Consider the following 56,290-nt stretch of genomic DNA (forward strand, 5'->3'; position numbering starts at 1 on the left):
GGGCAGCCCCCCTCCGGGCACCCCGCCACCGCTCCCCAGCCCTACGGCTACCCGGCCGGCTCCCCTCGACCTGCCCCGCCGCCCACGCCGCCGCCCGCCGCGGCCCCCTCATCCGCCCCGGCTCCCCCATCGGCCCCAGGCCCGCCGGACTCCCCCTTCGCCCCGCCGGGCTGAGCTGGGGCGCTGCCTCCGGGCGCGCCCCCACCACGCGGATCGGCGCCGTACTCTCGACGGTGCGGCACGACAGCGGAGACAGTGATCGTGAGGACCATGGAGATCGAGGAGACCCGCCTGCCGGGTGTGGGGCTCAAGCACGACCTGACCACCCGCAGTGGCCAGCGGGTCGGCGTGGTGTCCCAGCGCAGCGGTGAGCGCGAGATCGTGCTGTACGACCGGGACGACCCGGACGCGTGCCGCGCGGTGCTCCACCTCACGCCGCAGGAGAGCGAGGCGCTCGCCGAGCTGCTCGGCGCGCCGCGGGTCATCGAGCGGCTGGCCCGGCTGCGCGAGCAGGTCGAGGGCATCGCGACCGAGGGGATCGTCGTCGCGGACGGCACGCCGTACGTCGGCAGGACCCTCGCCGACGCGCAGATCCGCACCCGCACCGGCTCGTCGGTGGTCGCCGTCGCCCGCCACGGCGAGGTGACCCCGTCGCCGCCGCCGTCGTTCCGCTTCGCCGCGGGCGACAAGGTGATCGTCGTGGGCACGGACGAAGGAGTACGCGCGGTAGCGGCGCTGCTCATGCTCGGGTGACCCCCGGGTGCACCCTGCAGAACTGCTGCTGGAGCTCGGGGCAGTCATCTTCGGGCTGGGCGTCCTGGGCCGGCTCGCGGGCCGGGTGGGGCTCTCCCCCATCCCGCTCTACCTGCTGGCCGGGCTCGCGTTCGGATCCGGTGGGCTGCTGCCGCTCGATGCCCCGGAAGGGTTCTTCGAGGCCGGGTCGCAGATCGGCGTCGTCCTGCTGCTGCTCCTGCTCGGGCTGGAGTACTCCGCGGCCGAGCTCGTCGGCCAGCTGCGCCAGCAGGCGCCGGTCGGCGCCCTCGACCTGCTGCTCAACGGGGCCCCCGGCGCGATCCTGGCCCTCGTGCTCGGATGGGGCCCGCTCGCGGCGCTGGCGATGTTCGGCGTCACGGCGGTCAGCTCGTCCGGGATCATCGCCAAGGTCCTGACCGACCTGGAGCGGCTGGCCAACCGCGAGACGCCGAGCGTGCTGTCGATCCTCGTCCTCGAGGACCTCGCCATGGCGGTCTACCTTCCGGTGCTGACGGCGCTGCTGGCCGCGTCGGGGCCGGCGAGCGCGCTCCGCTCGGTCGTCATCGCCCTCGCGGTGCTGGCGGTGGTGCTCGTGATCGCGCTGCGCTACGGCCGGCAGGTCACCGCGGTGGTGGCCGCCGACAGCAACGAGATCCTGCTGCTGCGGGTGTTCGGGCTCGCCCTGCTGGTCGCGGGCGCCGCCGAGCAGGTGCACGTGTCGGCCGCCGTGGGCGCGTTCCTGCTCGGCATCGCGCTGTCGGGTGAGGTGGCCGAGCTGGCCCGCCCGCTGCTGGAGCCGCTGCGCGACTTGTTCGCGGCCGTGTTCTTCGTGTTCTTCGGGCTGACCACCGACCCCGCGCAGCTGCCCGACGCGGTCCTGGCCGCGCTGGTGCTCGTCGTCGTGGGCATCGCCACCAAGGTCATCACCGGCTGGGTCGCCGCGCGGCGCGCGGGGGTCGGCCCGGGCGGCCGGATCCGCGCCGGGGCCGCGCTGATCCCTCGCGGGGAGTTCTCGATCGTCATCGCCGGGCTCGCGGGCAGCTCGGTGGACCCGCGGCTGGCGCCGACCGCGGCGGCGTACGTCCTCATCCTGGCCGTCCTCGGCCCGGTGGCCCCACGGCTGGCCGACCCGCTGGCACGGCGGGCCACCGCCCGGGCGCGTGCCCGGGCGGCCGCGGCCTAGGGTGCGCGCAAAGCGCCGCGACCGGGTATCCCAGCCGTCATGACCGCATCCGGCGACAGCCTCACCCGCCCCGAGCGGCTCGACCGCCTGCCCTTCACCCGGCAGCACCGCAAGCTCCTGGTCGGCTCCGGCATCGGCTGGGCGTTGGACGCCATGGACGTCGGGCTGATCTCGTTCATCATGACCGCGCTCGCGGTCCAGTGGGGGCTGTCGCTCGACACGCTGTCCTGGGTCGCCTCGATCGGCTTCCTCGGCATGGCCGTGGGCGCCACCCTGGGCGGCCTGCTCGCCGACCGGATCGGGCGCCGCCAGGTGTTCGCCGCGACCCTGCTCGTCTACGGCATCGCGACGGGGGTCTCGGCGCTCGCCTGGTCGGTCGGCGCGCTGATCGTGCTGCGCTTCGTCATCGGCCTCGGCCTCGGGGCCGAGCTGCCCGTCGCGTCCACCCTGGTGAGCGAGTACGCCCCGGCCCGCATCCGCGGCCGCGTCGTCGTCGCGCTGGAGGCGTTCTGGGCCGTCGGCTGGCTCGCCGCGGCGGTGATCGGCTACTACGTCGTCGGGGGCAGCGACGACGGCTGGCGCTGGGCGTTCCTGGTGGGCGTGGTGCCCGCGCTCTACTCGGTCGTCGTCCGCCGCCGACTGCCCGAGTCGGTGCGCTTCCTCGAGCGCGCGGGCCGTACGGAGGAGGCCGAGGCGGCGGTCCGCAGCTACGAGCGGGCCGCAGGCGTGGCCCCGGTGCCCTCGCCGCCTGCACCGCCGGAGCCGAAGGCCTCGCCCGCGGAGCTCTGGCAGCCGCGGATGCGGCGACGCACGGCGGCGCTCTGGGCGGTGTGGTTCGGGATCAACTTCTCCTACTACGGCGCGTTCACCTGGATCCCGACGCTCCTGGTGGCCGACGGCTTCCCGCTGGTCAGGTCCTTCGGCTACACGCTCGTCATCACGCTCGCGCAGCTGCCGGGCTACGCCGCCGCCGCGTACCTCGTCGAACGGTGGGGGCGCCGGCAGACGCTCACGACCTTCCTGCTGGGCTCGGGCGTGGCCGCGGGGCTCTTCGGCGCGGCCGGCGGGGCGAGCGCGATCGTGGCCAGCGGCATGCTGCTCTCGTTCTTCAACCTCGGAGCCTGGGGGGCGTTGTACGCGGCGACGCCGGAGGCGTACCCGACCCGGCTGCGCGCCACGGGAGCGGGCGCGGCGGCCGGCTTCGGGCGCATCGCCTCCATCCTCGCGCCGCTGGCGGTGCCGCCGCTGCGCGAGGCGGGCGGCAACGGCCTGGTCTTCGCCGTCTTCGCCGTCTTCTTCCTGCTGGCGGCCGGCGCGTCCTGGCTGCTGCCGGAGCGCCGGGGTACCCGGCTGGAGGACGCGGAGGCCGGGGCGGGCGCGCCGTTGCCCGCGCGCGCCCGCTGACCGCCGGGAGCGCTCAGCCCGAGGCGGCCGCCGCGGCCCCGGCGGCGGCGACCGCGGCGGTGACCGCGACCTGCACGTCGGCGATGACCGCCTTCACCACGGGCGCGACCGGCGTCAGCGCGGTGGCCGCGTCGATGCGCTGCCGCGCCTGCTTGCGGGAGGCCCGGTCCGGGGCGACGACCTCGAGCAGCCGGCAGGGCCCGGACAGAGCGAGGACGACGGCGGTGCGCGGGTCGAGCTGCCCGTCCGTCGCCGCTGCGGCGCGGACGCGCTCCAGCAGCTCGGCACGGGCGGCGAGGTCCAGCACCGGGTAGCGCTCGGTCCGGAAGAGCGAGCGCGGCTGCAGCTCGACGACCCCGCGGTCGACGAGCCGCGCGGCCACCCGGTCCCACACCCCGCCCGCCGCCTTGTCCAGCCGGCGGACCTGGTCCTTGGACCGACGGCCCTTCGGGCTCGCGAGCGCGGCGCGGACGTCGCGCAGCAAGGGGTCCGCCGGCTGCTCCTTCCCGCTCGGCACGAACCGGCGGTCGCGCAGCTCGACCTGCCCGTCCAGTGCGAGCTCGGCGACGAGGGCACCGGACAGCCCGACCTTGACGTACTGCCGGGCGGAGTTGACGACCGTCCCCTTCTCCGGGTCCAGTCCGAGCAGGAGGAGCTCTTCAGCCAGAAGCATGGTTCCAGAGTAAGAATTCCGGTGCTGGAGTGGAACCGGCCCCACGAGAACCGCGTCCCATCGGCGTGAAGAACCGAGTAGCACGCCTGACGACGCTGACCGCCCTGCTGGTGCCCGGGCTCGCCGCCGCCTGCGGGCAGGCGGGGAAGGAGGCCGGTGTGGCCGACGCCCCCGCGAGCGAGGCGCCGCCGGACTCGTCGCTGGTCCTGCGGGTCGACCACACCGGCGGGTTCGTGACGCCGCAGACGCTCGCGACGCGCCTTCCCCTGGTCTCGGTCTACGCCGACGGCCGCGTGATCACGGCCGGACCGCAGACCGCCGTCTATCCCGGCCCGGCCCTGCCCAACCTGGTGCAGCGCACCATCGCGCGCGAGGACGTCGACGAGCTCGTCGAGCTGGCGCTGGCCAAGGGCGTCGCAGGCACGGCGGACCTGGGCAGGCCCGGCGTCACGGACATGCCGAGCACCCGCTTCACGGTCGTGTCCGGCGGCCGGCAGCACGTCCTGGAGGCCTACGCGCTCGTGCGCGACGAGATGGCCGGGGCGGGGCTCACCGACGCGCAGGAGCAGGCCCGGGCGGAGCTGCTCGAGCTGGTCGACGCGCTGAGCGACCTGCCCTCGACGCTCGGCCCGGAGGCGGCCGCGCCCGAGCAGCCGTACGTCGCGACGAGCGTCGCGGCCGTCTCGGCCCCCTGGGTCGCCCCGGGCGACGCCCTGCCCGCCCAGCCGGCGAAGGAGTGGCCCGGGCCGGCGCTGCCCGGCGAGCCGGTCGTCGCCGGGGACACCCTGGGCTGTGTGACCGCGACCGGCGACCAGGCGGCCGCGGTTCTCGCGGCCGCACAGGATGCGAACGCCACGACGCCCTGGTCCTCGGGAGCAGGCACGTGGAGCATCACCCTCCGCCCGTTGCTGCCCGACGAGGCGGGCTGTACCGACCTGATGTCAAAGTCCTGACTTGTTGTTCGGCGAAGACGGGGACCGGGCTGATTCGGGCAGCCCGGCACCCGTCGTTCGTCGCTCCTTGCCGGTGCCTACGGCAGCAGGCGGGGCGGGCAGAGGATGATCTGACGGGGCGGGTAGACCGTCGTCGTCGCGATCGGGCACAGGATGACCGGGGGCTTCGGGCACTTGGGCGGCAGCGGGATGATCCCGTCGATCGGCATCACCGCAGCGCCGGCCGGCGCGCTCTCGATCGGGGTGGTGTACATCGGGCAGACGATCGGGGTGATCCGGATCGGCGACGTGGCGGTCTCCGCAGCGGAGGCGGAGGCCGGCAGCAGCACCGAGCCCAGGGCGGCGGCGAGCCCCACGGTGGCTGCGCCGCGGCGCAGACGGGTGACGTTCACGATGTCTCCTTCTGGTTCAGGCGCTCGGCCGATGCGGTGACCCCGCGTCCGGTCCTGAAGAGCGCTTCGCAGGAAGAGGATTGCCCGTGTCGACGCACAGGGGCCAGAGGGCGGCGCTGGCAGCAAGTGTCGTGGCAGCGACTAGCCAGGAGCGCGCACAATGCAGGGCGTGGCCCGTCATCAGCCAGCTGCCCCGCCCTCGCCGGGCCCGTGCCCCTGTGGCCTGGGCCCCGCCTACGACGACTGCTGCGGACGGCTGCACAGCGGCCGGGCGCGTGCCACCACCGCCGAGCTGCTGATGCGGTCGCGGTACACCGCCTTCGCGCTGCGGGACGAGGCGTACCTGCTGCGCACGTGGCACCCGGCGACGCGACCGGTCCGGGTCGACCTCCCGCCCGGCCTGGAGTGGACCGGGCTGCAGGTGCTCGACCGCGTGGCCGGCGGGCCATCCGACGACCTGGGCACGGTCTCGTTCGTGGCGTCGTACCGGGAGGGGGGACGACCCGGACGGCTCGCCGAGCGCAGCCGGTTCCGCCGCGAGGACGGCAGCTGGCTGTATCTTGCCGCGCTTCCTTGATTACCGGCAGCAACGGCCGATAGATCGGGGTGCCGCCCGTCGACCCGCCCCGGCTCCGCGCCAGCCTGCTGGCCGGCGCGCCGCTGCGCCTGGCCGCGGCCATGGCCGGGAGCGGCGCGGCGTACGCGGCGGCGGCCCTGGCCGCCGCGCGCAGCGGGCGTACCGGCCTCGACGTGCTCGCCGGCCTGCTCGCGCTCGTCACGGTCGCGACGTCCTGCGCCGTCCTCTGGTGGCGGGCGCTGCGCGTGCGGGAGGAGCGGGACGTCTGGCACCGGTTCGCGATCGCCTTCTCCGCGGTCGGGGCCGGCACCCTCGCCGAGGAGCCGCTCCGGGCGGCCCATACGGGCGGCCTCCTGCCGGTCCGGCCGATGACGGCCGGCGCCGTGGTCGCGTGCCTGCTCGCCTATCAGGGGCTCATCCGCTGGAACCGCTACCGCACCGCGGTCGCCGACCCGGGCGACTGGCTCAACGGGGTCAGCGCGGTCTTCGCGCTGATCGCCATCGGGAACCTCGTGCTGGGCGGGCTGGACGGGCCGTTCGGCTCCTGGGGGGCCTGGGACGTCCAGTCCTGGCTGCTGCGCGGCTCCGTCGGCTTCGTGGCGGTCGGCACCGCCGCGTCACTGAGCGCGCTGGGCGGGCTGCTGCGCGACCGGCGGCTCTGGCTCGTGACCGCCGGCCTCGCCGCGGCCTTCTGCGGAGACCTGGCCGGCGGGCTGCGCGGGATGCAGGAGGACGGGCCGCACGCCGGCGGCTCCGAGGTCGGCTGGGCGGTCGCCGCCGTGCTCGTCGCCGCCTCCGCGCTCGCCCGGCCGATGGCCGTGCGGGCCAAGCCCACCACGCCCGGGGAGCCGACGGTCGGCGCGCTCGTGGTGCTCCTCGCGGGCACCCTCACCCTCGCCGTGGCCGCCGACCACGCCCTCACCGACCCGGTGGTGTGGTTCGCGCTGCTGGCCGTGCTCGGGGTCAGCGCGCGCGTGCTCGGCGACGTCCGCTCGCTCACCGAGCTGGCGCAGACCCGGCTGGAGGCGCGGACCGACGACGTCACCGGCACGGCCAACCGCCGGGCCATCGTGCGTCGGCTCGACGACGCCACCGAGGACGGCGAGCCGGTCGGCCTGGTGCTGCTGGACCTGGACCGGTTCAAGGAGGTCAACGAGGCGCTGGGGCACGACACGGGTGACGAGCTGCTGCGCGCGACGGCGGGGCGCATGGCCGCGGCCGTCCCCGAGGGCTGCCTGCTGGGCCGGTTGAGCAGCGACGAGTTCGTCATCGTCGTGCCCGGCCAGATGGCGCGCGCTCAGCGGGTGGCCCAGCAGGTGCAGGCAGCCGCCAGCGGGACGTACGAGCTGCACGGGACGCTCGTCGACGTGCACGTCACCGGCGGTGTGGCCTGCTTCCCGGAGCACGCCGGCACGTCCTCGGGGCTGCTGCGCTGCGCGGACGCGACCGTACGGGAGGCGAAGCAGCGCGGCTGGGGACTGGCGGTCTTCGACGAGCACGACGACAAGGACGTCAACGAGCGGGCGCGCCTTCTCGAACAGCTGCGCGCCCTGCTCCCCGCCGACGGCTCGCACCCGGCACAGCCGCGCTTCTGCGGCGAGCTCGTCCTGCACTACCAGCCCCAGCTCGACGTGGCCGACGGGACGGTCGTCGGCGTGGAGGCGCTCGCCCGCTGGCGGCACCCCGAGCGCGGCCTGGTGCCCCCGCTGGGGTTCCTGCCGCTGGTCGAGAGGTACGGCCTGGTCCGCCCGCTGACGCTGCGCGTGCTGGGCATGGCGCTGGCCCAGGCCCGGGCGTGGCGCGACGCCGGCCGCCCGCTCCGCGTCGCCGTCAACCTCTCCGCCACCAGCCTGCTGGACAGCGCGCTGCCCGAGGAGGTGGGCCGGCTGCTCGCCGAGCACGGCGTGCCGGCCGCGGACCTGCAGCTGGAGATCACCGAGACCGCGGTGATGTCGGACTCCGTACGCGCGCGGGCCGTCGTGGCCGCCCTCGCCGGCATGGGGGTCTCGCTGAGCATCGACGACTACGGGACCGGCTACTCGTCCCTCGCCTACCTGCGTGACCTGGACGTCGACGAGCTCAAGCTGGACCGCAGCTTCGTCTCCGACATCGTGTCCGACCCCCGGTCGCGCGCGATCGTGGCCAGCACCGTCTCGCTCGCGCACAGCCTGGGGCTGCGCCTGGTCGCGGAGGGCGTGGAGGACGCCGGCACGCTGCAGCTGCTCGCCGGGCTCGGCTGCGACGTCAGCCAGGGCTTCCTGCACAGCCGCCCGGTCCCCGCCTGCGAGCTCGAGGCGTGGCTGGCCGGGCAGGCCCGGGGCGAGGCCGTGGTGGAGGAGCCGGCGCTGCGCTGATCGACGGCCGGCTCTCGCCGGCCGGGGACTGAAGGGCGTCGAACGCGGGGATGCAGGCGGCGTGCCCGAGAGCTGGCCCCCGAGCCCCTTCCACGTGGGTATCTCGGGCTGGACCTACAAGCCCTGGCGCGGTGTCTTCTACCCCCCGGGGCTGCCGCACCGGCGCGAGCTCGAGCACGCCTCCCGGCGGCTCGGCTCCATCGAGATCAACGGCTCGTTCTACTCGCTGCAGCGGCCGGAGTCGTACGCGAAGTGGCACGCCGAGTCGCCCCCGGGCTTCGTGTTCTCGGTCAAGGGGCCGCGCTTCATCACCCACATGAAGAAACTGGCGAACGTCGAGGCGCCGCTCGCGAACTTCTTCGCCTCCGGCGTGCTGGCCCTGCGGGAGAAGCTCGGCCCGGTGCTGTGGCAGCTGCCGCCGAGCCTCGGCTTCGACGCGGCGCGGCTCGCGGCCTTCTTCGCGCAGCTGCGCCGCTCCACGTACGCCGCGGCCGCGCTCGCCGCCCGCCACGAGGAGCGGCTCACCGACCGCGCGCTGACCGTCGCCGACGCCGACCGGCCGCTGCGGCACGCGCTCGAGGTGCGGCACTCCTCCTTCGAGGTGCCGGGGTTCGTCGAGCTGCTGCGCGAGCACGACGTGGCGCTCGTCTGCGCCGACACCGCGGGCAAGTGGCCCATGCTGGACGACGTGACGTCCACGTTCGTGTACGTCCGCCTGCACGGGGCGCAGGAGCTGTACGTCAGCGGCTACGACGACCCGGCGCTGGAGCGGTGGGCGGGCAAGGCCCGCGTCTGGCAGTCGGGCGGCACCCCGGACGACGGCCGGACCCTCGCTCCCCCCGCGGCGGTGCGCGAGCGCGACGTCTTCGCGTACTTCGACAACGACGTCAAGGTTCGGGCGCCGTTCGACGCGATGGGGCTGTCCCGGCTGCTCGGCGTCGGCGTGCCGGAGGCGGCGGACACCGGAACCGTGCTTCAGCCCTGAGGGGAGGTCCCGCCGTCGGGCGCCGGGGGCCCGGTGCCGCACGGCAGCCGTACCCGCACCACGAGACCGCCCCCGGGGGCGGCCGCCGCCTCCACGCTGCCGCCGTGGGCACGGGCCACGGCACGCACGATGGACAGCCCGAGGCCCGACCCCTGCGGCCCCGGGCCGGAGACCCGCCGCGTTCCGCGGTGGAACGGCTCGAAGAGCGCCGGCACCTCGTGCGGCAGCACGAGCGGGCCGGTGTTGCGCACCTCGACGCAGGGCGTCCCGTCGCGGGCGCCGGTGGTGACCTCGGCGCTGCCGCCGTCGACGTTGTGCCGGACCGCGTTCTGCAGCAGGTTCGACACCAGGCGCTCGAGCAGCACCGGGTCGCCGGCCGTGGCGGCCGGCCCGGCGCGGACCGTCAGCGCGACCGACCGGTCCCGGGCCTCGACCGCGGCCTGCGCGGCCGCCGCCCGGGTCACGGCGGCCAGGTCGACCGGGACGCGCCGCGCGAGCTCCTGCTCCCCGCGCGCGAGGAGGAGCAGCCCGTCGATCAGCCGCTCACTGCGCTCGACCGAGTCCAGGACCGCGGGCCCGATCGCGCGCAGGTCCGCGGACGCGTCCGGGGCCGCCAGCGCGACCTCGACCAGCGTCCGGGTGACCGACAGCGGGGTGCGCAGCTCGTGCGAGGCGTTGGCGACGAAGTGGCGTTGGCCGTCGGCCGCGTGGTCGAGGCGCTCCAGCATCGCGTCGAAGGTGTCGGCGAGCCGCTTGAGCTCGTCGTCGGGGCCCTGCAGGCCGATCCGCTCGGCGAGCCGGCCGCGCTCGCCCACCCGTCGCGCCGTCGCGGTGATCCGCTCCACCGGCGCGAGCACCCGTCCGGCCAGCGCCCAGCCGACGGCGACCGAGGCGAGGAACCCCACCGCGATCACCGCCGCTGCCCAGGTCACGAGGTCGCGCACGGTGCCGTCGCGCAGGCCGGCCACCCCGCGGTCGATCCGGACGGTGAAGGGCCGTTCGGCGGGTGGGAGCTGGACGGGCGAGCGGAGCACGTCGCCGGAGGAGAGGAAGGCCACGAGCCCCGGCGTGCGCACGTCGAGGCTGGCCCGCACGAGCAGCGCGAGCACCACGACGACGACCGCGCCGAAGGCCAGGAACGCCCCGCCCTGCAGCAGGGCCATCCGCCAGCGCAGCGGCAGCGGCCGGGCGGCGCGGGCGATCACGCTCGCGACGGGCCGGCGGGCCCGCCTCGCGAGGAGGCGCATCAGGCGATCCGGTAGCCCGCGCCGGGCAGTGTCTCGATGAGCGGCGGGGGGCCGAGCTTCTTGCGCAGGGTCATCACCGTGACGCGCACGACGCCGGTGAAGGGGTCCGCGTTCTCGTCCCAGACCTTCTCCAGCAGGCGCTCCGCGCTCACGACCGACCCGTCGGCCCGCAGCAGCTCCTCCAGCACCCCGAACTCCTTGCGGCCCAGCCCCAGCCAGCGCCCGTCCCGGTACGCCTCGAGCCGGCCGGGCTCCAGCCGCACGCCGTGCCGCTGCAGCACCGGTGGCACGGCGGGCGCGGTCCGCCGGGCGAGCGCCCGGCAGCGTGCGACGAGCTCGGCGAACGCGAAGGGCTTGGGCAGGTAGTCGTCCGCGCCGAGGGCCAGCCCGGCCACGCGGTCCTCGACCCCTGCCGACGCGGTCAGCATCAGCACGCGTGCGGTGGCCCCGGTCGCCACCAGCTGCCGGCACACCTCGTCGCCGTGCACTGCGGGCAGGTCGCGGTCGAGCACGACGACGTCGTACTCGTTGACCCCCGCCCGCTCCAGCCCGGCAGCGCCGTCATAGGCCACGTCCACCGCCATCCCCGCGCGGCGCAGCCCGAGCGCGAGCGCGTCGGCCAGGACGCGCTCGTCCTCGACCACGAGCACCCGCATCCCCCCACTGTGCCGCGACCGGTGTGAAGCCGGCGTGAAGCCGCGCGCTGACGCCCGGCACACCGCCGCCCCGCTGCCATGGGAGGCCCCGGCGGCGCAGGGCTGCCGGGCCGGTGGAGGAGGCGCTGTGCGGACGGTCGGGTACGCGGTGGTGGCGGCAGCGGTGGCGCTGGCCGCCGCATGCGGAGGGGGCGACGGTGCGAGCGGGACGGGCGGCGTCGCGAGCGCGCAGGACGCGGCCGGGAGGGGCTCCCCGTTCCCGACCGCCTCGATCAGCCGGGAGGACGCGCAGCTGGAGTTCGCGCGGTGCATGCGCCGGCACGGCGTCCAGGTGCAGGACCCCGACCCGGGGGGCCAGGGGCGGGTCACGGTCCGGCTCGACGGGCGGCCGCGCCCCGGCACGCTGGAGAAGGCGCACGAGGCCTGCCGGCAGTACGCGCGCGCGGGCGGCCTGCCGGACCCGGACGACCCGCAGGTGCAGGACCGGATGCGTGAGTTCGCCCGGTGCATGCGCGCGCACGGTGTCCCGATGCAGGACCCGAGACCGGGCGGGGGCGTCGTTCTGACGGAGGAGGACGGCGTGTCGGACGCGGACCGGGAGGCGGCCCGCGAGGCGTGCGAGCCGGCCCTCGGGCTGGGCCGGTGAGAGGGCGCGCGGTGACGGCGGCGCTGGCAGCCGCCGTGGCGCTCGCGGGGGGCGGGGTGGCGGTCGCGCGGGCGGGCAGCGGCAGCCCGCAGGACGACGGGGCCTCTTCCGCGCCGGGAACACTGACGGCACCGGTCACCCGGGGCGACCTGGTCGAGACCGAGGACGTCGCCGGGACCCTCGGCTACGCGGACGCCCGCACCCTGGCGACGGCCTCGTCCGGCACCTTCACCGCCCTCGCCGAGGAGGGCACGACCCTGTCCTTCGGGGACGTGCTGTGGCGGGTCGACGAGCGGCCGACGGTGCTGCTGCGCGGCACGCTGCCGGCGTACCGGCGGCTGTCGGTGGGGGACGAGGGCGCGGACGTGCGCCAGCTCGAGCGCGGGCTGCAGGCGCTGGGCCACACCGGCTTCACCGTGGACGACGAGTTCACCGTCGGCACGGCCGCCGCGGTCCGCGCGTGGCAGGAGGACGTCGGCGCGGTCGAGGACGGCGTGGTCGACCTGGGGGAGGTCGTCTTCGCCCGCACCGGCCTGCGCGTCGCCGAGCATCAGGCATCGCCGGGCGGCCCGGCGGCCCCCGGCTCCCCCGCCCTGCTGGTGACCACCCCCGAGCGCGTCGTGCAGGTGGCCCTCGACGTGGCTGACCTGCCGCTCGCGCGGAAGGGGGCGCAGGTGGCCGTCGAGCTGCCCGACGGCCGGCAGGTCGACGGCACGGTCTCCGCAGTCGGCACCGTCGCGCACGGTGCCGAGGCCGCGGACGGCGGGCCGGCCGCGGACGGGGAGGCGGGCTCCCCGACGGTCGACGTCGAGGTCACCCTGCGCCGGAGCGCCGCGCTCGCCGGCCTGGACGGGGCGCCGGTCACGGTGCGGCTCGAGAGCGAGCGGCACGACGACGTCCTCACCGTCCCGGTCGAGGCGCTGCTCGCGCTGCGCGAGGGCGGCTTCGGCGTACGCCTCGTGGAGGGGGCGGCGGCCACGGTCGTCGCCGTCGAGCCGGGCGCCTTCGCCGACGGCCGGGTCGAGGTGACGGGCGGCCCCCTGTCCGCCGGTGACCTGGTGGAGGTGCCGTCCTCGTGACCGAGCCACCGCTGGTGCAGATGGCCGGGGTCGAGCGCACCTATCCCGGCGGGGTCCGGGCCCTGCGCGGCGTCGACCTGTCCGTTGCGGCGGGCGAGCTCGTGGCGGTCGTCGGGCCGTCCGGCTCCGGGAAGTCGACGCTGCTCAACCTGCTCGGCACCCTCGACCGACCGACCGCAGGGCGCGTCTCGATCGCGGGCCACGACGTCGCCGCGCTGGACGACGGATCGCTCTCCGCGCTGCGCGCGCGAGCGATCGGCTTCGTCTTCCAGGCCTTCCACCTCACAACCGGTGCGCCGGCGCTGGAGGTCGTGGCCGACGGCCTGCTCTACACGGGGGCGCCGGCCCGCGAGCGCCGTGCCCGCGCGCGCGACGCCCTGCGCCAGGTGGGGCTCGGCGAGCGGCTGGCGCACCGGCCGCACCAGCTGTCCGGGGGTGAGCGCCAGCGGGTCGCCGTCGCGCGCGCCGTGGTCGGCCGGCCGCGGCTGCTGCTCGCGGACGAGCCCACGGGCAACCTCGACTCGGCCGCCGGAGCCGGAGTGCTGGAGCTGCTGCGCGGCCTGCAGGCGACGGGGACGGCCGTTGTCGTCATCACCCACGACCGGGCGCTGGCGGCCGCGCTCCCGCGCCGAGTCGAGGTGCGCGACGGCCTCGTCGTGGCCGACACACGGGACGTGGCGGCGTGAGGCGGCCGGGCGCACCGGCGCCGGCCGGGCTCCGCCCGGCCCGGCTGGCCCCTGCCGACCTCGCCCGCGTCGGGCTCGTGGGGCTGCGGCACCGCCCCGTGCGGGCCGTCCTCGCCGCTCTCGGCATCGCGATCGGCATCGCGGCGATGGTGGCGGTCCTGGGGGTGTCGGCCGCGAGCCGGGCCGAGCTGACGGCCCGGCTGGACCGGCTGGGGACCAACCTGCTGACCGTGAGCGCGGGCAGCACGCTGGGGGGCGGCCAGGCCCGGCTGCCCGTGGAGTCCGTCGCGATGGTCGGCCGGATCGGCCCCGTGGAGGCGGTGTCGGCGACCGGCACGACGTCCGCGACCGTCCGTCGCACGCCCTACGTGGACGAGGCCGAGACCAGCGGCGTCGCGGTCCGGGCGACCAGCCTGGACCTGCTGTCGACGCTCGGCGTCGAGGTCGCGCGCGGGCGGTGGCTCGACGCGGCACTCGGCCGCTACCCGGCCGTGGTGCTCGGCTCGGTCGCCGCGGCCCGGCTCGGGGCCGACGTGGGCCGGCCGGTCCTCGTCGGTGACCGCTGGTTCACCGTCGTCGGGGTCCTCGGCCCGGCGGAGCTGGCCCCGGAGGTGGAGCGGTCCGCGCTGGTCGGGTGGGCCGCGGCCGAGACGTACCTCGGCTTCGACGGGCACCCGACGACGATCTACGAGCGGTCGGCCGACGCGGCTGTGGAGGCGGTCCGCGACGTCCTGCCGGCGACCGTCAGCCCCCAGGCGCCCGAGGAGGTGGACGTGTCCCGCCCGTCGGACGCGCTGGCGGCGCGCGAGGCGGCCGACTCGGCCTTCGCCGGCCTGCTGCTCGGGCTCGGGGCGGTCGCGCTCCTCGTCGGCGGCATCGGCGTCGCGAACACGATGGTGGTCTCGGTGCTGGAGCGCCGGGCGGAGATCGGCCTGCGCCGCGCGCTGGGCGCCACCCGCGGCGCCGTACGCCTGCAGTTCCTCGCCGAGTCCCTGCTCCTCTCCGCGCTCGGCGGCGTCGCCGGCGTGGCGCTCGGGGGCGCGGTCACGGCGGCGTACGCCTCCTACCGAGACTGGCCGGTGGCCCTCCCGCCGCAGGCCCTGGCCGCTGCCCTGGCCGCGACGCTGGCGGTCGGCGCGCTGGCCGGCGTGCACCCGGCGGCGCGAGCCGCGCGGCTCAGCCCGACGGCCGCGCTGTCCACGGCCTAGCCGGGGGCCCTACGACCATCGGCTACTGCCGCGGGAGGGCGTCCGCGGGCCAGACTGCGGCCATGCACACGACGAAGCGCAGGACGGCCCTCCTGCTCCCCCTGCTCGGCCTGGTGGCCTCGGCCGCCGCCGTCCTCCCGGCCGGCGCCGCCTTCGCGAAGGGCGACGACGAAGTCCTGAGATCGGGTTCGTGCTCGGCCGGCGGCTCCTGGAAGCTCGAGGCCAAGCCCGACGACGGCGGGCTCGAGATCGAGTTCGAGGTCGACACCAACCGGGCGGGGCAGCGGTGGGCCGTGCGGATCACGCAGAACGGGTCCCCGGTCTTCCGCGGCAGCCGCACGACGACCCGGCCCAGCGGGTCGTTCTCGCTCGAGCGTCACGTCGCGGACCGGCCCGGCACGGACACGATCGTCGCGGTGGCGACGCGGGCGGGCACGTCCCAGCGGTGCGGCGGCCGGCTCAGCGTCTGAGCCGGCTCCGCTCACCCGGGAAGGGGCCCTGACCGGCACGCCCGCTCACGACCCGGCCCGCCACGAGCGCAGGTACGCCTCCTGCGCCGGTGTGAGGACGTCGAGCGCCAGCCCGAGCGAGCCGAGCGCGAGCCCGGCGACGGCGCGGTCGATCCCCGCCGGCACGGGGTGCACGCCGCGCGGCAGGCCTGCGGTGAGCAGCCACTCGGCCGTCAGGGCCTGCAGGGCGAACGCCACGTCCATGACGGCGGGCGGGCTGCCCTCGGCGGCGGCCAGGCCCGCCACCCGCCCCTCGCCGACGAGGAGGACGCGCCGCCCGTGCGGGAGGACGTACTCGTCCACGCCGGGGCGCACGGCGACGGTGCGCTCCACCGCCAGCGCGACGAGCCCGCGGACGTCGATCTCCACGTCGAAGTGGCCTGCGTTGGCCAGGACGGCTCCGTCCGGCAGCAGCCCGAGGTGCGCGGCCGTGACCACGTCGCGCGCCCCGGTCGCCGTCACCACGATCGAGGCCAGCGGCGCCGCCTCGGCCATCGGCAGCACCCGGTAGCCGTCCAGCGCCGCGTCCAGCGCGGCCGTCGGGTCGACCTCGGTCACGATGACCGACGCCCCGAGCCCGCGCAGCCGCGACGCGACGCCGCGCCCGACGTCCCCGTAGCCGGCGACGACGGCGGTGCGCCCGGCCAGCAGCATCCCGGTCGCCCGCAGCAGCGCGTCCACGGTGGACTGGCCGCTCCCCCACCGGTTGTCGACGACGCGCTTGGTCGGGGTGTCGTTGACGGCCACGACCGGCAGCGCGAGCGCCCGGTCGCGCGCCATCTGGTGCAGCCGCAGCACGCCGGTCGCCGTCTGCTCGCACGCCCCGGCGACGACCCCCGAGCGGAGCAGGGCGGGGCGCTCGGTGTGCAGCGCGCTCAGCAGGTCGCACCCGTCGTCGAGCAGCAGCGCCCGGCGGGCGCCGGCCAGGGTGTCCAGCGCCTGGCGCACGTCGGCGTAGTAGCCGGCCCGGTCGACGCCGCGCCTGGCCGCCACCGTCATCCCGTCGGACCGCAGGGCGGCGGCGACGTCGTCCTGGGTGGAGAGCGGGTTCGAGGAGCACAGCGCCACCTCGGCGCCGCCGGCCGCCAGCAGCCGGGCGAGCACCGCGGTCTCGGCCGTCAGCGGCAGGCAGGCCACCACGTGCACGCCGGAGAGCGGCCGCTCGTCGGCGAACCGGTCGCGCAGCCGGGCGAGCACGGGCATCGCCCGCTCGGAGTGTGAGATGCGGCGAGCCCCCGCCGGGACGGCAGCCGTGCGTACGGCGCCGTTCGACGGGGGCTCGACCATGCGTGTGTTCCTCGGCAGCGACGTGTGCTGCAGGAATCAGTAGCGGTAGTGGTCCGGCTTGTAGGGGCCCTCGACGTGGACGCCGATGTACTCCGCCTGGTCCTTGCTGAGCTCGGTCAGCTTCACGCCGAGCGCGTCGAGGTGCAGGCGCGCGACCTTCTCGTCGAGGTGCTTCGGCAGGACGTAGACCTGCTTCTCGTACTCGTCGGTCTTCGTGAAGAGCTCGATCTGCGCGATGGTCTGGTTCGAGAACGAGTTCGACATCACGAAGCTCGGGTGCCCGGTCGCGTTGCCGAGGTTCAGCAGGCGGCCCTCGGACAGCACGATGATCGTGTGCCCGTCCGCGAAGACCCACTCGTCGACCTGGGGCTTGATCGTGTTGCGCTTGATGCCCGGGGTCTTCTGCAGGCCGGCCATGTCGATCTCGTTGTCGAAGTGGCCAATGTTGCCGACGATCGCCTGGTGCTTCATCCGGGCCATGTGCTCGGCCGTGATGATGTCCTTGTTGCCGGTCGCGGTGACGAAGATGTCGGCGGTCTCGACGACGTCCTCGAGCGTGGTCACCTGGTAGCCGTCCATCGCCGCCTGCAGCGCGCAGATCGGGTCGATCTCGGTGACGATGACGCGCGCGCCCTGGCCACGCAGCGACTCGGCGCAGCCCTTGCCGACGTCGCCGTAGCCGCAGATGACCGCGACCTTGCCGGCGATGAGGACGTCGGTGGCGCGGTTGATGCCGTCGACGAGGGAGTGGCGGCAGCCGTACTTGTTGTCGAACTTGCTCTTGGTGACCGAGTCGTTGACGTTGATCGCCGGGAAGAGCAGGTCACCGGACTTGGCCAGCTCGTAGAGCCGGTGCACGCCGGTGGTCGTCTCCTCGGTGACGCCCTTGATGCCCTGGCCCATGCGGGTGTACTTCGTGCCGTCCTTGGCGAGCGAGGCGCGCAGCAGGTCGAGGATGACGCCGTACTCCTCGGAGTCGCTGGCGTCCGTGCTGGGGACGGCCCCCGCCTTCTCGAACTCGGTGCCCTTGTGGATGAGCAGCGTGGCGTCGCCGCCGTCGTCGAGCAGCATGTTCGGGCCCGAGCCGTCCGGCCAGGTCAGCATCTGCTCGGTGCACCACCAGTACTCCGGCAGCGTCTCGCCCTTCCAGGCGAAGACCGGCACGCCGGCCGGCGCGTCGACGGTGCCGTCCTTGCCGACGACGATCGCGGCCGCGGCGTGGTCCTGCGTGGAGAAGATGTTGCAGGACACCCAGCGGACGTCGGCGCCGAGCGCGGTCAGCGTCTCGATCAGGACGGCCGTCTGCACGGTCATGTGCAGCGAGCCGGCGATCTTGGCGCCGCGCAGCGGCTGGGACTCGCCGTACTCGGCGCGCAGGGCCATGAGGCCGGGCATCTCGTGCTCGGCGAGCCGGATCTCGTTGCGGCCGAACTCGGCGAGCGAGAGGTCGGCGACCTTGAAGTCGATCCCGTTGCGGCTGTCGGCGGTCAGCTCGGTCGTCCCCGACGAGGACAGGGTGGCGGTCATGCGGGCTCCTTGACAGTGCCGTGTGAGGGTAAGGAAGAGGTCAGAGTCCGGACGCGTCCGGGAGGGGCTCGGCCGGTGGCAGCAGGCGCACCTGCTTCTCCTGCTCCCAGCGCAGCGCCTCGACGGCGGAGGCAGCGGGGGCCTCGTCGAGCCAGGTGTGCACCGCCTCGCGGAGGGCGGTCTCGTCACGCAGCCGAAGGGCGACCGCGACGTCGCCGATCTCCAGCCCGGTCTCGTCGAGCAGCGCGCGCAGGCTGCGCAGCCGGTCGACCTCGGTCGGGCCGTAGAGCCGATAGCCGGCAGCCGAGCGCTGCGGGACGACGAGCCCGCGCTGCTCGACGTAGCGCAGCATGCGCGGCGACCACCCGGTGGCCTCCGCCGCTTCCTGCACCGTCAACAACTGCACGGCGCTAGATTAGCAGAGTCGTGTCAAGGTCTGCCAGATGGAATCACGAGGTGACCCAGAGTGACGTACTCGGACGACGAGTTCGTGGCACGGCTGCCGAAGGTGGAGCTCCACGTCCACCTGGAGGGCTCCCTTCAGCCCTCCACGCTGCTGCAGCTGCTGGGCAAGCACGGCGACCTGCCGGCGCTGCGGGCGATCCCGCGCTCGGCCGAGGGGCTGCGCGAGTGGTACGCCTTCCGCGACTTCGCGCACTTCATCGAGGTGTACCTCGCATCGGTCGAGGCGCTGCGCGACCCCGAGGACTTCGAGCTGCTGGCCCGCACGGCCGCGGACGCGCTGGCGGCCCAGCGGGTCCGCTACGCCGAGGTCACGTGGAGCCCGCAGCTGCACCTGGGCCGCGGGCTGAGCCTGCCCGACGTGTTCGCCGGCCTGGAGGCCGGTCGCGTCGCCGCCGAGGCCGAGCACGGGATCGTGCTGCGCTGGGTGACGGACGTCAGCGGCCACCTGCCGGTCGAGGCCGCCGACCGGGCGCTCGACGCCGTCCTCGCGCTCGAGGCTCCGTCGGTCATCGGGTTCGGGCTCGGCGGCCCGGAGGTCGACCGGGCGCCCTTCGCGCCGGTCTTCCGCCGGGCCCGCGCGGCCGGGCTGCGCAGCCTGCCCCACGCCGGCGAGGTGACCGGCCCGGACTCGATCCGGTCGGCCCTGGACGACCTCGGTGCCGAGCGCATCGGGCACGGCATCGCCGCCGTCCGCGACCCGGAACTGCTCGCCCGGCTGGCCCGCGAGCAGGTGGTCCTCGAGGTGTGCCCGACGAGCAACGTGCGCACCCGCGTCGTCGCGTCCCTCGCCGAGCACCCGCTGCGCCGGCTCCTCGACGCCGGCGTGCCGGTGACCGTGGCCAGCGACGACCCGCCGATGTTCGGGACGACCCTGAACCGGGAGCACCTGGCCTGCCTGCGCGAGCTCGGCCTGACGCGGGCGCAGTTGGCGGAGACCGTCGCGGTCGGCGTCCGGGCCGGATCCGCTCCGGAGCCGGTCCGGGCGGGACTGCTCGCCGAGCTGGCGGCCCTGCCCCTCGACTAGCCGCTCAGGCCCTGGCCGGCTCGTCCGCGGTCAGCCCGGGGAGCCCGTCGATGCTGCGGGCGTTGGCCTCGCGGCGGTACTCCGCCAGCCCCTCCGGCCCGCTGTGCTCGGCGCCGAGCCGGATGAGGTCGCGCTCGCCGACGAAGTCCATCACCGGCACGCCCCAGCCGCAGGAGTCGCTGACCCGCGTGACGTCGACGACCACGACGGCGCGGGTGCTCGGGTGCGGCGGGTGGCGGCGTACGACGTCCTCGAAGTCCGGCTCCCCCGGCAGCGCGACCCGGCCCGTCCCGTGCAGCCTGACGATGCGCGGGCGCTTGTCGAAGGCGCAGAACATCACGCAGATGCGGCCGTTCTCCCGCAGGTGGGCCGCGGTCTCGGTGCCGCTGCCGGTGTAGTCCACCCACGCGACGCGATCCGGGCCCAGAACCGAGAACGTGTCGTGGCCCCGTGGTGACACGTTGACGCGCCCGTCCGCGGCCAGCGGGGCGGTGGCGACGAAGAACAGGTGCTGCGCGTCGATCCACCGCCGCAGCGACTCGTCGATCCCGTCGAAGACCTTGCCCATGCCGAGCATCGTAGGTTCGCCGGGCGCAGCGGCTCTGCACGGAGCGGCCGCCCGCGTCCGACAGGCGAGGGAGCGAAGGCGGGCGAGGGCCTCGCGGAGCAGTCGCGGCGCGCGGGCGGGCGCACACCGACGCGTGGACCTGGTCCACGCCGACGGCCGGCGCAGCGGCAGGCTTGGCCCATGAGCCGATGGGACGACATCCGGGGCGACCGCACCGGGGCCGACTACGCCGCCCGCTTCGACGCGCTGAGCGCATCCGGAGCCGACGTCCACGGGGAGGCCGCGCTCTGCGCACGGCTCGCCGGGCCCGGGGCGCGCGTCCTCGACGCCGGCTGCGGGACGGGGCGCGTCGCCATCCGGCTCGCCGAGCTCGGGTACGCCGTGGTCGGGGTCGACCTCGACCCCGGCATGCTCGCCGTGGCGAGGGCGCGGGCACCGCACATCCCGTGGGTGGAGAGCGACCTCGCCGCCCTGGACCTGGGCCCGGCGGACGGCACGCCCTTCGACCTGGTCGTCGCCGCCGGCAACGTCGTCTCGCTCGTGGCACCGGGCACCGAGGCCGTCGTGGTCAGCGCCATGGCGGGCCGGCTGCGCCCGGCGGGGCTGCTCGTGGCCGGCTTCGGGCTCGACCCGGCCCACCTGCCGCTGGACGAGCCGACCGTGTCCCTCGCCCAGTACGACGCCTGGTGCGCGGGCGCCGGCCTGACGCTCGAGGACCGCTTCGCCACCTGGGACGGGCAGGCGTACGCGGGCGGCGGCTACGCGGTCAGCGTGCATCGGCGGGCAGGCTGAGGGCGGGAGGAAAAAACTCCCCGGGCGGGGGGAACCCTTCCGGGAGCCAGGGTCTTCAGGCAGGTGAGGGCGGCCGACCGGCCGCCCCGCCCCGGAAGCAACGGAGACCCTCATGCGCTCGTCCGCCCTCCCCCGTCGGAGCCTTCGCACCACCCGTCGCGCCACGGCGGGCGCGCTGGCGGCCGTCGCCACGCTCGCCCCGATCGCCGCCGCCCACGCCGCTCCGCCCGCCGTGCCCACCGCCCGGCAGATCGTCACGCACTTCGCCCAGCAGGACAGACTCGAGGCGTACGTGCAGCATCCGCGCGACGAGGGGCCGCGCACCGTCGTCCACGGCGGCCTGTGCTCGCAGCGCTTCGCAGGCGCCGGCTGCCGGCAGATGGTGTCCACCAAGGACGCCTCGGTCATGGTGTTCGGCACCGCCCGGCAGGCGTCCGACTGGGCGGGCAACGCCGACGACGTCGCCACCGCCGTGGGCCGGGTCGTGCTGTCGTACGGCAGCCCGGCGCGGGTCGCCGCCGACAAGCGGCCGGCGTACGAGCAGGCCCTGCGCGCCTACCTGCGCGACGCGGGGACGAAGGCGCCGGAAGCCGTCCGGATCGCCGTGCACCTCGCCTCCCAGGGCCTGCCCATGCGCGACGCGCGTGACGAGGGCCGTGGCGCCACCCGGCTGGGGCTGGCCGCCGAGATCCCCGGCGCGACCCAGCTCGTCACGACCGACGGCCCGGCCGTCCTCGAGTTCCGCGACGAGGCGGCCGCGAAGGAGTACGTCTCCAACGCCGACGACGCGACCTACCGCCACGGCACGGTCGTCCTCTCCTACGGCAGCCCCGCCCGCGTCGCGGCGCCGGTGCGGCCGGTCTTCGAGAAGGCGTTGCGCGCATACCTGCGCTGACCCGATGCTGGCGACGCCGCGCACCGTGCGCGGCGTCGCCGGCCTGCCGCACCCGAGAGCACAGAAGCGCAGCACACGAATGGACTTTCCATGAAGGAGCCGGAGGGGTTCCGCGGCTTCGTCGAGTCACGCTATGCGGCCCTCGTCCGCTTCGGCACCTTGCTCTGCGGGGACCCGGGGCGTGGCGAGGACACGGTCCAGGACGCCTTGTTGAAGACCCTGCAGGCGTGGGACCGGCTTGACCTGCACGGCGAGGGCGGCAACGGCGCGGAGGCCTACACCCGCACCGTGATGACGCACGCCGTCTGGCGCTCGGCGCGGCGCCGCTGGTGGGGCGAGCGCCCGACGGCTGAGCTGCCCGAGCTCGCGGACGCCGACGCGTACGCCGCCGCGGACACCGCCGACGCCGTGCGCCGAGCGCTCGCGGCGCTGCCCGCCCAGCAGCGCGTGGTCCTCGTGCTGCGCTACTGGGGCCAGCTGAGCGAAGCCGAGATCGCCGACCAGCTGAACTGCTCGGTCGGCACGGTGAAGAGCCGGGCCAGCCGGGCGATGGCTTCCCTGCGCGCGAGCGGCATGTTGGACGAGAGCCTCGAGGGAGGTGCCCGATGAGCCCCGACGACGCGCGGATGCTCGAGCTGCTCGAGCGCGCGGTGTCCGACGTACGGCCGCGCTCGCAGCGGCCGACCGACGACGTCCTGGCCCGGGCCGCCCGGCGCCCGTGGGCCCGGTTGAGCGCCCGCGTCCGTGGCCTTCTCGGAGCGCTCGTCACGGTCGGCGCGATCGGCGGCGGCGCGTACGCCTTCGGCGCGGCGAGCGGCCCGGACGAGCCGGCGCCCCCGCCGTCGGTGACGCTGGACGCCGTGCTCCCCGCCGGCTGGGCGTACGACGACAGCGGCGTCGTCGTCGGCTGCGGCACCGCGCTGACCCCGCGCACCGTCTACCGCGATGCGCGGATCGAGGACGTCACCGCCTGCGAGCCGGACGAGCAGCCGCAGGTCACCGGCCCCGTGCTCGTCGTCGGCACGGTCGCTGCGAGCGCACGGGAGAAGCTCGCGGTCAGTGGTACTCCCACGCTGGTGAACGGCCGGGCGGCCTGGGCGCTCACCAACGGCGAGAGCCCCGTCGGCATCGCCGTGGCCACACTGTCCGGGGACCGGGCTGCCGGCTACCTCGTGGCGTCACCCGGCGACCCGGCGGCCCCGGTCGGCCCGCCCGTCGACGGCGTCGACGTCTGGCCGGTGGCCGAGGAGGCACTGGCGCTGCGCGGCCAGGTCCGTGCCTCCGGTGCCGCCGAGCCCGCGCTCACGCTGCCGGCTGCCGTCGCGGAGATCCGGCTCACCCCGGGCATCAGCGGCTCGGGGCCGGACGCCCCGGCGTACGTCCGGAGCCCGGCCGGGATCGCTCGCGTGCTCTCGGCGCTGCGACAGCCGCCCGGGACGTTCCGCGAGGGCTGCCCGCAGGCCGAGGCGGAGGCCCGCAGCCTCTGGCTGCAGGACGCGGCGACGGGCCGCTGGTCGCGGGTCGTCGTCACCACCGCTGACGGCGGCTGCCGCACGGCCTGGTCCGAGCTCGGCGGGCGGGAGCCCGTCGGGGACCCCGTCGCGCTCGTGCGCCAGCTCGACGAGGGCGAGCCCACCCCGGCCGCCCCAGCCGGGGCCGAGGTGGCCGCCGCCCACGGGATCGAGGCAGCGGTCCCGGCCGGCTGGTCCGTCGCCCGCGCGCCCGAGTTCGACCCGTGCACGGCGACCGCGCCCACGGTCGTCCTCGCCGACCGCGTCGTCCCGAGCTGCGCCGCCGGGCACGGCCTGCGGCCGCACCAGCCGTACTTGTGGCTGTCGCCGACGGCCCTGGAGGACGGCAGCGTGCTCGCCGGCGACCCGACCCCTCGGCCGGGTCGCGACGGGTCGACGGTCGCCTGGAGCGACGAGGACCTCCTCGCCGTCGGCTCCTCCACGGTGAGCGGCCGGCTCGGCGTCCCCGAGCGGGGCGCGGCGCGCTTCCTGCTCGTGGGGGTGACCGGCGAGCGGGCGGTGGCGGCTGTCGAGCGGCTGGTGGGGCTCAGCCCTTGAGCGGGTCGTGGCCCCAGTTGCGCAGGCTCGCTCGCCAGCGCGAGTGCTCGACGTCCTCCTTGGCCGGCTTCTGCGCCAGGTGGCGGTGCACGTAGCCCGTCACCTTCCGCATGTGCGCTAGGTCGTCGTCGTCGAGGCCCCCCTTGGGCTTGCGCAGGATCTCCACGATGCGGCGGCCGGACTCGTGCCCGACGGACTCCTTGCCGTCGGCGGAGTTCTTGCGCTCCCCCCCGGCCCAACCGACCGACTGCGACTCCTCGGTGCCCAGCCACTCCTCGAGCTGCTTGGCCGTCATGTTGACCGCGTCCTCGAACGCCTCGACGGTCGCGGCCCGCTCGTCCTTCGTGTCGTCTGCCACGCGCAGGCGGTACCCCGTGAGCGCCGGTCCCACCCGCGGAGCCCCTCCGGCCCGACGCCGGACGCCATGGCGCGGCTCCACCGGCAGCAGAGCACCTTCTCCCGACTCGTCGGCCGGGCGCAGCGGGACGTCAGGCGAGGAAGGCCGCCAGCCGCTCGGCCTCCGCCGAGACCTCCGCCCGCGACTGCGGGCCCAGCGGCTCGAACTCGTGCAGCTCGACCCGCGCGCCCGCGGGCTTCCAGCTCCCCGCGACCGCCCCGTCCACCAGGAACGTGCCGATCGACTGCGGGGACCTCGTCGAGAACACGAGCGGGCGGAGCCGCTCCGGCAGGGCCCCGGCGCGCCGGGCGTGCACGAGCAGCGCCGCGTCCCAGGTGGGCAGGAACCGCACCGGCGCGGGGACGTCGCCGTCGGGCAGCGGCAGGCCGGGCAGGTCGATCAGCTCCACCCCGTCCTCGGCCAGGAAGCGCCGCAGCGGCAGCCGCGCCAGCACGGGCCCCAGAGCGCGGACGGGGAGCCCCGCCCAGTCGCCCACCGCCGCCGGCGTCGCCGGGCCGAAGGCCGTGAGGTAGCGCCGGACGAGCAGCTCGGGGCCGCGCTCCCCGTCATCGGCACCGGGAGCGCCGAGCCACGACTCGGCGGTCGCGAACAGGTCCGCCCGGCGCCGTTCCCACGTCCCCGACGGCGGCACGCGCACGAGGTCCAGCCAGAGCCCCGCCTCCGTCACCCGCACCGGCCGGGCCACCTGGTCCAGCGTGGCGCGCCTCACCGGCCCGTCGACGAGCGCCCGCCGCACGCGCTCGGCCGCCGCGGCGTACTCCTCCTCCGGGACGCCCCGTCCCGCCCGCAGCTGCCATCGGCGGCGCTCCTCCCGGACCGCGAGCGCCATGGGCCAGTAGTCCTCCGCCGACACCAGGTGGATCGTAGCCCGAAGCAGGGTTCCCTGAACCACTGCTCGCTCCTCGAGGAGGCGGGTCAGGCCGTCGCGGCTGAGCGCCCGCATGCGGGACCAGAGCCCGACGTACATCGAGGGGGCGTACTGGGCCTGGATGCCGCCGATGCGCTCCAGCACCTGCGGCACCGTGCCGGGGTGCGGGTCGAGCAGGCCCTGCCGGGCGAGCAGCGCGCGGTTGAGCTCGCGCGCGGTCAGCGTGCGCGGTCGCGCCACGGGAGCAGGCCCCGCGTCAGCCGAGGAAGCGGTCGACGGGGATCCCGCACTCGGACGCGGTCCGCCGGGCCGCCGCCACCGCCTCGTCCCGGGACTGCCGGATCGCCGACGTGTCGCCCTGTGCGACCGCGTCCGAGGCGCGCACGAGCGCGGCCTGCAGCGACTCGGCGGCAGTGCGCAGGTCGGCGTCCTCGATCTGCCCGACGCGCTCGCTCAGCCGGTCGGCCGCCTGGCGCACCTCCTGCGCGTCGACCTGCTGGGCGTCGGCGATCCGGCTCTGCAGCGTGTCCCCGGCCAGCGCGACGCAGTCGCGGGCCTTGGTGGCGCTGTCCACCGCGCCCTGCGCGCCGTCGACGGCATCCTGTGCCTCGCTGCACCCGGCGAGGGCGACGAGCAGGACGAGGGCGGACACGGAGCGGGCAGTTGTACGCATGGGCCCATTGTCCGGCACGTCCGGGGAAAGCCGCGCGAAACCGGGCCGGGGAAGGGCCGTTCGTCTGCGCGCCGCTGCCCCCGAGGTGCAGGATGCGGAGCCATGACACTCCTGGGGGACCTGGTCACGGCGGTCCGCTCCGGCCGCATCGAGGTGCTCGACCTCACCGCGCCGCTCGTCGACTCGACCCCGATCCTGCTGCTGCCCGAGCCCTTCGGCAACACCCGCCCGTTCCGGCTCGAGGAGATCAGCCGCTACGACGACCGCGGCCCGGCGTGGTACTGGAACAACATCTCGACCGGCGAGCACACCGGCACCCACCTCGACGCTCCCGTGCACTGGGTGACCGGGCAGGGCCTCGCCGACGTCTCCCAGATCCCCGCGCGCGAGCTGGTCGGCGCCGCGGCCGTGCTCGACTTCACCGCGGAGTCGGCCGCCGACCCCGACTTCCTGCTCGAGGTCGAGCACGTCAAGGCGTGGGAGGCCGAGCACGGGCAGCTGCCGGAGCAGGGCTGGCTGCTCTACCGCACCGGCTGGGACGCCCGTTCGCACGACCAGGAGGCATTCCTCAACGCCGACGAGGCCGGCCCGCACACGCCGGGCATCTCCGTCGAGTGCGCGCGCTGGCTCGCTGAGGAGGCGCCGATCCTCGGCGTCGGGGTGGAGACCGTCGGCACCGATGCCGGCGCGGCGGCCGGCTTCGACCCGCCCTTCCCCTGCCACTCCTTCCTGCTCGGCGCCGGCAAGTACGGCCTCACCCAGCTGCAGAACCTCGCCCTGCTGCCGCCGACGGGGGCGGTCCTGGTCACCGCGCCGCTGCCCATCGTCGGGGGGTCGGGCAGCCCTGCCCGCGTCCTGGCCCTCCTCGAGCGCTGACCGCCGCAGCATGCTGGTCGCGGAGGCCGTCGGCCGGACCCTCGCGCTGCTCGGCTGCGACACCGTCTTCGGCGTCGTCGGCAGCGGCAACTTCCACGTTACCAACGCGCTCGTGGCGGAGGGGGCACGCTTCGTCGCCGCGCGCCACGAGGGCGGCGCCGCCACCATGGCCGACGCGTACGCCCGCACGAGCGGCAAGGTCGGCGTGCTCTCCCTGCACCAGGGCTGCGGGCTGACCAACGCGCTCACCGGCATCACCGAGGCCGCGAAGAGCCGCACCCCGCTGGTGGTGCTCGCCGCCGAGGCGACGTCCCCCCGGTCGAACTTCGCGGTGGACCAGGACGCGCTCGCGGCCGCGGTCGGCGCGGCCCCGGAGCGGGTGGCCTCCGGGGGGAGCGCCGTCCAGGACGTGATGCGAGCGTTCCGTCGCGCTCGGGACGAGCGGCGCACGGTGGTGCTGAACCTCCCGCTGGACGTGCAGGCCGAGCTGTCCGGCCGGCTGCCCGAGGCCGCGGTCGCGGGCCTGCCGCCCGGCCCGCAGCCGCTGCGCCCGCGCCCCCAGGACGTCGCCCGGCTCGCCGACGCCCTCGCGGCGGCGGACCGCCCGGTGTTCATCGCCGGGCGGGGCGCCCGGTCGCCCGCCGCTCGCGACCGGCTGCTCGAGCTCGCCGACGCGACCGGCGCGCTCGTCGCCACGTCCGCGGTCAGCAAGGGCCTCTTCGCGTCGAGCCCGTGGTCCCTCGACGTGTCCGGCGGGTTCGCGTCCCCGCTCGCGGCCGAGCTGATCGCGGGCTCGGACCTCGTCGTCGGCTGGGGCTGCTCGCTCAACATGTGGACGCTGCGCCACGGCCGGCTCATCGGCCCGGGCGCCGCCGTCGCGCAGGTCGACGCCGACCCCGCCGCGCTCGGGGCCTACGTGCCCGTCCGCGTCGGCGTCGTCGGTGACGTGGCGGTCACCGCCGCCGCGGTCACGCACGAGCTGCAGGCCCGGTTCCGCCAGGCCCGCGGCTGGCGGACCGCAGTCCTGCGCGACCGGCTGTCCCGGCGCATCCGCTGGCGGGACGTGGCGTACGACGACGGCAGCGCGCGCGGGCGCATCGACCCGCGGACGCTCACCATCGCCCTCGACGACCTGCTTCCCGCCGAACGCGTCGTGGCCGTCGACTCCGGCAACTTCATGGGCTACCCGAGCATGTTCCTCTCGGTCCCCGACGAGAACGGCTTCTGCTTCACCCAGGCGTTCCAGTCGGTCGGGCTCGGCCTCGCGACGGCCATCGGGGCGGCGCTGGCCCGGCCGGACCGGCTGCCGGTCGCGGCGCTGGGCGACGGCGGGGCGTTGATGGGCGCCTCCGAGCTCGAGACGGCCGTCCGGCTCGGGCTCGGCATGGTCGTGGTGGTCTACGACGACGCGGCGTACGGCGCCGAGGTGCACCACTTCGGGCCCGACGGCCACCCGCTCGACAACGTCCAGTTCCCGGAGGCCGACATCGCCGCGATCGGCCGCGGGTTCGGGTGCGAGGCCGTCACCGTGCGCTCGCGCGAGGACCTCAGGGGCGTGCGGGAGTGGCTCGAGGGGCCTCGGGACCGGCCGCTGCTGCTCGACGCGAAGGTGACGCGCGACCGGGCCTCGTGGTGGTTGGACGAGGCGTTCCGCGGGCACTGACCGGCCTGTCGGCCCGAGGGGGCGGACCGGCCGGGGAGCCGTCGTCGGCACGCGCCAGGGCGGCCTGCGGGGCTGTACGGTCGAAGCCATGCAATGCCGTCGGTCAGAGCTCCCGGAGGGACGACGCGGATGAGGACGGGCATCGACACGGAGCACCTCGTGCCCTCCGTCCGCCCCCAGGACGACCTGTTCCGCCACGTCAACGGCAAGTGGCTGGACGAGGCCGAGATCCCTGCCGACCGGGCCTTCGACGGGGTCTTCTACCACCTGCGGGACGCCGCGGAGGAGTCGCTGCGCGCGATCCTCGAGGCCGCGGCCGCGTCCGACGCGCCCGCTGGAAGCGAGCAGCGCAAGATCGGCGACCTCTACGCCAGCTTCCTCGACGCGGAGCGGGCCGAGCGCCTCGGGGCCGGGCCGATCGCGGGCGACCTCGCCCGGTCGCTCGCCCTGCCGGACCGCGCGGCGCTCGTGCGCACGCTCGGGGAGCTCGCCCGCGGCGGGGTCATGGGCCCGTTCGTGATGTGGGTCAACACCGACGCCCGGCAGTCGGACCGCTACGTGCTCTACGTGGGCCAGGCCGGCCTGGGGCTCCCGGACGAGTCGTACTACCGGGACGACAAGTTCGCCGAGATCCGCGAGGCCTACGTCCTGCACGTCACGCGGATGCTGGAGCTGGCCGGCGTCCCCGACCCCAAGGCCGCGGCGCAGCGCGTCTACGAGCTCGAGGCCCGGCTCGCCGGGTCCCACTGGGACCGGGTGAGCAACCGCGACGCGGAGAAGACGTACAACAAGGTGGACCGGGCCGGGCTGGCCGCGCTCACCCCGGGCTTCGACTGGGCCGCGTGGGCCGACGCTCTCGGCGCCCCCGCGTCGCTGCTCGACGAGGTCATCGTCCGCCAACCGTCCTACCTCACCTCGCTGGCCGCCGCGCTCGACGAGGTGCCGCTCGAGGTGTGGCGCGAGTGGCTTGCCTGGCGGGTCGTCCGCGCCGCCGCCCCGTACCTCAGCTCGGCGTTCAGCGAAGAAAGCTTCGCGTTCTACGGCACGACCCTCACGGGCGCCCCCGAGGAGCGCGCCCGGTGGAAGCGGGCCGTCTCCTTCGTCGAGGGCGCCATGGGCGAGGCGGTCGGCAAGCTCTACGTCGCCGAGCACTTCCCGCCCGCCGCCAAGTCCGTGATGCAGGGCCTCGTCGCCAACCTCGTCGAGGCGTACCGGCAGGACATCACGACGCTGGACTGGATGAGCCCGGAGACGAAGGCCCGCGCGCTGGACAAGCTCGAGCGCTTCACGCCGAAGATCGGCTACCCCGACAAGTGGCGGGACTACTCGTCGCTCGAGGTCGACCGCGAGGACCTCGTCGGCAACCTGCGCCGCGCCGAGGCGTACGAGCTCGAGCGCGATCTAGCGAAGGTGGGTTCGCCCATCGACCGCACCGAGTGGTTCATGACGCCGCAGACGGTCAACGCCTACTACAACCCCGGGATGAACGAGATCGTCTTCCCCGCGGCGATCCTGCAGCCGCCCTTCTTCGACATGGAGGCCGACGACGCCGTCAACTACGGCGCGATCGGGGCGGTCATCGGCCACGAGATCGGCCACGGTTTCGACGACCAGGGGTCCAAGTACGACGGCGACGGCAACCTCAACGACTGGTGGACCGACGCGGACCGTGCCGCGTTCGAGGAGCGCACCGCGAAGCTCATCGCGCAGTACGACGAGTTCGAGCCGGCCCAGACACCCGGCCACAAGGTCAACGGCAGCCTCACCGTCGGCGAGAACATCGGCGACCTCGGCGGCGTGACCATCGCCTACAAGGCCTACCTGCTCTCGCTCGACGGTGCGGAGCCGCCCGTCCTCGAGGGCATGACCGGGCACCAGCGCTTCTTCTGCAGCTGGGCCCAGGCCTGGCGGAGCAAGGGGCGCGACGCCGAGGTGCTGCGCCGCCTCGCCATCGACCCGCACTCCCCCGGGGAGTTCCGCTGCAACGGCGTCGTCCGCAACCTCGAGGAGTTCCACGCGGCGTTCGCCGTCCAGCCGGGCGACGGGCTCTGGCTGGAGCCGGAGGAGCGCGTACGCATCTGGTGAGCTGACGCTCGTCCTTCGGGCCGCCCGCCGCACGGTGGGCGGCCCGTCGCGTTCCCGGTGGCGAGGCGCGAGGGGCGCTTCCGCGGACGTGCCGTGTCAGGCTGGGAGAGGCTGCCTGCCCGGGGCCACGTGTCGCGATCGGGCCACCTGCGCCGCGTCAGGGGCACCTCGGCCGTGGCAGGACGCGGCGTGAGTGCCCCTCCCGCCGTGGACGTCGCGCCCTGACCCTCCACCAGCGCGCCGCCCCACCTCGCACCCCAGGCCCGTCACGCCGACGCCCTGGCGATCGCCCGCCCCACAGGTTCAGCAACGAGCTCCACCTCTTTCCGGGCGACCCGTAGCGGATCTCCCGGAATTCCTCGGACAGCCACCCAACCGCCCCTGCTACCGCTCCGAAGGAAGGGTGTGCGGCGGGAAGGATCACCGCCCAGGAAGCGAAGGGAGGCGACAGCAACACCCCGGGGACACGTCCCCCACGCTTCGCCGCAGCAATGCACTTCACCGAAGTGCCCTACAGCTGTCGATGACCTGCAGAAGCGTCACATCACTCCACCCGTGCAGAATGGGGTTTCGCATGTTCGGAAAGTCCCTCGTCGTCGACATGGTCAACAGGAGCGCAGAGAACGCCACCGACCGGCGCGCTTTCCTGCGCAGTGCCGGGTTCGCCGGCCTCGGCGTGGCGGGTGCCGGCGCGCTCGCTGCAGTGGGCGCGGGTGAGGCGCACGCCGACGAGGCGAGCGACGGCGCCGTGCTGAACTTCGCGCTGAACCTCGAGTACCTCGAGGCCGAGTTCTACTCGCACGCCGCGTACGGCAAGGGCCTGGACGATGCGCTGACGACCGGCACCGGCACGCAGGGCGGCGTCATCGGCGGCCGCCGCGTCCCGTTCAAGACCACGTCGATCGCCCAGTTCGCCACGGAGATCGCCGCGGACGAGATCCACCACGTGAAGTTCCTGCGCAAGGCGCTCGGCGGCGCGGCCGTCTCGCGCCCCGCGATCGACCTGAAGACGAGCTTCACCGCGGCCGCCCGCGCCGCCAAGCTCATCGGGCCGAACCAGACGTTCGACCCGTTCGCGAACGAGAACAACTTCATGCTGGCCGCGTTCATCTTCGAGGACGTCGGCGTCACGGCCTACAAGGGTGCGGCCCCGCTCATCACGAACAAGGCCTACCTCGAGGCAGCAGCCGGCATCCTCGCCGTCGAGGCCTACCACGCCGCGACGATCCGCACCTCGCTGTGGAACCGCGGGCTGGTCAAGGAGACCATCGCCATCTCCGACGCCCGTGACTCGCTGCACGGCGGCGCCGACTCCGACCAGGGCATCGGCTACCCGCGCGGCGACAAGAGCTGGTTCGCCAACATCGTGCCGGCGGACAACAACGGCATCGCGTTCAGCCGCACCCCCGGCGAGGTGCTCAACATCGTCTACCTCTCGCCCGACAAGGTCACCAAGGGCGGGTTCTTCCCCGCCGGCGTCAACGGCGCCGTCAACGCCAGCAGCTGACCCGGCACGTTCGCACCGCAGGCACGGGAGGCCGGGCGCCCACGCCCGGCCTCCCGGGGGCATCCGAAGGAGCAGCTCCGTGTTCGACTCGACGCATCTCGTCCGGCCCGCCCTCGCCCTGTACGCCGGGGCGGTGGCGGTCGCCGCCGCCACCGCGCAGTGGGTGCCCGCGCTCGTGATCGCAGCCGGTGCCGGCGCGCAGACGGCGTACCGCCGGGCGCGCGGCTGATGTTCGACCCGGCCCTCTACGACCGGCGGGTCCTGCCCGGCGGCAGCCGGCGGCTCCTCCCCGACCGGCGCGTACGCCTCGGCACCCTCGCCCGGACGGCCGGCCCGGGGCTCGTGGTCGCCGTCGCGTACGTCGACCCCGGCAACTTCGCCACGAACGTGCAGGCCGGCGCCCTGCTCGGCAGCCGCCTGCTGTGGGTCGTCCTCGCGGCCAGCGCCGTCGCGATGCTCGTGCAGTACCTCGCGGCGAAGGCCGGCGCGGTCACGGGCCGCAGCCTGCCCGAGCTCTGCCGCGACACCTACCCGCGGCCGGTCACCGCCGGCCTGTGGGTCAGCGCCGAGGTCGTCGCCATGGCCACCGACTTCGTCGAGATCGTCGGCGGCGCGATCGCGCTCCACCTGCTGTTCGGGATGCCCCTGCCGGTGGGCGGGGCGCTCGTCGGCCTGGCCGGGACCCTGCTGCTGCTCCTGCGCGGGCGGCGCAGCCGGTTCCAGGGCGCGGTGGCGGCCCTGCTCGCGGTCATCGTCGGCTGCTTCCTCTACGCGGCCTGGCAGCTGGGTGTGGGCAGCCCCGCGCAGCTGGCCGGCGGCCTCGTCCCCGGCTTCGGCGGCTCGGACGGCCTGCTGCTCGCCACCGGCATCGTCGGGGCGACGATCATGCCGCACGCGGTGTACGTCCACTCTGCGCTGACCGCCGAGCAGCGCAGCGCGAGGCTGCGCCGTTGCAGCGGCGCGACCCTGCGCGCGCACCGGGTCGACGTCATGGCCGCCCTCGGCGTCGCCACCGTGACCAACGCGGCGATCCTGCTCGTGGCAGCCTCCGCCCTGCACGTGCCCGGCGCCACCACGGTCGTCGACACCCTCGACGACGCGTACGCGGGGTTGAAGGCCGCCAGCCCCGCGGTGGGCCTGGCCTTCGTCCTGGCCCTGCTGGTCGCCGGGCTGGCCGCCTCCTGCGTCGGCACGTACGCCGGCGACGTCGTCATGCAGGGCTTCCTGCGCCGGCGGGTGCCCGTGCTCGTCCGGCGGGCCGTGACCCTCGCCCCGGCGCTCGCCCTGCTCTGCACGGGCGTCGAGCCGACCAAGCTGCTCCTGCTCAGCCAGGTCGTCCTCTCGGTCGGGCTGCCGGCCGCCCTGCTGCCGCTGCTGCACCTGACGGCCAAGCGGTCGGTCATGGGCGAGCACGTGAACCGGCGCTCGACGACGGCGACCGCGGCGCTGGCGTGCGCGGCGGTGGTCACGCTGAACGGCGTGGTGCTTGCCACCGCGCTGGGTTGAGCGGCCCCCACCGCCGGTAGGGTCGGGGCACATGGCCAGTACCGGAGCCGCCCCCGGGCGGCACCGCACCCCCGACCGGCCCCGGGCGAGCCACGAGCCGGAGGCCATGGACAGCGACGACGTGCGCCTGCGCGACCTGCGGCGCATGAAGCGCCGCGCGACCGGGCTGCTCGCCGCCACGGCGGCGGTCTTCCTGCTGACCTTCGCCCTGCCGGACACCACCGCCGTCGGCTTCCTGCGGTCCGCAGCCGAGGCCGGGATGGTGGGCGGGCTGGCCGACTGGTTCGCGGTGACGGCGCTCTTCCGCCGCCCGCTCGGGCTCCCGATCCCGCACACCGCGCTGGTGCCGACACGCAAGGACGCGCTCGCTGAGAACCTCGGCCAGTTCGTCACGGGCCACTTCCTGACCCGCGACACCCTGCACGCCCGGCTCGCCGAGGCCCGGCTCCCGGCCCGGCTGGGCGCCGCCCTCGCGACGCCCGCCGTGGCCGAGCGGTTGAGCAAGGAGGCGACGACCGCCGCCGTCGCCGCGCTGTCGTCGCTACGCCCGGACGACCTCACCGAGGCCGCGCTGGAGCTCGCCCGGCGCGACGTGGCGGCCCGGTCGTACGCCTGCCTGCTCGGCCGCTTCCTCGCCGACCGCGTCGAGGGCGGGGCCCACCGGCCCCTCGTCGACCTGGTGCTCCCCTACCTGCGGACGTCCCTCAGCGAGAACCGCGCCACCCTGCGCGTGCACCTGCAGGACCTCGGCGACGGCATGGGGGTGCTCGCCTCGCTGTTCGTCACGGCCAAGCGGGCCGACCGGCTGCTCGGCGGTGTCATCGAGCTGCTCCGCGCGATGGAGGACGACCCGCACCACCAGCTGCGCGGGGTGCTGGAGCGCTTCCTGCGCAGCCTCGCCACCGACCTCCAGCAGGACCCGGAGCTGGCGGCCCGCGTCGACCGGCTGCTCGGCGACGTCCTCGACGACCCGCAGACCCAGAACTGGCTTTCCGGAATCGTGGACGGGGCGCTGCAGACGGCGCAGACGGCGCTCGCCACCCCGGACAGCGCGCTCCGGCAGCGCCTGACGCGCCTGCTCATGGAGCTGGGGACGCGGGCCGTCGAGGACGCGGAGTTCCAGGCGCGGCTGCAGCGCTGGTCCGAGCAGTCGGTGATGTACCTCGTCGACAACTACGCCGAGGAGTTCACCCGCCTCGTCCGCGACACCGTGGCCGGGTGGGACGGCCCCGCGACCGCCCACCGCATCGAGCTCGCAGCCGGCCGCGACCTGCAGTTCATCCGGGTCAACGGCACCGTGGTCGGCGCGCTGGCCGGCCTTGTCATCCACGCCGTCGCGGTACTGCTCGGCTGAAGCCCCGTTCAGGAGAACGGGGTGACCGGCCGCTCCTGCAGCTCGCCGTCGAGGAAGACGTCGACCTTCTCGTCGTAGAACGCGACCAGCCCGGCGACCTTCTGGCTCTCCGGGAGCGGTGAGCGGTAGCACCAGGCCAGGTCCGCGTGCTCGCGGGGCTCCCCGCCCTGGGCGCCCGGCAGGACCACGGACCACCAGTCGGCGACGCCCTTGTAGGGGCAGCGCGAGACGGTGTCGGCCCGCCGCAGCAGCTCGAGGCGTACGTCTCCCATCGGCAGGTAGTAGCGCGGCGGGAGGCCGGTCTCGAAGAGGATGCGCGGCTGGTCCGAGTCGGCCAGCTCGACGCCGTCGAGCTCGATGCGCACGTGCCGTGAGCTGGCCAGGACGTCGACGCGCGTGTAGGGGTCGCGCGGGTGCACGTAGACCGGCTCGTCCTCCTCGAGCCACTCGTCCATCGCCTCCCAGTCCAGCCGGACGGCGTCGCGCAGCTCGGGCAGGGGCGAGCCCGGGTAGGCGAGCGCCGCGTCCGGCACCGTGCGGCCGGCCACCGAGACGTCCAGCACGTGCCCGTCGCCCCGGCTCGGCGACCGCTCGACCCGCCCGGTGTCGGAGAGCTCCGCGCGCACGTCCGCGCGCGGCACGTAGTAGGTCGGGTAGTAGGGCTTCTCCCAGACCAGCAGGGCCGAGCGGGTGTCGGCCACGACGACTCCGTCGACGAGGGCACGCACCCGCTTCGGGGAGGGCTCGACCCGCACGCGCCCCCGGGCCCGGCCCCCGGCCCGGCGCACCGCCTGCCGATTCTCGGTACCGGTCGTCGCCTCGTCCATGATGGGATTCCCTTCCCGCCCGCCGGTGCCACGCCGGCCCCCGTACCGTCCTCGTGCGATTCTCGCCGAGCAACGGCCGGGGAGCGGCAGCGGTTTCGACACGTCGCATCGACGGGCACGGACGGAGACAGAGCGTTGCGAGGGACGGGGTTGGCCGGCACGGGGCTCGTCGTGCTCTCGGCGGCGGGTTTCGGCACCATGGCGGTCTTCGCCAAGCTGGCGTACGACGCCGGCGCCGACGTGCACGGCGTCCTGCTCGTCCGCTTCCTGCTCGCGGCACTGCTGCTGCGCGGGCTCATGGCGCTCACCGGCACGGCCTGGCCGCGCGCGCGGGACCTGCGCATCCTGCTGGCGATGGGCGCGGTCGGGTACGTCGTGCAGTCCCTGACCTACTTCGCCGCCCTGACGCGGCTGCCGGCGGGAACGGTCGCGGTCGTGTTCTACAGCTACCCGGTGCTGGTCACCGTCGCGGTCGCCGTCCTCAGCCGGCAGGCCCCCCGGCTCGCGGCCGCCGTCGGCTGCCTGCTGGCGACGGTCGGCGTCGCGGTCGTCGCCGGCCCCTCGCTCTCCGGCGACGCGCTCGGCCTGCTGCTGGCCGCGACCGCCGCCGTGACGTACACCGGCTACATCCTGGCCGGCAGCCGGCTCTCCCCCGAGGTCAGCCCGGTCGCCGCCACGACCGTCGTCTGCACCGCAGCGGCCGCCGTGTACGCGGTGGGCTGGGTGGTCGAGAACCCGTCCTTGCCCTCCACACCGGGCGGCTGGGCCGCGACGGCGGCCACGGCCGTCGTCTCGACGGTGCTGGCCATCCCGACGTTCTTCGCCGGGATCAAGCTGCTCGGCCCGGCCCCCGCGGCCGCCATCAGCAGCGCCGAGCCGATCTTCACGGCGCTGTCGGCCTTCCTCGTCTTCGACGAGCGGCTCTCGGCCTGGCAGGTCGTCGGCGCGGGGCTCGTGTGCGTGTCGGTGGCCGTCGTCAGCCTGGCGAGCACGCCGACGCAGCGGGCCGAGTCGTCGGCCGTGGCGGTCGACCGGTGAGCGGGCCGACGGCGGGCCCGTACGCGGTGCACCGCGCCGTCCCCGACGACTGGGGGCAGGTGCGCGAGGCCCGCTTGCGCGCGCTGGCCGACGCGCCGGAGGCGTTCGGCGCCGGCCTGGAGGCGGAGCGGTCCCTCGACGAGGCGGCCTGGCGGCGCCGGGTCGTGGACGAGGCGTGGTTCCTTGCCACCACGGGCGGGTGCCCGGTCGGCGTCGTGGCGGCCACCGAGGAGAGCCTGCATCCGGGGCAGCGCCGGCTCGTGGCCATGTGGGTGGACCCCGCGCACCGTGGCGGCGCGGTCGCCACGGCCCTGGTGGAGGCGCTCTGCGACTGGGCCCGTGCCCTTCCCGTCGCCGCCGTCAGCCTCCGGGTGACCCAGGCGAACGGGCGGGCACGCCGGCTCTACGAGCGGCTCGGCTTCGTGCCGACCGGGGAGCTGGAGCCGATGGCCGGCGCGCCCGAGGCGCGCGTGGAGCGGATGCAGCGCCGGCTCTGACGCGGCGGGCGCCCGCCCCCGGGTGTCGTCCCCAGCACCCGGGGGCGGACGGGCTCCTCCGCGTCAGGCGGCCGGCCCCGCCGTCGCGTACATCGCCGAGCCGATGAACTCGAGCGACAGCTTGAGCCGGTCGAGGCTGACGTTCAGCGCGACCGTGTCCTCGGGGGTGTGGTACGGCGGCTCGAGCAGGGCGGGGCTCGCCTCCGCCCGCCAGGTGAAGTTGCCGCTGGCGATCCCGACGTCCTGGAACGACTGGTGGTCGCTGGACCCGCGCATGGTGACCGACGAGAGCATCTGGGAGTAGCCGAGCCGGCCGGCGGCGGCGATCACCGCGGAGGTCGCGGCGTTCGCCTGCCCGTTGGCCGAGAGCACCCAGTACATCGTCGCCTGGTCCCAGCTCGTGGCGACCATGTCGTTGTTGAAGACCGCGAGGTAGCGCTGGCGCTGCGCCGGCGAGAGCCCCGCGACGTAGTAGCGCGACCCGATCAGCCCCTGCTCCTCCGAGCCCCACAGCCCGAACTGGATCGTCGCGTCCGTCGGGAGCTTGCGCAGCGTCTGCGCCAGCTCCATCGTCAGCGCGGTGCCGGAGCCGTCGTCGTTCGCGCCCTTCGCGCCGATGACCGAGTCGTAGTGGGCGCAGACCATGACGACCGGCGCCGCGGGGTCGCCGGCACGCTCGGCGAGCACGTTGCGCGACGTCAGGCCGCGGTGCGCCTCCGTGCGCACCCGCAGGTCCAGCGGCCCGCCTGCCACGAGCGCCCGCAGCCGCTCCTTCTGCACCTGGGCCGCGCCGAGGACCGGGATCGCGACCGGCGTGGTGAGCCGCGGCGTGAACGCCCCCGCCCGGCGGGGGAAGACCAGGTCGGCGGCGAGGAACACGACCGCGGCCGCGCCGCGGGCCACGGCCGTCGCGACCACCGTGTTGCGGGCGGACGCGACGTAGTCGACGAGCAGGATCTTGCCCGTCACGTCAGCGGGGTAGCTGCCGGGAGCGCCGTCGCCGGCGTCCACCGTCTCGCCGCGTACGACGGTGTCGAGCGCGCCCTCCGGCGACGCCCCCACCTGCCAGCAGATGTCCTGCGGCAGCGGCGTGCCACCGCGGCGCTCGAGCTCGCCCAGGAACTTGTCCGCGACGGGGAACGGCTGCATCCGGGTGTCGTAGCCCCAGCGGTCCAGCCGCTCGGCGAGGTACTCGGCCGCCTCGGCCTCGGAGTCGGTGCCGCCGATGCGCGGGCCGATGCCCTCGCTGAGCTTCACGATGTGGTTCAGCGCGCGCTCGGGGTGCAGCAGCGAGAAGAGCCGCTGCTCGTCGGCCGGGAGCGCCGCCGCTGCGCCCGCCCTCGCCCGGGCCGGCGCGGCCCAGGCCGCTCCCGGCATCAGCGTCGCCGCCGCCGAGCCGGCCAGCAGGGCGATCACCCGCCGCCGGTCGAGCCCCCGACCGGCCTCGCAGTCGCAGCCGGCTCCGTCGTGTCCGCTCATGATTCGCTCCCTGGACGTGCCTTCGAGCCCCGGTCGGCGCGGCCGGGGTGGAGCGGACGTTAGAGCGCCGAAAGGGCAATATTCAAGACCTTGGCGCAACTATCGAGCAATCCGTGGTGATCCCTCAAATCCCCCTCAACCATGGGAAGGAAGGGGCACATCGGTGAAACGCGCGAGCAACATCGGCGTGGTCAGGACACGAAGGCCCGGCGGTACGCGGTGGGCGACGTGGAGAGCGCCCGGCGGAACTGCTGCCGAAAGGTCACGACGCTCTCGAAGCCCGTGGCCGCCGCCACCTCCTCGACGCTCAAGCAGCCCGCTTCGAGCAGCGGCAGGCTCGCCTGCACCCGCTGAGCGGTGAGCCACTTCACCGGGGAGTTCCCCGTGCGCCGCAGGAAGTGGCGTGAGTAGCTGCGCGGGGACATCAGGGCGCGGGCCGCCAGGTCGGCAAGGCTGATCGGCGAAGCGAGATTCTGTAGTGCCCACTCCATGCTGCGGGCGACCGCGTCGTCCCCCGGCCCCTGCGCCACCGGCGCCTCGATGAACTGTGCCTGCCCGCCCTCGCGGTGGGCCGGGACGACGAGCCGCCGCGCGACGGAGTTCGCGACCGTCGCCCCGTGGTCCAGCCGGATGAGGTGCAGGCACAGGTCGATCCCCGCCGCGCTTCCCGCGCTGGTGTAGACGTCCGCATCGGCGGTGTAGAGCACGTCGGCGTCGACGGTGACCTGCGGGAAGCGCTCGGACAGCAGCGGGGCGTAGCGCCAGTGGGTGGTGGCCCGGCGCCCGTCGAGCAGCCCGGCCTGGGCCAGGGCGAACGCGCCCGAGCAGATCGACACGACGCGCGCCCCGCGGGCGTGTGCCGCCCGCAGCGCGCCCAGCAGCTCCGGGGCGACGTCGCCGTGCACGTCGGCCACCCCCGGCACGATCACGGTGCCCGCCCGCGCGACGGCCTCGAGCCCGTGCGGCGCATCGACGGTGAGCCCGCCGACCGTGCGCACGGCCGCCCCGCCCGGGGTGCAGACGCTCAGGGAGTACCACGCCACCTCCAGCTCCGGGCGCGGCAGCCCGAACACCTCGATCACGATGCCGCTCTCGAACGGCGACATCCCGTCGAAGAGGACCAGGGCCACCTCGTGCGGCGCGGGCGCGATCCCGATCGTCATGCCTCCCACCGTAGTGGCGAGAACTCATCGGTACGCGGCGTTCGCGCCACTCGCGACGAGGGGCACGCTGAGCCAGCCTGGGTCCGTCCGGAACCCCGACGGGAGGCCCTTGTGAACGCGGTGGAGTACTTCATCCGGCGACTGCAGCACGAGACCGATGTCTCCGACGTCGCAGCCCGGCTCGAGGCCGGCGACACCGGCTTCGTGCTCGTCGACGTCCGTGACGAGGCGGCCTGGAACCAGGGGCACGTCCCGGGCGCGCTCCACCTGCCACGACGCGAGATCGTCGGGCGCGCCGGGACGCTCGTCCCGAGCGGCACGCAGGTGGTGACGTACTGCTGGGGCCCGGGGTGCAACGGCGCGACGAAGGGCGCACTGGCCTTCGCCGAACTCGGCTACGCGGTCAAGGAGATGCTGGGCGGCTACGAGTACTGGGTGCGCGAAGGGCTCGGGATCGACTCCGGCCGCGGCCTGCGCCGTCCCGAGCCGGACGCGTTGACGGTGGTCGTCGGCTCAGCCGCCTGCGCCTGCTGACCCGGCGCGCTCTTCGCTCCGGCGAGGTCGGGCGCCGGACGGACGAGCACCACGATGCACGCCGCCTCGCGGCCGAGAGCGGCCGTCGCGCTCGTGCCGGGGGCCCGGCCGGGCTGCGGTACGTCCGGCTGCGCGACCGGGGCCTCGGCGGCACGTCCGGCCTGTTCGAGCGGCCTGTGGCCGCTTGCCGGGAACGCGCCCGCGGCCAGGAACGCGCCCGCTCTGACGTAGAACGGCACGTGCAGTGCCCAGTAGTCGGCGAGCTCGCCCGCGGCACAGGCCGCGAGGCCGCCGCCGTTGACGCGCAGGAAGCCGTAGGCCGAGGAGGCGACCGGCCGTTCGACGGGCGGGACCTCCGTGACAGCCTGCCTCATCGACGTGTCGTTGACGCCGATGAAGGCGCCCGAGACGGTGGCGACGATGACCGTCCGCGGCGACCCGGCCCCGGCCACCATCACCCTGAGGACGAGCGCGAGCGCGGCGGACACGGCGTACACGCTGCGGGCGGTGCCGAACCGGACGAGCCCCGTCGTCAGGAGCCCGCGGTGGCGAAGGGCCCGGATCCGGGCACCACGACGACGGCCAGTGCGGCGATCAGCGTCTGCTGCGAGTCGATGCGGCGGGACACCGCCCCCGGGAACAGCATCGCGATCGCGTGACGAGGGAGCTCGTGAAGAGCAGCGACACCTGCACCACCTCGACGGCCGGCAGCTCTACGGCCCCGCAGACAGCGCGACACACCCGCTCCCCGACGAGCTGCACCCCGACGCGGACACCCGCCGTCTGATGGGCGGGCGCTTCGCGCCGCTCGCCTTCGGCGCCGGCCGCGCGTTCAGCGAGCGGGCTCGCCGATGCGCGCCTTGAGCTCGTCGATCGCGGCGATCGGCGAGGGGTCGACCCCGGTGGCGAGCGCCAGGTAGGTGGTCGCGAAGTCCGCCAGCCCGACCAGCGAGGCGAGCCGCTCGACGGCCGTGTCCCCGTCCGCGCGCAGGACGGAGGTGGGCACGCCACGCCCCTGCGCGACCGCCTCGACGGCGTCGGCGCGGGCAGCGATGCGCGGGTGCTCGGTGGGGTCGCGGAGCAGGACGGCCCGCAGCCGCAGGGCCTGCGGCTCCTCGAAGGGGTCCCGGAACAGGTCGTCGGCCGCACCGTCGCCCGCCCCGGACAGCGGCCCGTCGAGCGCGACGACGGCGTTGTGGCCGGCCTCCGGCAGCTGGCCGGGCGCCGCGGGCAGCTTGGCGTTCTCCGCCAGCTGGGACACCATCCGGTACGCCGCGGCCGCCGCGACACCGCTGGTGCCCCACACCATCGGCAGCGTGCCGGCCAGGGCCAGGGCCAGGTCCTTGGCCGGGTTCTCCCCGACAGGGAGGCGGGGGCCGTACCGTTCGGCCAGGACGTCGAGCCGGGCAGCGGTGGCGGCGAGCGCCTCCTGCGGCACGGCGGCCAGGCCGAGCACGTCGGCCAGGACCAGCAGCGGGACCGACAGCGACCAGAAGCAGGCCCGCGGCGGGCGCCCCGCCGCGTCGACCGGCAGGTGCACCCCCCGGGCGCGCTCCCCGACGGCCGCCAACGCCGAGCCGGGCCGCCCGACGGTCACGACCCGGGCGCCACGCCGGGCCGCCTCCTCCGTCACGAGCAGCGTCTCCTCGGTGGAGCCGCTGCAGGAGACGCCGACCACGAGGTCGAGCGGCCCCACCCAGCCGGGCAGCACCAGGTCGTGCAGCGCGAGCACCTGGACCGGGCAGCTCGGGCCGGTCACCGCGGCCAGGGCGTCGGCGGCGATCCCGGAGCCGCCGACGCCGGCGACCACGACCGTGCGCGGCCGCCCGTCATCGGCGACCGAGCGGACACCGGCCTCGAGCGCGCTGCGCGCAGCGGTGCGTACCTGCGCCCCTGCGCCGGCGCAGGCCGGGAGCATCTCCCCGGGGTCCGCGCCCGCGAGGGCCTCCGCGTCGTCCAGCAGGGCGTCGTCGGCGACCAGCGTCCCGGCCATGGCCTCCCCCTCAGTCCTCGGAGCCGTCCGTGGCGGCGGCCCCGCCGCCCGGCGTCCGCGCCTCGTCCAGCAGCAGGACCGGGATCCCCTCCCGCACGGGGAAGGCGAGCCCGCACGCCGGCCCGGTGCAGACCAGCTCCGAGCGCTCCACGTCCACACGCAACGGCGAGTGGTCCTGCGGGCAGGCCAGGACGTCGAGCAGCCAGGCCTCGAGGCCGAGCGCCTCCGCCCCCGCGGTCACGACTGCGCCCGTACGATCGCGAGCACCTCGTCGCGCAGCGCTTCCATCGCGGGCCGGTCGGCGGCCTCGACGTTCAGCCGGAGCAGCGGCTCGGTGTTGGACTTGCGCAGGTTGAACCACCAGTCGGCGTGGGTGAAGGTCAGCCCGTCGAGCCGGTCGACCTCGACGCCCTCGCGGGAGCCGAACTCCTTCTCCACCGCGGCACTGCGCTCGTCCGCGTCCGCGACCGTGCTGTTCACCTCGCCGGACGCGCTGTAGCGGGTGTAGTCGGCCAGCAGCTGGGAGAGCGTCGAGCCCGCGGGCGTCTCGCCGAGCGCCGCGAGCGTGTGCAGCGCTGCGAGCATGCCGGAGTCGGCGCGCCAGAACTCCCGGAAGTAGAAGTGGCCCGAGTGCTCACCACCGAAGACCGCACCGGTCTCGGCCATGTCGGCCTTGATGAACGAGTGGCCCACCCGCGAGCGGAACGGCTTGCCGCCGTGCTCGGTGACGATCTCGGGCACCGAGCGGGACGTGATGAGGTTGTGGATGACCGTGGCGCCCGGCTCCTTGGCCAGCTCGCGCACCGCGACCAGCGAGGTGATCGTCGACGGCGAGACGAGCTCGCCCCGCTCGTCCACGACGAAGCAACGGTCGGCGTCGCCGTCGAAGGCCAGGCCGATGTCGGCGCCGTGCTCGCGCACCGCGGCCTGCAGGTCGACGAGGTTCTCCGGCTCGATGGGGTTGGCCTCGTGGTTGGGGAAGTTGCCGTCGAGCTCGAAGTACATCGGCACGACCTCGAACGGCAGGCCCTCGAACACGACGGGGGCGGTGTGCCCGGCCATGCCGTTGCCGGCGTCCACGACGACCTTGAGCGGCCGCGCGCCGGACAGGTCCACGAGCTTCTTCAGGTGGGCCGCGTAGTCGCTCAGCACGTCGCGCTGCTCGACGGTCCCCCGCGTCGCCACCGGCTCCGGCAGCCCGTTGTCGAGGTAGTCGCTGACGAGGTCGGCGATGTCGCGCAGCCCGGACTCCTGGCCCACGGGCGTCGCACCGGCGCGGCACATCTTGATGCCGTTGTACTTCGCCGGGTTGTGCGACGCGGTGAACATGGCGCCAGCGCGGTCGAGCGAGCCGGAGGCGAAGTAGAGCTGGTCGGTCGAGGCGAGCCCGATGTCGATCACCGACGCCCCCTGCGAGGTGACCCCGTCCGCGAACGCGGCCGCGAGCCCGGGCGAGGACGGCCGCATGTCCCGCCCGATCACGGCCCGGTCCACGCCGAGCACCTTGACGAACGCCACCCCCACCGCGCGGGCCAGGTCCTCGGTCACGTCCGTGCCCACGAGGCCGCGGACGTCGTATGCCTTGATGATCTTCGACAGGTCTGCCACGGGCGGGAGCCTAGCCGCGTCGAAGGACGGCGCGAGCCGGCGCGTGCGCGTGTGCGCCCGGGTCACCCGGACGGGCCGGTGCGGTCAGCCGGCGGCGGAGCCCGTCCGGCCGCCGGGACGGGTCAGCTGTCCGGGCTGCGCAGCACCCGCAGGTGCCCGCGACGCCCCTGCACCGGCGCCGCGTCCGGGAACGTCCCCGTCCGCTGCTCCGGCGGCAGGGGACGGGCGGCCTCACGCACGGCGTCGGCCAGCGCCTCGATGTCGTCGCTGGTCGGCTCGGGCTCGGCCGCGCCCACGGCGAGCCGGACGACCTCCCACCCGCGCGGGGCGGTGAGCCGCTCCGCATGCTCGGCGCAGAGGTCGTAGCAGTGCGGCTCGGCGTAGGTCGCCAGCGGCCCGAGGACCGCGGTCGAGTCGGCGTAGACGTAGGTCAACGTCGCCACGGCAGGGCGCCCGCAGGCCGTGCGGGTGCAGCGACGGGCTGGTCTCACAGCCGCTCACCTTAGATGCCCGCACCGACGAAGGGGTCGATCCGCGCCGCGGAGCCCGTCGTGTCGCCCCGCGAGGAGGAACCCGACCCGCTGCCCGCGCGTTACGGGCCGACCTGCCCGACCGGTCGGGGATACTCGGGCCCGTGCCGATCCCCCGACGCCGTGACCGCCACGGGCGGGGCCTGCGCGGCCCGCTCGGGCCGTCCTCCGTGCCGCTCAGCCGGTCGCGCGGCGAGGTCTTCGACGGGCTCGTCCTCGACGCCGTGGAGCACCTCGAGCGGCGCTGGGAGGACCGGATGCGCGACATCGAGATCGGGGTCGAGAACGTCCCGCCGGTCGAGGCGCCGCCCGACAGCCCGGACCCGGTCCCGCTCGGCCGCGCCTTCCCGCGCGTCGGGGACCTGCCGCCGCGGATCGTGGTCTACCGCCGCCCGCTCGAGACCCGGGCCCTGGACCGGCGCGACCTGGCCGACCTCGTGCAGGACGTCGTGACCGAGCAGGTCGCCGAGCTGCTCGGCGTCGACCCGGGGACGCTCGACCCGGGCTACGGCGGCCCTGCCGAGGAGGACTGACCCTTTCCCCACGCACCCGGCGCTGCTCCCGCGACGTCGGGGAGCCGTCCCCACGGCCAGCGGCTGTGGACAACTCGCCACCTGCGCATGATCAGCGGGGAAGGAGGGGCAGCGCTAGTCGCGGCCGAGGGCGGGGTCGGCGTGGACCGCCGGCACCGGCACCGCGACCGGCGCGGAGCGCAGCGGCAGCGCGGTGAGCATCGGCCCGCGCGGCTCGGCCTCGCGCAGGGTCGCCCCCGCGTACACCTCGCCCGAGCCGGCCTCGACGACGAGCAGGACGGAGTACGCCGCCTCCGCGTCGGTCGGCAGCGGCACCAGCACCGAGCTGGCGGCCCCGACGAGGACGGTACGCGCGGACGGAGCCTGCCGGCCGGGCTGCGCGAGCGGGACGACCCGCACCGTCGCGCCGCCCTCAGGAGCGGTGAGCAGGAGCTCGGCCAGCCGCCCCGCCCCGGTGGGGACGTACGCAAGCGTGGCCTGGTCGCCGCTGGCCAGCGCGGTCGAGGCCGCGGTGTAGGCCAGCTCCCCGGGCGTCGTGCCCGCCCCCTGCGCCGTCCCCTGCCGCATGAGCACGCCGGCCGTGACGGGGACGTCGGAGGTGAGCTCGAGGGCCGCGGCCTGCCGGCCGAGGGCCTCGCCGAGCTCGACCTCAGCCACGGACCCGGCCGGGACACGCACGGCCGCGAGGGCGTCGGGAGCGGCCTCCCCGTCCACCCCCAGGGCGCGCACGGAGACCACGGCCCCGGCGTCGCCGGGGGCGAGGATCTGCAGCAGGCGCTGCCCGCTGCCCTGCAGGACCGCCGGGACGACGACCCGGGTGGCGGGGGCGGCCGCCGCCGGCACCCAGTCGGTCCCCAGCGGCTGCAGCCCGTCGTACTGGTCGTCGCGCAGTGCCGTCGCGACCCGGCCCTCGCGGGCGACGACGTGCACCCCGTAGCGGCCGGCGGGGGCCTCGGCGTCGAGCCGGACCACCTGCTGGGCACGCGGCCCGATCGCGACCGAGCGCAGCCCGGGCGCGTCGACCGGGCCGTCGGGGCCCCACAGCTCGACGTCGACCATGGCTGCGGCCTCGTCGGGATTGGTGAGGAAGAGGGTCGCGCTGCGCCCGACCTCCGCGCCCGCCCCGACCAGCCAGGCCTCCGTGCCAGCCGGGTCGCAGCCGCCGACGGCGATGCCGCGGCCCAGGCCCGCGGCGGTACGGGAGAACTGCACGGCGCCCAGGCCGGGCGCCAGGGCGCCGGTGCCGCGGATGAGGACGGGGCCGGTCTGCGGCGGCACGGGCGCGGTGACCGCCTGCCCCCGCGTACGCGACAGCTCGCCCGCGCCGGGCTGCTCGAGCCGGCCGCGGCCGGTCAGCCGGTCCATCGTGAGCTGACCACGCACGGCGGCGGGCTCCTCCGCGGGCGCGGCGGCCGCCACGACCGAGGAGGTCACCCCGGTGGCGGCGGGGGCCGGGCAGCTGAGCACGGCCGCGGCGACGGGGACCGAGCGCGGCTGCGACAGGTCGGCCGGCGGCGCCTCCGCGCGGATCGCCCGGGCCGTGCCGACCCCGGCGCCCAGCACGAGCAGGACGGCGGCGAGCGCCAGCGCCGGCGCAGGCCGGCGCGGGATGCGGGTCATGCGCGGGCGTCCTCGGGGTCGGTGTCGCGACGGCGCGCGGCCGGCAGCGTGAGCAGCAGGGCGACGGCCGCGAGCCCGAGGCGGGCCGCCCCGCCGCGCGCCCGGCCCTCGTCGGCGTACGTCACGGTGAGCGTGCCGCCGGCCGCCGGCAGGGCGAAGGCCTGCGCCCAGCGGGCACCCGCCGGGGCGGCCGCCGGGTCGAGCGGCTCGCCGTCCACGGTCGCCCGCCAGCCGTCGGCCCGCGGCTCGGTCAGCACCAGCAGGCGCCCGGCCGGGCCGGCGGGCAGCTGCGCGGTGGCGCCCGCCCCCACCGGGGTGGAGGCCAGCTCCGCCGCCCCGCCCGCGCCCACGACCCGCAGCGGGGCCGCAGGCACCGCGGCGACGTCGACCTCCCACAACGCGTGCGGCTGCTGCTCGCCGGCGCGACGCAGCCCCGGGACCGCGTCCAGGGCCCGGACCAGCGACGGGTCGACCGGGGCCTGCAGCAGGACGTACCGGACGCCGAACGGGGGCAGCGCCGCCGCCGCGGAGCCGCCGCGCCCGGAGGCCAGGTCGGCGACGGCCGCGGCGAGGGCGTCCCGGGCGGCCGGCTCCCCGGCCAGCTCGGCGTCGCCGAGGCGCGAGCCGTCGCCGCGGTCGAGCAGGTACCGCACGCGGGCCGTGTCCCCGGCGAGCACCAGCGTGCGCACCCGGGCCGGTCCGGCCGACTCGGCCGTCACGAAGGCGGGCACCGCGGAGACCGTCCGATCGAGCGGCCCGGTCGCGCCCACGCCCACCCAGTGGGCGGCGACGACGAGCGGGGACACGACGGCGAGCACTGCCAGCAGCACCGCGGTGGGCTGCCGCCAGCCGAAGCTGCGCTCCCGCAGCCGGGCGGCGGCCCCCTCGGCCCCGGCGGCCGCCGCGAGCACGAGGCCGGCACCGGCGGCCACGGTGGCAGGGCCCGGCCAACCGGCCGCGCTCCCTCCGTCGACGGGCAGGTGGGTGCGCGAGACCAGCACCCCCGCCCCCATCCCGGCCAGCGCGACCCCCCAGCCGGCGGCCACCAGGCCGGGCCGCGGGCTCCACCGGGCCACGAGGATCGCGGCGAGCGCCGCGAGCAGCACTGGCAGCGTGAAGGCCAGCGGGTACGCCCCCGGGCCGCCCGGGTGCAGCAGCACGACGGCGAGCGGGTCGAGGGCAGGCTCCGCGAGGCCGGGGCCGGGCAGCCCGGCCTCCGCGGCCAGCAGCGCGGGGTCTGCCGCGATGCGGGCCGCCTCGGGCGCGAGCAGCGCGACGGGCAGCCCGAGCACGACGGCCGCGCGGGCCAGCGCGCCTCCCAGCGCTCGCCCGCGACGTGTGGCGACGGCCCCGCGGAGCGTGCAGACGGCGGCCAGCGGCCAGAGCACGGGAGCGAACGCGCAGGCGACGGCCAGTAGCAGGCCGGCGGCCCACGTCGCCCGCCAGCGCTCGCGGCCGCGCCCGAGCGCAGCGGACGCCGTGCGGGCGACCAGCGGGACCAGGACGAGCACGGCGGCGGTGCCCAGCCGGCCGGCGGCGACCGCCCCGGTGGCGGCGGGCAGCAGGGCGTACGCGGCGGCGGCCCAGCAGCGCACGGCGCGGGAGGCCACGGCGCGGCGCAGGGCGACGTACGCGGCGAGGCCGGCCAGCGGCACGGCGCCGAGGAGCAGGACGTCCACGGCGAGCGGGGCGCGGCCGCCGAGCACCCCGGCGAGCAGCCCGAGCGGCACCAGGTGGGCGGGGGCGGCCTCGCCGCTGCCGACACCGGCGGCGTGCCAGCCGGCCACCGTCGCCGTGAGCAGGTCCGCGGCCCCGCCGGGGGCGGGCAGCAGCGCTCCGCCCGCAAGGCTGCCGGGCCCCACCAGGCGGCGGGCGCCGAGCAGGCCGACGAGGGTGAGCGCGACGAGGAGCAGGGCCGACGGGCGCAGCAGCAGGCGGCGCAGCAGCGACGGGGCGGGCGCGGGCAGCTCGTCGGCGCCGTCGGGGGACGGGCCGGTCTCCGGGGCGGCCGGCCCCGCGGACGGCCGCGGCGGGTCGAGGGCGGCGGCGGCGGCGTCGCGCAGGTGCCGCAGCGCCGAGCCCGGACGGGCGAGGTAGGGGCGTACGTCCCCGGCACCCACGCGCCGGGACCGCCGGCGTCGCGCGCGGGCGCGCAGGAGCGGGACGGGCGCGGCGAGGGCGGCCGGCAGGGCGAGGGCCTCGGCCGCGGCGCCGCGCGGGTCGCGCCCGAGCAGCAGCGCACCGGCCCGCAGCACGGCTCCGGCGACCAGCCGGGCCAGCAGGAGCGGCAGCGCCCAGCTTGCAGTGTTGAGCAGGAGCACCCGCAGCGCGGCCTGCCGGTCGGCACGCAGCGCGGAGCCGCGCACCGCGGCGGGGCGGCGGCGGCCGCGTCGGGCGGCGGCGGCGTGGACGAGCACGGCGTCGGTGGCGCAGACCACCCGGTAGCCGGCGGCGCGGGCGCGCCAGCCGAAGTCCACGTCGTCGCGGAAGAGCGGCAGCGAGGGCTCGAGGCCGCCCAGCTCGTGCCAGGCGTCGGCCCGGACGAGCATGCCGGCGGTGTTGACGGCGAGCACGTCCCGCAGCCCGTCGCGCTGGCCCTGGTCGACCTCCGCCCGGTCCAGCCCGGTCTCGAGCCGGCCGCTGCCGGCGATGGTGACGCCGACCTCGAGCAGGCGCCGGGGGCTGCGCCAGTCCAGCAGCTTCGGCCCGAGCACGGCGGCGTCCGGGGCCTGCGCCGCGGCCACCAGCAGGGCGTGGAGCGCGTCCGGGCGCGGCGCGGCGTCGTCGTGCAGGAGCCACACCCAGCCCGGAGCCGTGCCGTCGGCCGGGGCCGGCCCGAGGGCCGCGAGCCCGGCGGCGACGGAGGCGCCGAAGCCGGAGGTGCGCGGGGCCCCGACCACCAGGTCGAGCTCGCCGCGGGCGTGCGCGGCCTCCAGCAGCGCCCGGGTCCCGTCGGCGCTGCCGGCGTCGACCGCGACGAGGCGGTCAGGGCGCAGCCGCAGCCGGCGCAGGGCGTTGAGGGTCGTCGGGAGCCAGGCCTCTCCGTCGTGGCACACCAGGACGGCGGTGACCGTCCCCGCAGCCGGCGGCACGGGTGCCGGCACCGCGTCGGGGGCGTCGTCCTCGGGGAGGAAGGGACCCGGCTGCGCGGGGGCCGTGCCCGGAGCGGCGGGCCCGCCCGCGTGGGGAACGGCCCGCGTCGCTCCCGACGGCCGCAGCCGGGCGAGAGGCGCAGACGGGGGACGCACCAGCAGAGCGTGCACCAGCGGACGCACTGCGCCGGGGAGGCTCGCCGCGCCCCTCCCGAGGAACCCGCCGCGGCAGTGTCAGGGTCGGCGCCCGCCGGGCGCCCGCCCCGTGTGCCCCGCGACCTCCTCGCGCCCGGGCATCGCCGGCTGCGCCCCGCGCCGCGTGGTGGCCAGCCCGGCGACCGCGACCGCCCATTGGACCGCCTCGGGGAGGGTCGCACCGCGCGCGAGCGCGTCGGCGAGCCCGGCGCAGAACGCGTCGCCGGCTCCTACCGTGTCGACGGCGTCCACGGCGGCGGCGGGCACGTGCTGGGCCGAGCCGTCGCGCCCGACCACGAGCGCCCCGTCCCCGCCGAGCGTCACCACGACGTCGAGCCCGGGCAGCAGCCGGGCCGCGGCGAGTGCCTCGTCGAGCGTGACCGGGGCGGGGCGTCCGGTGAGCAGCCCCAGCTCGGTCCGGTTCGGCACCAGGACGTCGACCTGGTCGAGCAGGTCGCGGTCGAGCCGGACGGCCGGGGCGGGGTTGAGCAGGACGCGCGCCCGGCCGGCGCGGGCGAGCCCGGCCGCCCGGCGTACGCACTCGACGGGCACCTCGAGCTGGCAGAGCAGGACGTCCGCGACCGACAGCAGCGGCTCGGCCGCGGCCACGTCCGCGGGCGTGAGCCGCGCGTTCGCCCCGGGGCTCACCACGATGAGGTTCTCGCCGACGCCGTCGACCGCGATGAAGGCGGCCCCGCTGGGGACGCCGGCGGTGGTGGGCACGTGCCCCACGGCGACCCCCTCCGCGGCCAGGGCCGCGAGCATCGAGCGCCCCGGCTCGTCATCGCCGACCCGCCCGACGAGCGTGACGTCGCAGCCGAGCCGGGCGGCGGCCACGGCCTGGTTCGCGCCCTTGCCCCCCGGGAAGCGCGCCCGGTCGCCGCCCAGCACGGTCTGGCCGGGCACGGGCAGCCGCTCGACCGGGACGACGACGTCCTCGTTGCAGCTGCCCACGACGACGACAGCCGGGTCCCTCACGTGCCCTCCCGTGGACGCCCGCCCGGACGGTGGCGGACCCAGGGACGATCGCACAAGCCGCCTCCGCGGCGCACCCGGGCGCCCTGCATGCGGGAGCGCGGGGCCGCGTCGGCCGAACGCAGCTTCTGTCGACACGACGCCGGGCGCGGCGCCACCCGGCATTCGCTGGATCTTGGGAGGACGTTCACCCGGACGGAGGTTTCCGGTCGCGCGAGCACTGCAGCGTCGGCGCGTCCCCAACTCTGCACCCGGAGTCCTGATGGCCACTTCTGCCGACAGCACGCCCTCGCCGGGCCTGAGCCGTCGCGCCCTGCTCGGCGCAGCCCTGGTGACGCCGGCGGCCGCCGCGCTCCCCACCGTCGTGGCGCCCACGGCTGCGCACGCGGACGGCGCCCCCTACGGCCGGGTCGACCCGGAGAGCCCGCGGTTCACGCTCGCCGTGCTGCCCGACACGCAGTACCTCTTCGACCACGACGCGTCGGACCCGACGCCGCTGTCGGCGACGTTCCACTACCTGCTGAAGCAGCGCAAGGACGACAACATCGTCTTCATGACGCACCTCGGTGACGTCACCGAGCACGGCACGCAGGACGAGATCAGCCTCGCTGCGAAGACCTTCGACGCGGGGCTGTCGAACCAGATGCCCTACAGCGTCCTCGGCGGCAACCACGACGTCTCCGGTGACGACCAGCGCGGCAACACCCCGTACCTGCAGGCGTTCGGCCCGCAGCGCTACGCGGGCATGCCGACCTTCCGCGGCGCCTCCCCCGACGGCTACAACAGCTACCACGTGGTCCGCGCGGCCGGCCGCGACTGGCTGGTCCTCGCCCTGGACTGGCGGCTCTCGGCCAAGGGCGTCGCCTGGGCGCAGGGCGTCATCGACGCCAACAAGACGCTCCCGGTCATCCTCACGACCCACGACCTCGTCGGCTCGGTCGGGACGGCGCCGGCCGGCCAGCCCACCCCCGCCGGGCTGTCGGGCAACGGGCAGTACCTCTGGGACAACCTGATCCGCAAGAACGACCAGGTCTTCCTCACCCTCAACGGCCACTACTGGCCCCCTGCGCGGACCGTGCTCACGAACGACCGGGGCAACGCCGTGCACGCGCACATCACGAACTACCAGGACCGCTACTACGGCGGCGCCGGCATGATCCGGCTCTACCACTTCGACCTGGCCCGCGGCGTCATCGACGTCGAGACGATCGCGCCGTGGTTCCTCAACCGCAACCCCGACAAGCGCGCCCCGCTCGAGGCCGAGACGATCGAGCTGACCGGCATCGACGACCGCTTCAGCATCGAGATCGACTTCGCCGAGCGCTTCGACAGCTTCGCCCCGGTGGTCGTCCCGGCCCCGCGCCCGGCGAGCGCCGTCATGCCGCGCGGCACGCTCGCGTACTGGCGGTTCGACGCCGCGGGCATGGCCGGCGCGGGGACCGTCGGCGCCCAGGTCGCCGAGGGCGTGCGCGTCAAGGACCTCACCGGCAACGGCAACGACCTGGTCTCCCGCTACATCGGGCAGGTCGGCACCCCCTTCGGCATCAAGGGGAACATCGCTTCGCGCGTCGTTGCGATCACGGCCAGCGGTGAGAACGCGCCGAACGAGGTCGCCGCGAACCTCAACGACCTCGACGGCGGCAGCAAGTGGCTGGTCCGCACCAGCACGGGCTGGGTGCAGTACCGCCTCGACTCGGCGATCACGGTCGTCGGCTACGCGCTGACGAGCGGCAACGACTCCCCCGGCCGCGACCCGCGCGACTGGGCCCTGCAGGGCTCGAACAACGGCAGCACGTGGACCACCCTGGACACCCGGTCCGGCCAGACGTTCGCCTCCCGAGGGCTCACCAGGCAGTACGACATCGCGACCCCGGGGCCGTACTCCTACTACCGGCTCACCGTCACCGCGAACAACGGCCAGCCGCTGACCCAGCTCGCCGAGCTGCAGCTGACGGACGACCTCAACGGCCCGACCCCGCCCGGCACCTCGATCCTCAGCTGGTCCGACGACCACATGAGCGGCTCGCCGTCGCACGCCAGCCTCCGCTTCAACGGCGGGCAGAGCCCCAACCGCGGCGCGATCCTCGAGTCCGTGCCCGGCGCGAGGATCAGCACGGAGAAGTTCCTCTCGGGCTTCACCATCGAGGCCTTCCTCAAGCTGCCCAAGCCCTTCGTCGGCAGCCACGCCTGGATGGGCATCCTCAGCTGGGAGGGCAACAACGGCCGCACCAGCGGCTACACGCCCAACGAGCCGCCGTGCAGCCTGAACCTCTCCGGCGAGCGCTTCCTGCAGTTCGTGCTCTACCCGGAGCTCGACGTGGCCAACAACCCGACGCACTGGAGCCACGCACTGCCGGTCGGCGAGTGGCAGCACGTGGCCGTCGTCAACGACGGCAGGAGCTCGGTGGTCTACGTCAACGGCTCGAGGATCGCCCGCAACCCCACGGCCAGCGCCCGCGGCATCCAGACGCTCGGCAAGCCGTTCGTGATCGGCGCCACGCAGTCCAACGAGACCTTCGGCCAGGGCTTCTACGGCTTCATCGGCGACGTGCGGGTCAGCACCCGCGCCCTGCAGCCGAAGGAGTTCCTCAAGCCGTACGACCGCTGACGCGACCGGCAGGGCCGCTCCCGGCGCGGGGGCGGCCCGGCCGCAGCCGCAAGCGTTCATCCGGACTTCATCCGCCGCTTCACTGTTCCCGCGGGAATCGCAGGATGGCCGCAGGACGGTGCCGGTGCCACGACCTCCGGCGACCAAGGAGCAATCCGCCATGGGCCACACCCACGGGCACGACCACCACCATCACGACCACGCGCACCCCACGGGCTCCGAGGTGCCCGAGGCCGTCGACACCTCCGTCCCGGACTCCGAGCTGAGCCCGCGCGACCTGTCCCGTCGCAAGCTGCTGCGCAACGCCGGCCTGCTCGGCGCGGGTGCCGGTGCGATGAGCGTGTTCGGCCCGGGCGTCGGCGCGGCCGCGGCCGCCTCCGGCGGCGACGTCGCCCCGGTCGCCGACGACGAGGTCGTCTACCTCGCCGGCGACCACCACATCCACACCCAGTTCAGCTCCGACGCGATGTACCGGGTCGAGGACCAGGCCCGGCGCGCCGCGGAGTACGGCCTGGACTGGATGGTCGTCACCGACCACGGCAGCGTCACGCACGCGCGCATCGGGGTGGACAAGGTCAACCCCGAGATCGTGGCCGCCCGCGAGGCCAACCCGCGGCAGCTGATCTTCCAGGGCCTGGAGTGGAACATCCCCGCCGCCGAGCACGGCACGGTGTTCGTGGCGCCGGGCCCGAACGAGGTCGCGGTCCTCAAGCAGTTCGAGAGCGACTTCGACGGGTCCGTCTCCCCCGCGCCGCGCAACGAGGCGCTGGCCATCGCCGGCATCAACTGGATGGCGCAGCAGAAGGCGGCCGGCCGTGTCGAGGACGCGATCATGTTCGCCAACCACCCGGCACGCCAGGGCATCGACTCGCCGCACGAGATCCGCGGGTGGCGGGACGCCTCGCCCGGGACGTTCGTCGGCTTCGAGGGGGCACCGGGGCACCAGGCCGCCACGCTGCAGCGGCCGAACGCCGGCGCCCGCGGGCTCTACGGCGGCGCCCCCCGCGCGGACAGCTTCCCCGGCTACCCGCTCGAGTCCTACCGCACCCACGGCGGCTTCGACTGGATGACCGCGACGGTGGGCGGCCTGTGGGACTCGCTGCTCGCGGAGGGCAGGCCGTGGTGGATCACGGCGAACTCCGACTCGCACTCGGTCTTCGAGGACCGGTTGGTGCGAGGCTCCTTCGCTCCCGGCGAGACCTTCGAGACGCTCGGGCACTACCCCGACCCGGTCGACTCCGGCGAGCCGCAGCGCAACCGCGCCGACTTCTGGCCCGGCTACTACAGCCGCACCCATGTCGGGGTGTCCAAGTACGGCTACCTCGACGTCATGGCGGGCCTGCGCGCCGGCAACGTGTGGGTCGACCACGGGCACCTGATCGACGGCATCGACGCGAAGCTGCGACTGCGCGGCAGCGTGCAGCGCAGCGCGACGCTCGGCAGCACGCTCACCGTGCCGCGGGGCTCTCGCGTCGACCTCGAGGTGACGATCGACCTGGCCACGCGGCCCAACCTCGCTGGCGAACTGCCCCGCCTGCGCCGGGTGGACGCGATCGCCGGCACGGTCACCGGCCCGGTGGCCGACCGCGACACGTTCACCACGAACAACACTCGCGTGGTGGAGCAGTTCGAGATCAGCCAGGCCTCCGGCCGGGTCTTCCTGTCGATGCGCTTCCGCCCGGTGGAGCAGCCGTTCTACGTCCGCCTGCGCGGCACCGACGCCAACCGCACCGCGGTCGGCCTGCGCGGTGCGGCGATCGACCCGGTCGGCCCCGCGCAGGACGTTCCCGGTGTCGGCAGCCCGTGGGAGGACCTCTGGTTCTACACCAACCCGATCTTCGTCAACGTCACGTGACGAGCCGTCCGGTGGCCACCGGCCGGCCGGCGCTCGCGCCGGCCGGCCGGATAGTGGTGGGAGCCAGCGCGCTGCACGCGGACCGGCACCTCGCCGAGCACCTGCTCGAGGGCCTGCTGGGCGCCGTCGCGGCAACGGGCGCGGGTGCCGCCGGAGCCGTGGCGTGCACGCACTTGGTGGCCGCGCCGCATCGACACGAGGCCGTGTCCGTCGAGGTCGGCGCCCGCCCCGGTCCGGCGGTCGACGCCGTGGCCCTCGCCGAACGGCTGGGGCCGGAGGCCGGCGTCGTCGTGGTGGACAGCTCGGGGGCCCGGCAGGCCGCAGGGCCGGCCGCGCAGGTGGCCGCCGCGCTGGAAGCGGCGAGCGCCCACGCGACGCGATCCGGCGGGCGCGCGGTCGTCTTCCCCGGCCAGGAGTCGGTCACCGGCGACATGCCGGTCTCCGAGCTGCTCGCCCTCACCGCCATCGATCGCGTCCGCAGCAGCCAGGGGGCGTACGCGCCCGAGGCCGTCGTCGTCACCCGCGGCTACGTGCGGCCGCAGTACGCCGACGGCCGGCTCGTGCTCCTCTGCGAGCACGCCGACCCCACCCGGCTGCTCCCGTGGGAGATCGAGAACCCGGCCGTCTGCGGAGGCCACTGAGCGGCTGCCGCCGCCTGCAACCGGTAGCTGCCGGTGCGGGCGGCGGCGCGTCCCGGACGTTCGCAGCCGCTGTCAGTTGGCGATCGGCCGCTAAGGGAACCCGTCCCGGGCAGCGGCCGCCGCACGGTCGTGGGTCACGGGGTAAGCCGCCCCCGTCGGGTCCTCGGGTGTGCCCGCGAACAGGAAGACGAGCGTGCGGGCCCGCCTGGGCCGTGGGTCG

The 56,290-nt window shown here is 75.7% G+C and carries 54 protein-coding genes (1 of these 54 only partly in view); 31 read left to right on the forward strand and 23 right to left on the reverse strand.

Going from position 1 to position 56,290, the window contains the following annotated elements; all coding sequences use genetic code 11:
• Positions 1–270: 270 nt before the first annotated feature.
• The 3 genes from G9H72_RS00500 to G9H72_RS00510 are packed head-to-tail and all read left to right on the forward strand — an operon-like array spanning position 271 to position 3,340.
• Positions 271–753: a cation:proton antiporter regulatory subunit gene (locus G9H72_RS00500; protein ID WP_166166089.1), complete on the forward strand. Its 483-nt coding sequence runs from the start codon at positions 271–273 to the stop codon at positions 751–753.
• Positions 754–760: 7 nt separating this feature from the next.
• A complete protein-coding gene (locus G9H72_RS00505; RefSeq protein ID WP_166166091.1) occupies positions 761–1,936 on the forward strand; it encodes a cation:proton antiporter in 1,176 nt (391 codons plus the stop codon).
• 39 nt (positions 1,937–1,975) lie between these two features.
• Positions 1,976–3,340 (forward strand): MFS transporter, encoded by a 1,365-nt coding sequence (locus G9H72_RS00510; protein ID WP_166166093.1) that lies wholly within the window; start codon positions 1,976–1,978, stop codon positions 3,338–3,340.
• 13 nt (positions 3,341–3,353) lie between these two features.
• On the opposite strand, the gene G9H72_RS00515 is transcribed toward G9H72_RS00510, so the two are convergent.
• Positions 3,354–4,013 carry a GOLPH3/VPS74 family protein gene (locus tag G9H72_RS00515; RefSeq protein WP_166166095.1) on the reverse strand — a complete coding sequence of 220 codons (660 nt, stop codon included), beginning with the start codon at positions 4,011–4,013 and terminating at the stop codon, positions 3,354–3,356.
• Positions 4,014–4,078: 65 nt separating this feature from the next.
• On the opposite strand from G9H72_RS00515, the gene G9H72_RS00520 reads away from it, so the two are divergent.
• Positions 4,079–4,966 carry a hypothetical protein gene (locus G9H72_RS00520; protein WP_166166097.1) on the forward strand — a complete coding sequence of 296 codons (888 nt, stop codon included), beginning with the start codon at positions 4,079–4,081 and terminating at the stop codon, positions 4,964–4,966.
• A 77-nt stretch (positions 4,967–5,043) separates the two neighbouring features.
• Here the strand turns inward: G9H72_RS00520 and G9H72_RS00525 are convergent, their stop codons facing one another.
• Positions 5,044–5,358, reverse strand: coding sequence for a hypothetical protein (locus tag G9H72_RS00525; protein WP_166166099.1), 315 nt, complete (start codon positions 5,356–5,358; stop codon positions 5,044–5,046).
• Positions 5,359–5,518: 160 nt separating this feature from the next.
• Here G9H72_RS00525 and G9H72_RS00530 point away from each other — a divergent pair, with 160 nt between their 5' ends.
• The 3 genes from G9H72_RS00530 to G9H72_RS00540 all read left to right on the forward strand — a co-directional run bounded on the left by G9H72_RS00530 (position 5,519) and on the right by G9H72_RS00540 (position 9,274).
• Positions 5,519–5,935: a YchJ family protein gene (locus tag G9H72_RS00530; protein ID WP_166166101.1), complete on the forward strand. Its 417-nt coding sequence runs from the start codon at positions 5,519–5,521 to the stop codon at positions 5,933–5,935.
• Positions 5,936–5,964: 29 nt separating this feature from the next.
• Positions 5,965–8,289: a putative bifunctional diguanylate cyclase/phosphodiesterase gene (locus tag G9H72_RS00535; protein WP_166166103.1), complete on the forward strand. Its 2,325-nt coding sequence runs from the start codon at positions 5,965–5,967 to the stop codon at positions 8,287–8,289.
• Between the two features lie 61 nt (positions 8,290–8,350).
• Entirely contained in the window at positions 8,351–9,274 is a 924-nt protein-coding gene (locus G9H72_RS00540; protein ID WP_166166105.1) for a DUF72 domain-containing protein, read from the forward strand.
• Here the strand turns inward: G9H72_RS00540 and G9H72_RS00545 are convergent.
• Together G9H72_RS00545 and G9H72_RS00550 are read right to left on the reverse strand one after the other, a co-directional pair.
• A complete protein-coding gene (locus G9H72_RS00545; protein WP_166166107.1) occupies positions 9,265–10,521 on the reverse strand; it encodes a sensor histidine kinase in 1,257 nt (418 codons plus the stop codon). The two genes, G9H72_RS00540 and G9H72_RS00545, sit on opposite strands and share 10 nt — an antisense overlap.
• Positions 10,521–11,177 (reverse strand): response regulator transcription factor, encoded by a 657-nt coding sequence (locus G9H72_RS00550; RefSeq protein ID WP_166166109.1) that lies wholly within the window; start codon positions 11,175–11,177, stop codon positions 10,521–10,523. Before G9H72_RS00550 ends, G9H72_RS00545 begins: the two co-directional genes overlap by 1 nt.
• A gap of 127 nt (positions 11,178–11,304) precedes the next feature.
• Between G9H72_RS00550 and G9H72_RS00555 the strand changes: the two genes are divergently transcribed.
• The 5 genes from G9H72_RS00555 to G9H72_RS00575 all read left to right on the forward strand — a co-directional run bounded on the left by G9H72_RS00555 (position 11,305) and on the right by G9H72_RS00575 (position 15,266).
• Complete coding sequence (locus tag G9H72_RS00555) at positions 11,305–11,823, forward strand: hypothetical protein (protein ID WP_166166111.1); 519 nt, start codon at positions 11,305–11,307, stop codon at positions 11,821–11,823.
• 11 nt (positions 11,824–11,834) lie between these two features.
• A complete protein-coding gene (locus tag G9H72_RS21060) occupies positions 11,835–12,902 on the forward strand; it encodes a peptidoglycan-binding protein (RefSeq protein WP_166167629.1) in 1,068 nt (355 codons plus the stop codon).
• A gap of 20 nt (positions 12,903–12,922) precedes the next feature.
• Positions 12,923–13,588 (forward strand): ABC transporter ATP-binding protein, encoded by a 666-nt coding sequence (locus G9H72_RS00565; protein ID WP_166167626.1) that lies wholly within the window; start codon positions 12,923–12,925, stop codon positions 13,586–13,588.
• The gene (locus G9H72_RS00570; RefSeq protein ID WP_166166113.1) at positions 13,585–14,796 is read left to right on the forward strand and encodes an ABC transporter permease; all 1,212 of its coding nucleotides are present in this window, start codon (positions 13,585–13,587) and stop codon (positions 14,794–14,796) included. The genes G9H72_RS00565 and G9H72_RS00570 overlap by 4 nt, the downstream gene beginning before the upstream one ends.
• Positions 14,797–14,858: 62 nt before the next feature.
• Positions 14,859–15,266, forward strand: a complete 408-nt coding sequence (locus G9H72_RS00575; protein ID WP_166166115.1) for a hypothetical protein — start codon at positions 14,859–14,861, stop codon at positions 15,264–15,266.
• Positions 15,267–15,311: 45 nt separating this feature from the next.
• Here G9H72_RS00575 and G9H72_RS00580 read toward each other — a convergent pair whose 3' ends face one another.
• The 3 genes from G9H72_RS00580 to G9H72_RS00590 are packed head-to-tail and all read right to left on the reverse strand — an operon-like array spanning position 15,312 to position 18,525.
• Positions 15,312–16,592: an adenosylhomocysteinase gene (locus G9H72_RS00580; protein WP_166166117.1), complete on the reverse strand. Its 1,281-nt coding sequence runs from the start codon at positions 16,590–16,592 to the stop codon at positions 15,312–15,314.
• Positions 16,593–16,628: 36 nt separating this feature from the next.
• Positions 16,629–18,119, reverse strand: coding sequence for an adenosylhomocysteinase (gene ahcY, locus G9H72_RS00585; RefSeq protein ID WP_166166119.1), 1,491 nt, complete (start codon positions 18,117–18,119; stop codon positions 16,629–16,631).
• 40 nt (positions 18,120–18,159) lie between these two features.
• Positions 18,160–18,525 carry a MerR family transcriptional regulator gene (locus tag G9H72_RS00590; protein WP_166166121.1) on the reverse strand — a complete coding sequence of 122 codons (366 nt, stop codon included), beginning with the start codon at positions 18,523–18,525 and terminating at the stop codon, positions 18,160–18,162.
• A gap of 60 nt (positions 18,526–18,585) precedes the next feature.
• Between G9H72_RS00590 and add the strand changes: the two genes are divergently transcribed.
• Entirely contained in the window at positions 18,586–19,608 is a 1,023-nt protein-coding gene (gene add, locus G9H72_RS00595) for an adenosine deaminase (RefSeq protein ID WP_166166123.1), read from the forward strand.
• 4 nt (positions 19,609–19,612) lie between these two features.
• Here the strand turns inward: add and G9H72_RS00600 are convergent, their stop codons facing one another.
• Entirely contained in the window at positions 19,613–20,176 is a 564-nt protein-coding gene (locus G9H72_RS00600) for a pyridoxamine 5'-phosphate oxidase family protein (RefSeq protein WP_166166125.1), read from the reverse strand.
• Between the two features lie 180 nt (positions 20,177–20,356).
• Here G9H72_RS00600 and G9H72_RS00605 point away from each other — a divergent pair, with 180 nt between their 5' ends.
• The 4 genes from G9H72_RS00605 to G9H72_RS00620 all read left to right on the forward strand — a co-directional run bounded on the left by G9H72_RS00605 (position 20,357) and on the right by G9H72_RS00620 (position 23,932).
• Complete coding sequence (locus tag G9H72_RS00605) at positions 20,357–20,968, forward strand: class I SAM-dependent methyltransferase (protein ID WP_166166127.1); 612 nt, start codon at positions 20,357–20,359, stop codon at positions 20,966–20,968.
• 112 nt (positions 20,969–21,080) lie between these two features.
• Positions 21,081–21,863 (forward strand): hypothetical protein, encoded by a 783-nt coding sequence (locus G9H72_RS00610; RefSeq protein WP_166166129.1) that lies wholly within the window; start codon positions 21,081–21,083, stop codon positions 21,861–21,863.
• A gap of 90 nt (positions 21,864–21,953) precedes the next feature.
• Positions 21,954–22,472, forward strand: a complete 519-nt coding sequence (locus G9H72_RS00615) for a SigE family RNA polymerase sigma factor (protein WP_166166131.1) — start codon at positions 21,954–21,956, stop codon at positions 22,470–22,472.
• On the forward strand, positions 22,469–23,932 hold the full coding sequence (locus G9H72_RS00620) for a hypothetical protein (RefSeq protein ID WP_166166133.1): 1,464 nt from the start codon (positions 22,469–22,471) through the stop codon (positions 23,930–23,932). Before G9H72_RS00615 ends, G9H72_RS00620 begins: the two co-directional genes overlap by 4 nt.
• On the opposite strand, the gene G9H72_RS00625 is transcribed toward G9H72_RS00620, so the two are convergent.
• The 3 genes from G9H72_RS00625 to G9H72_RS00635 form a co-directional block, all read right to left on the reverse strand.
• Positions 23,922–24,290 (reverse strand): DUF3140 domain-containing protein, encoded by a 369-nt coding sequence (locus G9H72_RS00625; RefSeq protein WP_166166135.1) that lies wholly within the window; start codon positions 24,288–24,290, stop codon positions 23,922–23,924. The genes G9H72_RS00620 and G9H72_RS00625 overlap by 11 nt on opposite strands.
• 130 nt (positions 24,291–24,420) lie before the next feature.
• Positions 24,421–25,458 carry a winged helix DNA-binding domain-containing protein gene (locus tag G9H72_RS00630; protein ID WP_331271861.1) on the reverse strand — a complete coding sequence of 346 codons (1,038 nt, stop codon included), beginning with the start codon at positions 25,456–25,458 and terminating at the stop codon, positions 24,421–24,423.
• A gap of 16 nt (positions 25,459–25,474) precedes the next feature.
• Positions 25,475–25,891, reverse strand: a complete 417-nt coding sequence (locus tag G9H72_RS00635) for a hypothetical protein (RefSeq protein ID WP_166166137.1) — start codon at positions 25,889–25,891, stop codon at positions 25,475–25,477.
• 102 nt (positions 25,892–25,993) lie between these two features.
• Between G9H72_RS00635 and G9H72_RS00640 the strand changes: the two genes are divergently transcribed.
• The 7 genes from G9H72_RS00640 (at position 25,994) to G9H72_RS00670 (ending at position 34,882) form a co-directional block, all read left to right on the forward strand.
• A complete protein-coding gene (locus G9H72_RS00640; RefSeq protein ID WP_166166139.1) occupies positions 25,994–26,767 on the forward strand; it encodes a cyclase family protein in 774 nt (257 codons plus the stop codon).
• Positions 26,768–26,777: 10 nt separating this feature from the next.
• On the forward strand, positions 26,778–28,430 hold the full coding sequence (locus G9H72_RS00645; RefSeq protein ID WP_166166141.1) for a thiamine pyrophosphate-binding protein: 1,653 nt from the start codon (positions 26,778–26,780) through the stop codon (positions 28,428–28,430).
• 129 nt (positions 28,431–28,559) lie between these two features.
• The gene (locus G9H72_RS00650; protein WP_166166143.1) at positions 28,560–30,515 is read left to right on the forward strand and encodes a M13 family metallopeptidase; all 1,956 of its coding nucleotides are present in this window, start codon (positions 28,560–28,562) and stop codon (positions 30,513–30,515) included.
• Between the two features lie 574 nt (positions 30,516–31,089).
• Complete coding sequence (locus G9H72_RS00655; RefSeq protein ID WP_166166145.1) at positions 31,090–32,022, forward strand: ferritin-like domain-containing protein; 933 nt, start codon at positions 31,090–31,092, stop codon at positions 32,020–32,022.
• Positions 32,023–32,101: 79 nt separating this feature from the next.
• Positions 32,102–32,251, forward strand: coding sequence for a hypothetical protein (locus G9H72_RS00660; protein WP_166166147.1), 150 nt, complete (start codon positions 32,102–32,104; stop codon positions 32,249–32,251).
• Complete coding sequence (locus G9H72_RS00665; protein ID WP_166166149.1) at positions 32,251–33,528, forward strand: Nramp family divalent metal transporter; 1,278 nt, start codon at positions 32,251–32,253, stop codon at positions 33,526–33,528. The genes G9H72_RS00660 and G9H72_RS00665 overlap by 1 nt, the downstream gene beginning before the upstream one ends.
• A gap of 31 nt (positions 33,529–33,559) precedes the next feature.
• Positions 33,560–34,882: a DUF445 domain-containing protein gene (locus G9H72_RS00670; RefSeq protein ID WP_166166151.1), complete on the forward strand. Its 1,323-nt coding sequence runs from the start codon at positions 33,560–33,562 to the stop codon at positions 34,880–34,882.
• 8 nt (positions 34,883–34,890) lie between these two features.
• On the opposite strand, the gene G9H72_RS00675 is transcribed toward G9H72_RS00670, so the two are convergent.
• Positions 34,891–35,709, reverse strand: a complete 819-nt coding sequence (locus G9H72_RS00675; protein ID WP_166166153.1) for a DUF427 domain-containing protein — start codon at positions 35,707–35,709, stop codon at positions 34,891–34,893.
• Between the two features lie 150 nt (positions 35,710–35,859).
• On the opposite strand from G9H72_RS00675, the gene G9H72_RS00680 reads away from it, so the two are divergent.
• Together G9H72_RS00680 and G9H72_RS00685 are read left to right on the forward strand one after the other, a co-directional pair.
• On the forward strand, positions 35,860–36,747 hold the full coding sequence (locus G9H72_RS00680) for a DMT family transporter (RefSeq protein WP_166166155.1): 888 nt from the start codon (positions 35,860–35,862) through the stop codon (positions 36,745–36,747).
• Positions 36,744–37,244, forward strand: a complete 501-nt coding sequence (locus tag G9H72_RS00685; RefSeq protein ID WP_166166157.1) for a GNAT family N-acetyltransferase — start codon at positions 36,744–36,746, stop codon at positions 37,242–37,244. Before G9H72_RS00680 ends, G9H72_RS00685 begins: the two co-directional genes overlap by 4 nt.
• Positions 37,245–37,307: 63 nt before the next feature.
• Here G9H72_RS00685 and G9H72_RS00690 read toward each other — a convergent pair whose 3' ends face one another.
• Positions 37,308–38,723, reverse strand: coding sequence for a M28 family peptidase (locus G9H72_RS00690; RefSeq protein ID WP_166166159.1), 1,416 nt, complete (start codon positions 38,721–38,723; stop codon positions 37,308–37,310).
• Between the two features lie 191 nt (positions 38,724–38,914).
• Positions 38,915–39,886, reverse strand: a complete 972-nt coding sequence (locus tag G9H72_RS00695) for a helix-turn-helix domain-containing protein (protein ID WP_166166161.1) — start codon at positions 39,884–39,886, stop codon at positions 38,915–38,917.
• Between the two features lie 111 nt (positions 39,887–39,997).
• Between G9H72_RS00695 and G9H72_RS00700 the strand changes: the two genes are divergently transcribed.
• Entirely contained in the window at positions 39,998–40,420 is a 423-nt protein-coding gene (locus tag G9H72_RS00700) for a rhodanese-like domain-containing protein (protein WP_331271862.1), read from the forward strand.
• Here G9H72_RS00700 and G9H72_RS00705 read toward each other — a convergent pair.
• The 5 genes from G9H72_RS00705 to G9H72_RS21065 form a co-directional block, all read right to left on the reverse strand.
• Positions 40,309–40,908 carry an MFS transporter gene (locus G9H72_RS00705; protein WP_166166165.1) on the reverse strand — a complete coding sequence of 200 codons (600 nt, stop codon included), beginning with the start codon at positions 40,906–40,908 and terminating at the stop codon, positions 40,309–40,311. The two genes, G9H72_RS00700 and G9H72_RS00705, sit on opposite strands and share 112 nt — an antisense overlap.
• Before the next feature lie 344 nt (positions 40,909–41,252).
• Complete coding sequence (locus G9H72_RS00710; protein ID WP_166166167.1) at positions 41,253–42,413, reverse strand: SIS domain-containing protein; 1,161 nt, start codon at positions 42,411–42,413, stop codon at positions 41,253–41,255.
• A 10-nt stretch (positions 42,414–42,423) separates the two neighbouring features.
• Positions 42,424–42,654, reverse strand: coding sequence for a Trm112 family protein (locus tag G9H72_RS00715; RefSeq protein ID WP_166166169.1), 231 nt, complete (start codon positions 42,652–42,654; stop codon positions 42,424–42,426).
• Entirely contained in the window at positions 42,651–44,021 is a 1,371-nt protein-coding gene (locus G9H72_RS00720; protein ID WP_166166171.1) for a phosphomannomutase/phosphoglucomutase, read from the reverse strand. Before G9H72_RS00720 ends, G9H72_RS00715 begins: the two co-directional genes overlap by 4 nt.
• 122 nt (positions 44,022–44,143) lie before the next feature.
• Positions 44,144–44,512, reverse strand: coding sequence for a DUF3499 domain-containing protein (locus tag G9H72_RS21065; protein WP_166166173.1), 369 nt, complete (start codon positions 44,510–44,512; stop codon positions 44,144–44,146).
• A gap of 143 nt (positions 44,513–44,655) precedes the next feature.
• On the opposite strand from G9H72_RS21065, the gene G9H72_RS22710 reads away from it, so the two are divergent.
• Positions 44,656–45,084 (forward strand): metallopeptidase family protein, encoded by a 429-nt coding sequence (locus G9H72_RS22710; RefSeq protein ID WP_331271863.1) that lies wholly within the window; start codon positions 44,656–44,658, stop codon positions 45,082–45,084.
• A gap of 114 nt (positions 45,085–45,198) precedes the next feature.
• On the opposite strand, the gene G9H72_RS00735 is transcribed toward G9H72_RS22710, so the two are convergent.
• From G9H72_RS00735 to rbsK, 3 genes are all read right to left on the reverse strand, one after another.
• Positions 45,199–46,704, reverse strand: coding sequence for a DUF5719 family protein (locus G9H72_RS00735; protein WP_166166175.1), 1,506 nt, complete (start codon positions 46,702–46,704; stop codon positions 45,199–45,201).
• Positions 46,701–49,952 (reverse strand): glycosyltransferase, encoded by a 3,252-nt coding sequence (locus G9H72_RS00740; protein WP_166166177.1) that lies wholly within the window; start codon positions 49,950–49,952, stop codon positions 46,701–46,703. Before G9H72_RS00740 ends, G9H72_RS00735 begins: the two co-directional genes overlap by 4 nt.
• A gap of 78 nt (positions 49,953–50,030) precedes the next feature.
• On the reverse strand, positions 50,031–50,969 hold the full coding sequence (gene rbsK, locus G9H72_RS00745; RefSeq protein WP_166166179.1) for a ribokinase: 939 nt from the start codon (positions 50,967–50,969) through the stop codon (positions 50,031–50,033).
• A 259-nt stretch (positions 50,970–51,228) separates the two neighbouring features.
• On the opposite strand from rbsK, the gene G9H72_RS00750 reads away from it, so the two are divergent.
• The 3 genes from G9H72_RS00750 to G9H72_RS00760 all read left to right on the forward strand — a co-directional run bounded on the left by G9H72_RS00750 (position 51,229) and on the right by G9H72_RS00760 (position 56,070).
• Entirely contained in the window at positions 51,229–53,574 is a 2,346-nt protein-coding gene (locus G9H72_RS00750) for a LamG-like jellyroll fold domain-containing protein (protein WP_166166181.1), read from the forward strand.
• Positions 53,575–53,734: 160 nt separating this feature from the next.
• Positions 53,735–55,429, forward strand: a complete 1,695-nt coding sequence (locus G9H72_RS00755; protein ID WP_166166183.1) for a PHP domain-containing protein — start codon at positions 53,735–53,737, stop codon at positions 55,427–55,429.
• An 11-nt stretch (positions 55,430–55,440) separates the two neighbouring features.
• On the forward strand, positions 55,441–56,070 hold the full coding sequence (locus tag G9H72_RS00760) for a hypothetical protein (RefSeq protein ID WP_166166185.1): 630 nt from the start codon (positions 55,441–55,443) through the stop codon (positions 56,068–56,070).
• Between the two features lie 90 nt (positions 56,071–56,160).
• Here G9H72_RS00760 and G9H72_RS00765 read toward each other — a convergent pair whose 3' ends face one another.
• On the reverse strand, positions 56,161–56,290 hold the 3' portion of the coding sequence (locus G9H72_RS00765) for a hypothetical protein (RefSeq protein ID WP_166166187.1). Its footprint extends 113 nt past the window's final position; 130 of the gene's 243 nt are visible here — the last part of the coding sequence; the start codon falls outside the window, past its right edge; it ends in the stop codon at positions 56,161–56,163.

The sequence above is a fragment of the Motilibacter aurantiacus genome, assembly GCF_011250645.1.
GTDB classification, from domain to species: domain Bacteria; phylum Actinomycetota; class Actinomycetes; order Motilibacterales; family Motilibacteraceae; genus Motilibacter_A; species Motilibacter_A aurantiacus.

Coding starts and splice junctions, on each gene's coding strand:
- G9H72_RS00640 (WP_166166139.1), top strand. CDS start 25,994: ATGACACTCCTGGGGGACCTGGTCACGGCGGTCCGCTCCGGCCGCATC.
- G9H72_RS00550 (WP_166166109.1), bottom strand. CDS start 11,177: ATGCGGGTGCTCGTGGTCGAGGACGAGCGCGTCCTGGCCGACGCGCTC.
- G9H72_RS00600 (WP_166166125.1), bottom strand. CDS start 20,176: ATGGGCAAGGTCTTCGACGGGATCGACGAGTCGCTGCGGCGGTGGATC.
- G9H72_RS00610 (WP_166166129.1), top strand. CDS start 21,081: ATGCGCTCGTCCGCCCTCCCCCGTCGGAGCCTTCGCACCACCCGTCGC.
- G9H72_RS00695 (WP_166166161.1), bottom strand. CDS start 39,886: ATGACGATCGGGATCGCGCCCGCGCCGCACGAGGTGGCCCTGGTCCTC.
- G9H72_RS00510 (WP_166166093.1), top strand. CDS start 1,976: ATGACCGCATCCGGCGACAGCCTCACCCGCCCCGAGCGGCTCGACCGC.
- G9H72_RS00675 (WP_166166153.1), bottom strand. CDS start 35,709: ATGGACGAGGCGACGACCGGTACCGAGAATCGGCAGGCGGTGCGCCGG.
- G9H72_RS00615 (WP_166166131.1), top strand. CDS start 21,954: ATGAAGGAGCCGGAGGGGTTCCGCGGCTTCGTCGAGTCACGCTATGCG.
- G9H72_RS00655 (WP_166166145.1), top strand. CDS start 31,090: ATGTTCGGAAAGTCCCTCGTCGTCGACATGGTCAACAGGAGCGCAGAG.
- G9H72_RS00545 (WP_166166107.1), bottom strand. CDS start 10,521: ATGCGCCTCCTCGCGAGGCGGGCCCGCCGGCCCGTCGCGAGCGTGATC.
- G9H72_RS00500 (WP_166166089.1), top strand. CDS start 271: ATGGAGATCGAGGAGACCCGCCTGCCGGGTGTGGGGCTCAAGCACGAC.
- G9H72_RS00735 (WP_166166175.1), bottom strand. CDS start 46,704: ATGACCCGCATCCCGCGCCGGCCTGCGCCGGCGCTGGCGCTCGCCGCC.
- G9H72_RS00565 (WP_166167626.1), top strand. CDS start 12,923: ATGGCCGGGGTCGAGCGCACCTATCCCGGCGGGGTCCGGGCCCTGCGC.
- ahcY (WP_166166119.1), bottom strand. CDS start 18,119: ATGACCGCCACCCTGTCCTCGTCGGGGACGACCGAGCTGACCGCCGAC.
- G9H72_RS00650 (WP_166166143.1), top strand. CDS start 28,560: ATGAGGACGGGCATCGACACGGAGCACCTCGTGCCCTCCGTCCGCCCC.
- G9H72_RS00645 (WP_166166141.1), top strand. CDS start 26,778: ATGCTGGTCGCGGAGGCCGTCGGCCGGACCCTCGCGCTGCTCGGCTGC.
- G9H72_RS00710 (WP_166166167.1), bottom strand. CDS start 42,413: ATGGCCGGGACGCTGGTCGCCGACGACGCCCTGCTGGACGACGCGGAG.
- G9H72_RS00665 (WP_166166149.1), top strand. CDS start 32,251: ATGTTCGACCCGGCCCTCTACGACCGGCGGGTCCTGCCCGGCGGCAGC.
- G9H72_RS00530 (WP_166166101.1), top strand. CDS start 5,519: ATGCAGGGCGTGGCCCGTCATCAGCCAGCTGCCCCGCCCTCGCCGGGC.
- G9H72_RS00690 (WP_166166159.1), bottom strand. CDS start 38,723: ATGAGCGGACACGACGGAGCCGGCTGCGACTGCGAGGCCGGTCGGGGG.
- G9H72_RS00515 (WP_166166095.1), bottom strand. CDS start 4,013: ATGCTTCTGGCTGAAGAGCTCCTCCTGCTCGGACTGGACCCGGAGAAG.
- G9H72_RS00635 (WP_166166137.1), bottom strand. CDS start 25,891: ATGCGTACAACTGCCCGCTCCGTGTCCGCCCTCGTCCTGCTCGTCGCC.
- G9H72_RS00750 (WP_166166181.1), top strand. CDS start 51,229: ATGGCCACTTCTGCCGACAGCACGCCCTCGCCGGGCCTGAGCCGTCGC.
- G9H72_RS00755 (WP_166166183.1), top strand. CDS start 53,735: ATGGGCCACACCCACGGGCACGACCACCACCATCACGACCACGCGCAC.
- G9H72_RS00670 (WP_166166151.1), top strand. CDS start 33,560: ATGGCCAGTACCGGAGCCGCCCCCGGGCGGCACCGCACCCCCGACCGG.
- G9H72_RS00605 (WP_166166127.1), top strand. CDS start 20,357: ATGAGCCGATGGGACGACATCCGGGGCGACCGCACCGGGGCCGACTAC.
- G9H72_RS00580 (WP_166166117.1), bottom strand. CDS start 16,592: ATGGTCGAGCCCCCGTCGAACGGCGCCGTACGCACGGCTGCCGTCCCG.
- G9H72_RS00575 (WP_166166115.1), top strand. CDS start 14,859: ATGCACACGACGAAGCGCAGGACGGCCCTCCTGCTCCCCCTGCTCGGC.
- G9H72_RS00620 (WP_166166133.1), top strand. CDS start 22,469: ATGAGCCCCGACGACGCGCGGATGCTCGAGCTGCTCGAGCGCGCGGTG.